This window comes from Empedobacter sp. GD03865, assembly GCF_029840775.1.
GTDB lineage: Bacteria > Bacteroidota > Bacteroidia > Flavobacteriales > Weeksellaceae > Empedobacter > Empedobacter falsenii_B.
Map to the genome: position 1 here is coordinate 57672 of NZ_JAOCDF010000007.1, position 45931 is coordinate 103602.

Annotated in this window: 43 protein-coding genes and 1 pseudogene (1 of these 44 running past the window's edge); 26 read left to right on the forward strand and 18 right to left on the reverse strand. The window is 30.9% G+C overall.

From position 1 onward, the window contains the following. The 6 genes and pseudogenes from N5D46_RS04415 to N5D46_RS04440 form a co-directional block, all read right to left on the reverse strand. Window positions 1-269, reverse strand: partial view of a Nif3-like dinuclear metal center hexameric protein gene (locus N5D46_RS04415; RefSeq protein ID WP_185144134.1) — the start only. 826 nt of this gene lie to the left of the window's left edge; the window shows 269 of its 1095 coding nt (coding positions 1-269); the start codon lies at window positions 267-269; its stop codon lies beyond the left edge, outside the window. Next, the gene (locus N5D46_RS04420; RefSeq protein WP_115000896.1) at window positions 269-757 is read right to left on the reverse strand and encodes a GNAT family N-acetyltransferase; all 489 of its coding nucleotides are present in this window, start codon (window positions 755-757) and stop codon (window positions 269-271) included. Before N5D46_RS04420 ends, N5D46_RS04415 begins: the two co-directional genes overlap by 1 nt. Beyond that, window positions 729-1760 (reverse strand): aminoglycoside phosphotransferase family protein, encoded by a 1032-nt coding sequence (locus N5D46_RS04425; protein ID WP_280049279.1) that lies wholly within the window; start codon window positions 1758-1760, stop codon window positions 729-731. The genes N5D46_RS04420 and N5D46_RS04425 overlap by 29 nt, the downstream gene beginning before the upstream one ends. A gap of 6 nt (window positions 1761-1766) precedes the next feature. Continuing rightward, the gene (locus N5D46_RS04430; protein ID WP_280049280.1) at window positions 1767-2687 is read right to left on the reverse strand and encodes a sugar phosphate nucleotidyltransferase; all 921 of its coding nucleotides are present in this window, start codon (window positions 2685-2687) and stop codon (window positions 1767-1769) included. After that, window positions 2677-4046: pseudogene (locus tag N5D46_RS04435) on the reverse strand (Gfo/Idh/MocA family oxidoreductase). The gene N5D46_RS04430 and the pseudogene N5D46_RS04435 overlap by 11 nt, the downstream one beginning before the upstream one ends. Window positions 4047-4129: 83 nt before the next feature. Continuing rightward, complete coding sequence (locus N5D46_RS04440) at window positions 4130-5014, reverse strand: ChaN family lipoprotein (RefSeq protein ID WP_125349266.1); 885 nt, start codon at window positions 5012-5014, stop codon at window positions 4130-4132. Window positions 5015-5088: 74 nt separating this feature from the next. Between N5D46_RS04440 and N5D46_RS04445 the strand changes: the two genes are divergently transcribed. The 6 genes from N5D46_RS04445 to N5D46_RS04470 all read left to right on the forward strand — a co-directional run bounded on the left by N5D46_RS04445 (window position 5089) and on the right by N5D46_RS04470 (window position 11894). After that, entirely contained in the window at window positions 5089-5985 is an 897-nt protein-coding gene (locus tag N5D46_RS04445) for an ATP-binding cassette domain-containing protein (protein WP_115000904.1), read from the forward strand. A gap of 1 nt (window position 5986) precedes the next feature. Then, complete coding sequence (locus N5D46_RS04450) at window positions 5987-6817, forward strand: ABC transporter permease (RefSeq protein WP_280036185.1); 831 nt, start codon at window positions 5987-5989, stop codon at window positions 6815-6817. Window positions 6818-6915: 98 nt separating this feature from the next. Next, a complete protein-coding gene (locus N5D46_RS04455) occupies window positions 6916-7941 on the forward strand; it encodes a DHH family phosphoesterase (RefSeq protein ID WP_280049281.1) in 1026 nt (341 codons plus the stop codon). Further along, window positions 7941-8468, forward strand: a complete 528-nt coding sequence (locus N5D46_RS04460; protein ID WP_115000909.1) for an FKBP-type peptidyl-prolyl cis-trans isomerase — start codon at window positions 7941-7943, stop codon at window positions 8466-8468. Before N5D46_RS04455 ends, N5D46_RS04460 begins: the two co-directional genes overlap by 1 nt. 25 nt (window positions 8469-8493) lie before the next feature. Continuing rightward, a complete protein-coding gene (locus N5D46_RS04465) occupies window positions 8494-9573 on the forward strand; it encodes a peptidylprolyl isomerase (RefSeq protein ID WP_038331198.1) in 1080 nt (359 codons plus the stop codon). Window positions 9574-9674: 101 nt separating this feature from the next. After that, window positions 9675-11894 (forward strand): glycoside hydrolase family 2 TIM barrel-domain containing protein, encoded by a 2220-nt coding sequence (locus tag N5D46_RS04470; protein ID WP_280036190.1) that lies wholly within the window; start codon window positions 9675-9677, stop codon window positions 11892-11894. Between the two features lie 65 nt (window positions 11895-11959). Here N5D46_RS04470 and N5D46_RS04475 read toward each other — a convergent pair whose 3' ends face one another. Next, window positions 11960-12931, reverse strand: a complete 972-nt coding sequence (locus N5D46_RS04475) for an N-acetylornithine carbamoyltransferase (protein ID WP_219034325.1) — start codon at window positions 12929-12931, stop codon at window positions 11960-11962. A gap of 118 nt (window positions 12932-13049) precedes the next feature. On the opposite strand from N5D46_RS04475, the gene N5D46_RS04480 reads away from it, so the two are divergent. Beyond that, the gene (locus tag N5D46_RS04480; protein ID WP_115001083.1) at window positions 13050-14309 is read left to right on the forward strand and encodes a M48 family metalloprotease; all 1260 of its coding nucleotides are present in this window, start codon (window positions 13050-13052) and stop codon (window positions 14307-14309) included. Window positions 14310-14323: 14 nt separating this feature from the next. Here the strand turns inward: N5D46_RS04480 and N5D46_RS04485 are convergent, their stop codons facing one another. Both N5D46_RS04485 and N5D46_RS04490 read right to left on the reverse strand, forming a co-directional pair. Beyond that, entirely contained in the window at window positions 14324-15823 is a 1500-nt protein-coding gene (locus tag N5D46_RS04485; protein ID WP_280049283.1) for a DUF6770 family protein, read from the reverse strand. A 36-nt stretch (window positions 15824-15859) separates the two neighbouring features. Further along, window positions 15860-16711: a DUF72 domain-containing protein gene (locus tag N5D46_RS04490; protein WP_280049284.1), complete on the reverse strand. Its 852-nt coding sequence runs from the start codon at window positions 16709-16711 to the stop codon at window positions 15860-15862. Window positions 16712-16921: 210 nt separating this feature from the next. Here N5D46_RS04490 and htpG point away from each other — a divergent pair, with 210 nt between their 5' ends. Further along, on the forward strand, window positions 16922-18799 hold the full coding sequence (gene htpG, locus N5D46_RS04495; protein WP_219034494.1) for a molecular chaperone HtpG: 1878 nt from the start codon (window positions 16922-16924) through the stop codon (window positions 18797-18799). Between the two features lie 640 nt (window positions 18800-19439). Here htpG and N5D46_RS04500 read toward each other — a convergent pair. The 3 genes from N5D46_RS04500 to N5D46_RS04510 are packed head-to-tail and all read right to left on the reverse strand — an operon-like array spanning window position 19440 to window position 22993. Next, window positions 19440-20210 carry a succinate dehydrogenase/fumarate reductase iron-sulfur subunit gene (locus N5D46_RS04500; protein WP_038337216.1) on the reverse strand — a complete coding sequence of 257 codons (771 nt, stop codon included), beginning with the start codon at window positions 20208-20210 and terminating at the stop codon, window positions 19440-19442. Between the two features lie 60 nt (window positions 20211-20270). After that, window positions 20271-22283, reverse strand: a complete 2013-nt coding sequence (locus N5D46_RS04505) for a fumarate reductase/succinate dehydrogenase flavoprotein subunit (RefSeq protein WP_125349258.1) — start codon at window positions 22281-22283, stop codon at window positions 20271-20273. A 17-nt stretch (window positions 22284-22300) separates the two neighbouring features. Next, window positions 22301-22993 (reverse strand): succinate dehydrogenase cytochrome b subunit, encoded by a 693-nt coding sequence (locus N5D46_RS04510; RefSeq protein WP_125349257.1) that lies wholly within the window; start codon window positions 22991-22993, stop codon window positions 22301-22303. A 326-nt stretch (window positions 22994-23319) separates the two neighbouring features. On the opposite strand from N5D46_RS04510, the gene N5D46_RS04515 reads away from it, so the two are divergent. The 9 genes from N5D46_RS04515 to N5D46_RS04555 all read left to right on the forward strand — a co-directional run bounded on the left by N5D46_RS04515 (window position 23320) and on the right by N5D46_RS04555 (window position 30086). Continuing rightward, window positions 23320-23820, forward strand: coding sequence for a sigma-70 family RNA polymerase sigma factor (locus N5D46_RS04515; RefSeq protein ID WP_038337221.1), 501 nt, complete (start codon window positions 23320-23322; stop codon window positions 23818-23820). After that, on the forward strand, window positions 23820-24461 hold the full coding sequence (locus tag N5D46_RS04520; RefSeq protein ID WP_180904712.1) for a hypothetical protein: 642 nt from the start codon (window positions 23820-23822) through the stop codon (window positions 24459-24461). Before N5D46_RS04515 ends, N5D46_RS04520 begins: the two co-directional genes overlap by 1 nt. A gap of 66 nt (window positions 24462-24527) precedes the next feature. Further along, window positions 24528-24794, forward strand: coding sequence for a hypothetical protein (locus tag N5D46_RS04525; protein ID WP_148098210.1), 267 nt, complete (start codon window positions 24528-24530; stop codon window positions 24792-24794). Between the two features lie 50 nt (window positions 24795-24844). Then, window positions 24845-27229, forward strand: coding sequence for a TonB-dependent receptor (locus N5D46_RS04530; RefSeq protein ID WP_038337227.1), 2385 nt, complete (start codon window positions 24845-24847; stop codon window positions 27227-27229). Between the two features lie 7 nt (window positions 27230-27236). After that, window positions 27237-27554, forward strand: a complete 318-nt coding sequence (locus tag N5D46_RS04535; RefSeq protein WP_038337229.1) for a hypothetical protein — start codon at window positions 27237-27239, stop codon at window positions 27552-27554. Window positions 27555-27607: 53 nt separating this feature from the next. After that, window positions 27608-28060: a DUF4625 domain-containing protein gene (locus N5D46_RS04540; protein ID WP_115001091.1), complete on the forward strand. Its 453-nt coding sequence runs from the start codon at window positions 27608-27610 to the stop codon at window positions 28058-28060. Window positions 28061-28159: 99 nt separating this feature from the next. Continuing rightward, window positions 28160-29014: a BadF/BadG/BcrA/BcrD ATPase family protein gene (locus N5D46_RS04545; protein WP_181816317.1), complete on the forward strand. Its 855-nt coding sequence runs from the start codon at window positions 28160-28162 to the stop codon at window positions 29012-29014. Between the two features lie 2 nt (window positions 29015-29016). Further along, window positions 29017-29721, forward strand: a complete 705-nt coding sequence (locus N5D46_RS04550) for a formyltransferase family protein (protein ID WP_115001095.1) — start codon at window positions 29017-29019, stop codon at window positions 29719-29721. 101 nt (window positions 29722-29822) lie between these two features. Further along, window positions 29823-30086, forward strand: a complete 264-nt coding sequence (locus N5D46_RS04555) for a hypothetical protein (protein ID WP_115001096.1) — start codon at window positions 29823-29825, stop codon at window positions 30084-30086. Here the strand turns inward: N5D46_RS04555 and N5D46_RS04560 are convergent. From N5D46_RS04560 to N5D46_RS04575, 4 genes are all read right to left on the reverse strand, one after another. Then, on the reverse strand, window positions 30080-31666 hold the full coding sequence (locus N5D46_RS04560; RefSeq protein ID WP_280049285.1) for a hypothetical protein: 1587 nt from the start codon (window positions 31664-31666) through the stop codon (window positions 30080-30082). The two genes, N5D46_RS04555 and N5D46_RS04560, sit on opposite strands and share 7 nt — an antisense overlap. Before the next feature lie 492 nt (window positions 31667-32158). Continuing rightward, the gene (locus N5D46_RS04565; protein WP_280049286.1) at window positions 32159-33721 is read right to left on the reverse strand and encodes a hypothetical protein; all 1563 of its coding nucleotides are present in this window, start codon (window positions 33719-33721) and stop codon (window positions 32159-32161) included. 4 nt (window positions 33722-33725) lie between these two features. Further along, window positions 33726-34772 (reverse strand): HlyD family secretion protein, encoded by a 1047-nt coding sequence (locus N5D46_RS04570; RefSeq protein WP_219034486.1) that lies wholly within the window; start codon window positions 34770-34772, stop codon window positions 33726-33728. 2 nt (window positions 34773-34774) lie between these two features. Continuing rightward, on the reverse strand, window positions 34775-36106 hold the full coding sequence (locus N5D46_RS04575; protein WP_280049287.1) for a TolC family protein: 1332 nt from the start codon (window positions 36104-36106) through the stop codon (window positions 34775-34777). Between the two features lie 161 nt (window positions 36107-36267). On the opposite strand from N5D46_RS04575, the gene N5D46_RS04580 reads away from it, so the two are divergent. The 3 genes from N5D46_RS04580 to N5D46_RS04590 all read left to right on the forward strand — a co-directional run bounded on the left by N5D46_RS04580 (window position 36268) and on the right by N5D46_RS04590 (window position 38259). Further along, window positions 36268-37080, forward strand: a complete 813-nt coding sequence (locus N5D46_RS04580; RefSeq protein ID WP_038336064.1) for an AraC family transcriptional regulator — start codon at window positions 36268-36270, stop codon at window positions 37078-37080. 15 nt (window positions 37081-37095) lie between these two features. After that, a complete protein-coding gene (locus N5D46_RS04585) occupies window positions 37096-37623 on the forward strand; it encodes an NAD(P)H-dependent oxidoreductase (RefSeq protein ID WP_115001105.1) in 528 nt (175 codons plus the stop codon). Between the two features lie 90 nt (window positions 37624-37713). After that, a complete protein-coding gene (locus N5D46_RS04590; protein WP_280049288.1) occupies window positions 37714-38259 on the forward strand; it encodes an NAD(P)H-dependent oxidoreductase in 546 nt (181 codons plus the stop codon). Window positions 38260-38320: 61 nt separating this feature from the next. Here the strand turns inward: N5D46_RS04590 and N5D46_RS04595 are convergent, their stop codons facing one another. Further along, the gene (locus tag N5D46_RS04595) at window positions 38321-38737 is read right to left on the reverse strand and encodes an OsmC family protein (protein ID WP_115001108.1); all 417 of its coding nucleotides are present in this window, start codon (window positions 38735-38737) and stop codon (window positions 38321-38323) included. A gap of 317 nt (window positions 38738-39054) precedes the next feature. Continuing rightward, window positions 39055-40146, reverse strand: a complete 1092-nt coding sequence (locus N5D46_RS04600) for a M42 family metallopeptidase (protein ID WP_115001110.1) — start codon at window positions 40144-40146, stop codon at window positions 39055-39057. A gap of 61 nt (window positions 40147-40207) precedes the next feature. Here N5D46_RS04600 and N5D46_RS04605 point away from each other — a divergent pair, with 61 nt between their 5' ends. The 6 genes from N5D46_RS04605 to N5D46_RS04630 all read left to right on the forward strand — a co-directional run bounded on the left by N5D46_RS04605 (window position 40208) and on the right by N5D46_RS04630 (window position 45929). Then, window positions 40208-40861 carry a DUF4294 domain-containing protein gene (locus N5D46_RS04605; protein ID WP_115000016.1) on the forward strand — a complete coding sequence of 218 codons (654 nt, stop codon included), beginning with the start codon at window positions 40208-40210 and terminating at the stop codon, window positions 40859-40861. A 72-nt stretch (window positions 40862-40933) separates the two neighbouring features. After that, a complete protein-coding gene (pfkA, locus tag N5D46_RS04610; protein ID WP_280049289.1) occupies window positions 40934-41917 on the forward strand; it encodes a 6-phosphofructokinase in 984 nt (327 codons plus the stop codon). A gap of 31 nt (window positions 41918-41948) precedes the next feature. After that, window positions 41949-42953, forward strand: coding sequence for a type I glyceraldehyde-3-phosphate dehydrogenase (gene gap, locus N5D46_RS04615; RefSeq protein WP_280049290.1), 1005 nt, complete (start codon window positions 41949-41951; stop codon window positions 42951-42953). Between the two features lie 220 nt (window positions 42954-43173). Next, the gene (locus tag N5D46_RS04620) at window positions 43174-43770 is read left to right on the forward strand and encodes a sigma-70 family RNA polymerase sigma factor (RefSeq protein WP_125349251.1); all 597 of its coding nucleotides are present in this window, start codon (window positions 43174-43176) and stop codon (window positions 43768-43770) included. 321 nt (window positions 43771-44091) lie between these two features. Continuing rightward, the gene (locus N5D46_RS04625; protein WP_280049291.1) at window positions 44092-45057 is read left to right on the forward strand and encodes a nitronate monooxygenase family protein; all 966 of its coding nucleotides are present in this window, start codon (window positions 44092-44094) and stop codon (window positions 45055-45057) included. Window positions 45058-45065: 8 nt separating this feature from the next. Then, on the forward strand, window positions 45066-45929 hold the full coding sequence (locus N5D46_RS04630) for an acyl-CoA thioesterase II (RefSeq protein WP_115001117.1): 864 nt from the start codon (window positions 45066-45068) through the stop codon (window positions 45927-45929). The last annotated feature ends 2 nt before the right edge of the window (window positions 45930-45931 follow it).

Here is a 45931-nt window from a genome sequence, read left to right on the forward strand (position 1 = left end):
TTGATTGCTGTCATCACAGCTTTTTCAACATAATTTTTTCCGTTCAATTTCTTTAAACCAGAAAAAATAATTGGATGAAAACTCACAATCAAATTACAATTTTTCTCAATCGCTTCTTCCACAACTTCTGGTGTTGTGTCCAACGTTACCAAGATCTCTGTTACCTCATTATTGTAATCACCAACTAGCAATCCAACATTGTCAAAATCCTCTGCATACGCCAAAGGCGCTATTTCTTCCATCGCCAAAGCGACATCTTTTACTCGTATCATTTCTCTTTTAAAAGCAATTTTTCTGTAGGCAAATCATTTTCGATGCCTTTCCAATACGATTCAAAATTAAACTTTTCTAACAACTTTCTTGAAGCAACATTATCAGGATCGATGACAGCCATTACTTGCAAATCAGGAAATTTTTCTTTTGATTCTGCTAATAAATGTTCGCAAATCATTGATCCAAAACCTTTTCTCCAAAATTCTTTTTTCAATAAATAACCTATTTCAAGTGAATTTTCGATATGTTTGTTATACACCAATTTACAATCACCTAAAAGTGTGTCGTTTTCGTCATAAACCTTAAAAAAACCAAGGTTTTCGTTAACGCTACCTTTTTCTAAGATTGATGTAAATTTGTGATTTGCTTGCTCTTCATTCAAACCTTTTCCAGAGATATATTTCATCACTTCGTCGTCCTGAACAAGTTTAAAAAAGTTATTAAAATCTGTAGGTTTATATTTTTCGAACCGAATTTTCTTCATGAAATTTTGTTAATGCTTTTAATAAATTGATTTGATTAATCGTACGATTTAGATTTTGTTTTGGATAAGAAATCGAATAATAAATATCGTTTTCTAAATAATCTGCCAAAAATCTAACCGCCTGAATATAAATCACAATATACGCAACAAAATCCATATTTTCGATCTCTATTGGTTGTAAATCATATTTTAAATGTTCTAAAAACCCATTTTTAACCGCTTTATAATAATCAGGTTCAAACAATTTTTCAGGATTAGGATCATCTTCTGCTTTCAGATTTGCATATGTACGAATCATATCTCCAAAATCGCACAAAATATTTCCTGGCATTATTGTATCCCAATCTATCACAGCAATTGCTTGCGAATGATTATCATTATTGAATAAGAAATTACTAATTTTTGCATCAGCATGAACGACACGTTTTGGGAAATCTATTTCTAAATATTTTTCAACTTGATACAGATTATCCAAAATATAAGCAACTTCTTCTTTCGTTTCTTCTAAACGCTCTGTTGAAGCATTTTTCAATGCATTTTTGAAATCATTTACACGTTTATGATAATCTAAAAACCCGACAATCGAAGGATGAATTTCATCAACATTAACATCTAACAAATACGAATGAAATTCACTAATTGTTTTCGCCGCTTCGTATGCTTGTTCCGCAGATTCCACTTTCTCAAAACAAATAGAATTTGGAATAAAAGAAGTCATCCTCCAAATTTCTCCATCTTCTTTTGCTAATAAATTTCCTTGCAAATCTTTTACAATTTCGATTACCGAATTTTGATAATTCTTTGCTTTTAGATGACGAGAAATGATGTCAATATTGTTAGAAATTACTTCTGGTTGAGGAAAAACGTGCGTGTTTATTTTTTGTAAAATATTTTTTTTTCCTTCGTACTCAACTTCATAAGTAGAATTAATCCAACCAGAACTGATTGGATTAACACTAACTTGATCTATATTTTCGAAATAATGTTTTAATATTTTCTCCATTATATTTTATGTCCAAAGTGAATTTGGATATTTTTGATCATTGATTAAATTGTGAATAGAATTTACAACTACTTCTCTATCTTCTGGATATGTCATTCCAAACCAATTGTCATCCGATTTTTCTACAATCACTTCCAATTGATCTTCTTTGATCATATCATTTACAACTTTCGGCAAGAAAAATTCTGCTTTCAATTGAGAAGCATTTTCGTGAAGAAATTCCTCAAATTTATCTTCTAATTTTCTGAAAATAGAAGGATGTAAAACAAAGAAATTCATCGATACAGCCGTATCTCCGTCCAATGGTAAAATGTTATCATCTTCTTCAAAAACAATTTCTCCATTTTCGTTAGAATAGATATTTGTACGCTCTACAACATTCTCCAAATGACCGTTAGTTACCGTGCAAACTCCGCGAGAAACAGAACCATTTTCGCTGATCGTATTCGCCAATTTGTACGCAACCATACCATAAGTATTTGCAGTGATTTTTTCGTTTTGAACTAATTCATTCGCCTTTTCATAAGCTTTACGACCATAAAAATCGTCAGCATTAATCACAATAAATGGATTGTTTAAATGATTTTTTGTAATCATTAACGCATGTCCAGTTCCCCAAGGTTTTTCACGTTTTTCTATTGTATCGTAAATTCCTCTCGGAACAGATGTATACGTCGTTTGAAGAACAAATTCTACTTTACCTCCATTTTTTTCAATTAAATTTTGAAAATATTTTTTAGTTTCTGCATTAAATTGTTCATTAATAATGAATACAAAATGTTTTATTCCACAAGAAAAAGCATCGAAAATTGAATATTCCATCAACGTTTCTTTACTTGGTCCAATTGGATCAATTTGTTTTTGTCCTTTGTAGCGGCTTCCCATTCCACCTGCTAAAATGACTAATGATAAGGTTTTAGATTCCATAATCTTCTGTACCAAAAACTGGTTTTCTTGTTTTATATTTTCCTCTTGTAAAATCTGGCATTTCTTGAGAAGCACCGTTTCCTTCGATAGATTTTTCACTTAATGGTGTTACTGCATACCAAGTTGCTAAATCGTATACATCGAATGGGAATTCTTTGTTTGCTTTGATACACTCGATAAAATCATTCATTAAGAAGAAATCCATTCCTCCGTGTCCTGCTCCTTCTGCCTGAGTTTCGTATTTTTTCCAATATGGGTGATCGTAAGTTTTTAAATGATCTTCTGAACTCGCCCATTTGTGAGAATGTTTCATTTCATCTTCAAAATAAATGAAACCTTGACTAAATCCTCCTGAACCGATATCTTGCCAAATACCATCAGTTCCTTGAATACGGAAACCTAAGTTATAAGGACGTTGTAAAGATGTATCGTGCGTTAATAAGATTGTTTCTCCATTCTCACATTTTAACATTGTTTGAACGATATCTCCTTGTTTGAATTTAACCTTTGCATTTGGGTGATCTGCTCCTCCATTTTTCACGATATAATCAGTTAAACCAGCTTGTCGAGAAGCCATAGAAGTTAAATGTGTAATTCTATTTCCACGGTTAACATCCATCATTGTACCGATTGGTCCTAAACCATGCGTTGGATATAATTCTGCATTACGTTTTACATAATGATTTGTACGCCAAGCAGCTTCAGAGAAACCTTTGTCTCCAAATTCAACTCCTCCACCATAAGGTTGTTTACCATCGTTAAATAATACATTTCTTAAATCGTGTTGGTAACCACCTTGTCCATGAACAATTTGACCAAACATTCCTTTACGAACCATATTCATTACAGCCATAACATCGCGACGGTAACAAACATTCTCCATCATGAATACAGGAACTTTCGTTTTTTCGTATGTATCTACGTAATCCCAACATTCTTGTAAATTCATCGCTCCACACACTTCTAAACCTACAATTTTACCCGCATTCATTGCTGCAATTGTTTGCTCAGCGTGAAATTCCCATGGCGTAGCTATAATTACAGCATGAATTTTCTTATTCTTATATAATTTTTTATATCCATCTAAACCTTTAAAATACTCTACAGGTTTTTTATTATGTTTTGCAAAAATTTTGTTTGAACGATCAATCATTCGTTGATCTGGTTCAGCGATCCCAACAACTTCTACATCATTTCTTTTTAATAACTCATCTAAATGTACCTGCCCTCTCATTCCACAGCCAACAATTCCTACTTTCACCTTTTCAATTTTGATGAAAAATCAAATAATGAATCTGGTGATACTAATGCTACCGTAGATGCTGCAGCAGTCGATTTAATAAAATTTCTTCTGTCCATAGTTGTATTTAATTGTTTGCTTTATTTTTTAAAAATGCAAAATATGAAAAATAATCAATAAAACTTTCTGCTTATCAGTAAAATTAGTAGGTTTTAGGCGAATCCTTAGGAAATACTATAATAAATTCTGTCGTAGTAACATTTTCGTTTTTAGATTTAATTACAGATAATTTTTCATTTAAATCTTCACTTTCTAGAATTTCAATTACGGCGATTTTGAGCTCAGGTCGAAAATATTTCAAATACCAATAAATTCCGCCATAATTTTTAGAATGATAATCACCATTGTAATGAATGAATAGATTATTTTTCTTCAAATTATTCAAAATTGATTCTGCCATTGTTGCATCCTTTGTAGCTTGTGCTGCAACAAACTGTTTTGCCTTCACTCCAGCATGATCTCCCATCATTTTAATCATCTCAGGATAACCAGGCGCATCATAATCTATCGTAATAGGAAGTTTCGCAATAAAGACTTTCTCATTATTTGGAACTGTATCCAAAGCTTCAAGTCCATTCTTAGCGACATACGAAGCATATTTGCGTGATACATTAGTTGCTACAAAATCTAAATTCTTTTCTTTCGCAAAATCAACAAGCGGTTTGTAATCTGTTTTGTAATTATTCCAAAGCTTTGTACTCTTTTGAAACTCATCATCCGTCGTTTTGCTTTTCAAATAATTCGTTAAATCATTTTGTTGATGACGCTCGAACATTTCTGCTCCAAGAATCAGTTGTTTTCCTTTTATCTTATACAATTCTTTTGTCGTTTGCAATTGCAACCAATGATTTACCGCATTATTATGATGTTCACCAAATAAAACAACATCATATTTTGCTAATTCTTTAATCATTTTATCAAAATCAACTTTCTTTTCTTGTTGATTATAAATTTGATAAGTTTTTCCGTTTTGCGCTTTAGCCTGAATTGTTAGTACAATTAATAAGGTATAAAGTATCGTTCTCATGTTATTTAAATTAATTCTAAATTGTAACAAATTAACAAAAAACTCTACATATAAAGAAAACAAATTCAACTACTATGAATAAAGTTCTTGAAATTAATCAACTTACTAAAAAATTTGGCAGTTTTACAGCGGTCAACAATGTCTCTTTTTCGGTAGAAAAAGGAAACGTTTATGGATTACTTGGTCCAAACGGAAGTGGAAAATCGACAACATTAGGAATGATTCTTAATGTAATCAATCCTACAGCGGGTTCGTGGAAATGGTTTGATCAAGAACCAGATAACGATTCATTAAAAAAAATTGGTGCAATTATCGAAAGCCCAAAATTCTATCCTTATTTATCAGCAGAAAAAAATCTTGAAATTGTTGCTGATATTAAAGAAGTTAATTATGCGAAAATTGACGAAAAACTTGAATTAGTTGGATTACTTTCTCGTAAAAAAGATAAATTTCAACAATATTCGTTGGGAATGAAGCAACGTTTGGCTATTGCGGCTGCGTTGTTAAATGATCCTGAAGTGTTGATTTTAGACGAACCTACAAATGGTTTAGATCCACAAGGAATTATTCAGATTCGTGAATTGATTATTAAAATTGCGCAACAAGGGACAACAATTATTTTGGCCAGTCATTTATTAGACGAAGTCGAAAAAGTATGTTCGCATGTGGTGGTTCTTAATCAAGGAAAAATGCTTTATGCGGGTTCTGTAGATCAAATGAATTCAAGTTTTGGAAGCATCGAAGTTGCTGCGCAAAATATGGAAAGTTTGGAATATACATTAAAAACGTTCTCATTCGTTTCGAAAGTTACTAAAGAAAATAACAAACTTTTTGCTGTTTTATCAGAAGAAAAAGATCCTGCAGAAATCAATAAAATGCTTTATGAACAAGGAATTATCGTGAATCATTTGGTAAAACGTAAAGAATCTTTAGAGCAACAATTTTTCCAATTAATCCAAAAACAGAACTAACATGAAAAGATTATTTAGCATAGAATGGAATAAATTATTCTACAACAAAGGAACACGAATTTTCATCATTTTATATTTTGTGATGATTCTGTTAATGGGAATTACGTTGCCGAATTTCAAACCAAATATGAATGGAATCGAAATTGATTTAATCAAATTAGGTGCATTAGAGTTTCCTGTAATTTGGCATAATATCACGTGGTTAATTGGTTTTGGAAAATTCTTTTTAGCTATTATTGTTATTAATAATATTACAAACGAATACTCTTTCGGAACTTTCAAGCAAAATACAATTGATGGTTTATCTAAAACTGAATTTTTAAACACAAAAGTTTTGATGAACGTTGTGATAACTTTGATTTCTACACTTTTAGTTGGCGTTTTAGTTTTTGCATTAGGTTCTATTTTTAGCGAAAAGTTTGATTTTGTAAACGGAATCGAATTCTTAGGAGGATATTTCGTCGAAATCTTCGCTTATATTGTATTCGCCATGTTTTTATCATTCCTATTAAAGAAAAGTGCTTTTGCGATTTTATCTTTAATTGTTTTGAATATTATAGAATCTGTTGCTAAAGTTGTTGAATTTTTAGTTCGATTTGGTAAAAATCCTCCAAAAAATCCTGAAGAAATTAAAATCTTAACTAATTATTTACCACTAAACTCAAACGGAAAAATAGTTGATTATCCTTCTGTAGATATACAAAAAGCAATTATGGAAGGTAAGTTATTTGTTGCCGATCATGTACAATGGGATCATTTTGCGGTAAATATTTTCTACATCATTTTATTTCTTGGTTTATCCTTATTAATTATCAAGAAAAGAGATTTATAAATTATAAATATTTCATAAAAACAAGAAAACCTCCAAATTTGGAGGTTTTCTTGTTCAAAGCAATTTACAATTTCACTTGTTTGTTTATCTTTGCAACTATGCAAATGACAAATTTCGAAGAGTTAAAAACTCTTTTAAAATCAACACCAAAGAAAATTGCAATTCTACCGCACAAAAATCCTGATGGAGATGCGATAGGTTCTACATTGGCGATGTTTCATTATTTGAATAAATTAGGACACACGTGTAACATTGTTTCACCAAACGATTTTCCTAAGTTCCTAAAATGGATGCCTTCAGCAAAAGAGATTGTAATTGCAGATTACCGACCAAAAGTTGCCGAAGCAATTATACATCAAGCTGATTTGATTTTTATCTTAGATTTTAATACTGTAAAACGAATTGACGACTTAGGAAACTGGGTTGAACGTTCGAAAGCACCAAAAATATTAATCGATCATCACCGTGAACCAGATACATTTGATTTTATGTATTCGGATATCGAAATGCCTGCGACTTGTCAAATGGTTTATAATTTTATCGAAGCGATGAATGATTTGGATAAAATTGATAAAGGCATTGCTGAATGTATTTATACTGGAATAATGACGGATACAGGCGGATTCCGTTTTCGTAATACATCGGCTGATACGCATAGAATTGTTGCAGAATTGATTGATAAAGGTGTAGAAGTTGACAAAGTGACTTCGTATGTAAACGATTCGCAAACGCAAGGACGTTTAAAATTGTTATCATTAACCCTAAATAATCTAACTTTTTTACCAGAACATCGCACAGCTTTCATGTTCTTAAAACGTGAAGATTTGTTGGCAAATGGTTTTCAGAAAGGAGATACAGAAGGTTTTGTAAATTATGGTTTGAGTGTAGAGAATTTTATCTTTTCTGTAATTTTTATTGAAGACACACATCATAATTTCATTAAAATTTCGTTACGTTCGAAAGGTGATTTTGATGTGAATGAATTCTCTCGCAAACATTTCAATGGCGGCGGTCATATGAATGCTTCTGGAGGTCGTTCGGATATGAATATGGAAGAAACAATTGCTTATTTCCAATCCCTTTTACCAGAATATCAAGAAAAATTAGCTAGTATCGTTATCTAATGAAAAAAGTTATTTTATTCACTTTCGCTGTTTTTGCGTTAATGAGTTGTGATCAAAAAGTCATACAATATCCCGTTTCATATTCCAATGACGATTTTATGAAACGTTCGCAAGAACGTGGAAAATTATTGCATCAAGAAGAATTACAATGGTTTGATGATTATATGAAAACATCTGACCTAAAATTTGTTAAAACGAGTTCGGGCTTTTGGATTTCAAATAGTGGTCAACGAACAGCTTCTACAGCAAATAATGGAGACTACATCGAATTTGAATATCAAGTAACTGATCTCGAAAACAATATTTTATATTCGTTTAACGATAATAAAGTTCAGAAAATAATTTTAGGAAAAGCTGATATTGTGAGAGGTTTACAAGCTGGTTTGCAATTAATTCCTGAAGGTGAAACTGCTAAATTATTATTACCTTCGTTTTTAGCTTATGGAGGTTATGGTGATACACAAAAAATTGCTCCAGACTCGCCTATTATTATGGATGTAAAAGTTTTAAAAATAAAAAAACACTAATAAACACAAAGACTGTAAAGTTAAAATGAGAAAAATATTATTAATCTTAACTGTCATCACTACTCTTGTTAGTTGTGGCGTTAAAATTCCAAAATCGATGAGTAAAGAAGAATTTAAAAGTTTAGAAGACGGATTGTATGCAAAAATGACAACAAATCATGGTGCAATGACAATCAAATTATACGAAGAAGAAGCTCCAATGACTGTTGCTAACTTTGTAGGATTAGCAGAAGGTACAAAAGAAAATAAAGCAAAAGCAAAAGGAATTCCTTTTTATGATGGAATCATTTTTCACCGTGTAATCAAAGATTTCATGATTCAAGGTGGTGATCCAGACGGAAGAGGTACAGGTGGACCTGGTTACGATTTCGAAGATGAATTTGATGCAACATTAAAACACGATAAAAAAGGTGTTTTATCTATGGCAAATTCAGGACCAGCAACAAACGGGTCTCAATTCTTCATTACAGAGGTTCCAACTCCATGGTTAGATGGTAAACACACTGTTTTTGGACAAGTTGTAGAAGGTTTAGAAGTTGTAGATTCTATTGCTAATGTAGAAAAAACAAGAGATGACAAACCAGTTGTTCCAGTTGTGATTGAGAAAGTAGAAATCGCTCGTAAAGGTGATAAATATGCCAAATATAACGGTGGAGAAGCTTTTGAAACTGCAAAAGCAAATCATGCAAAAAAACAAGCTGAAGCTGAAGCGAAAGCAAAAGCTGAAAAAGATGCTGAAATTGCTCGTCAAAAAGAATTAGAGGCTAAAGCGCAAACTACTCCTTCTGGATTAAAATATGTAATTTTAGAAGAAGGAAACGGAGCAAAACCTGTACAAGGAGATCCAATTCAAGTACATTATACTTTACGTTTAAATGATGGTGAAAAATTAGATTCATCTTACGATCGCAATCAACCACTAGACGCAACAGTTGGTGTTACAGGATTAATCCAAGGTTGGATGGAAGCATTAACAATGTTCAACAGAGGTTCTAAAGTTTTCTTAATTATCCCTGCCGAATTAGGTTACGGATCAAGAGGTGCTGGAGGTGTTGTACCACCAAATGCAACTTTATATTTTGATATGGAAGTTTTAGATAAATAATTTATCTATTCAAAATAAGTAGAAAAGCCACTCAAATTGAGTGGCTTTCTTTTTTGCCTACATTTTTGAAATCACTATTTTTACTGCTTATCAAAACTCACATGAAAAATTTAACATCTCTAATTTTACTCTTTATCGGTTTACAAATAGTAAATGCACGAGAAATAGTAAACTTCAACTCTAATTGGAGCTTTAAAAAAGGGCCATTTACCACTGCAGAAATTAATTACAATTCTATCTTCAAAGGCGATTGGCAATTGGTTCAAGTTCCACATACATGGAATGCAACTGATATGCAAACGAACCAAGTTACACCTGGTTTTTATAGTACAAACGAGCGTTTTTATGTAGGTGATTCGTATTACAGAAAATCTTTTACGCCAAAAGTAAACTGGAAAGGTAAACGAATCTTTATCAAATTTGAAGGTGTTGGAGCAAATGCAGAAGTTTACATGAATAATTCTCCTTTAAAATCAACTCAAAATAAGAACAAAGTAAGCTATCAAGGTGATGTAAACAACGGAAATTATAATTTTGTTGGACGCCATCAAGGTGGATATTCTGCTTTTGTTTTGGAATTGACAGGAATGTTAAAATTTGATCAAGAAAATGAAATTTTGGTTAAAGCTAATAACGAGGAAAATCCAGCAATTATTCCTGTTAATCATGTTTTATTTCCTGTTTATGGTGGAATTTATCGTCCTGTTTCGTTGATTGTTACTGACCCTATCAATATTGCTGTAAATGATTTTGCTTCGGCTGGAATTTTTATTTCTCAGAAAAATGTTAGTAAAAAATCGGCTGATATTCATCTTAAAGTCAAAGTTGATAATAAATCAGCTCAAACAAATAACATCGAAATTTTCACTTCGATCATCGATCATAACAATAAAACTGTAAAATCTATCAGCACTCCTTACACTCTATCACCACAAGGAAGACAAGAAATTATTCAAGATATTAAGGTTAATAATCCACATTTATGGAATGGATTAGAAGATCCATATTTATATAAAGTAGTGACACAAATCAAACAAAATAATCAAGTTTTAGATGAAGTAACACAACCTTTGGGTATTCGTAAATTTGAACTAAAAGCGAACGAAGGTTTCTTCTTAAACGACAAAAAATATCCGCTTTATGGCGTGACAAGACATCAAGATCGCTGGGGAAAAGGTTCGGCTTTATCAAATGAAGATCACGATGAAGATTTAGCAATTATAAAAGAAATTGGTGCAACTTCTATTCGATTAGCTCATTATCAACAATCTGATTATTTTTACTCGAAATGTGATAGTCTAGGATTGATTGTTTGGGCAGAAATTCCATTTGTGAATCAGGTTACAACCTTGGAAGAAAATAATGCAATGCAACAATTAAAAGAGTTGATTCGTCAAAATTACAATCATCCATCTATTTACACTTGGGGATTACACAATGAAGTTTATTCGCCAAATAATTACACCATCGAATTGACAACAAAACTAAATGACTTAGCTAAAACAGAAGATCCTGATCGTTATACAGTACAAGTAAGTGGTTATAATGTAGTCGATCATCCAGTTAATAATAATGCGGATATACAAGGAATTAATCATTATTTTGGATGGTACAATGGCGAAGTCGAAAATTTGACAGACAAAGAAGATGTTGAAACTTGGGCGAATGAAATTTCGAAAAAATTCAAAGATTACAAAATCATTTTCTCTGAATATGGCGCAGAAGCAAAACCTGAAGATCAAGTTGAAGTTGCTGGAAACTATGGAAATCAATGGAGTGATCCTGCATTTTTTCCAGAAGAATTTGCAACTAAATTTCATATTGTTCATTGGGCAACAATAGAAAAACATCCAATATTTTTGGGATCTTATGTTTGGAATACTTTCGATTTTGCAACGCCTATTACACGATTGAATGTTAATCCAAGAAATTTCAAAGGTTTGGTTTCATTTGATCGAAAAATTAAAAAAGATCCTTTTTATTGGTATAAAGCAAATTGGAGCAAAGAACCTGTTGTTTATTTAACGCAACGTAGAATGGTAAATAGAGGAAATGAATTTACAACTGTTACAATCTTCTCTAATCAAGGAACGCCAACGTTAACTGTCAATGGTAAAAAGATTGAAAATGTAAAAAATGGCTATAATAAAATTCATTTCGTTGCTGAAAATGTTCAATTGCAAAAAGGTGAAAACATAATCATTGCAGAAACTAATCTTAATGGAAAAACCATTTCAGATAAAATTATTTGGAACTATGATCCAAAATATAAAACTTCTCAAAAAGAAGCCACTACGAAAGATATTCATGTTGGACTTTAGTGGGAAATAATATCATAAAAAAGGCTTAAAAATTAATTTTTAAGCCTTTTTTATATTGTAGTTTACTACTTATTTTTCAAAATCTCGTGGAAAACGGTTTGAGCTGAGAAAATTCGGTTCGTTGCTTCATCAATTACGATAGAACGATCAGAATCTAAAACTTCATCAGATACTACTACATTGCGACGAACTGGTAAACAATGCATAAATTTTCCGTTATTTGTCAAATTCATTTTTTCCATTGTCACTTCCCAATCCTTATCACCTTCATTCGGTTCACCATAATTTTCATAAGAAGACCAGTTTTTTGCATAAACAAAATCAGCATCTTTCAACGCTTTATCTTGATCATAAGCAATCGTTGCTCCATCAGTAAATTTTGGATCTAACTCCAAACCTTTTGGTTGTACAACTGTAAAATCTACCCAATCTACTTTAGAAAACCATTGCGCAAAAGAATTCGGAACAGCTTGTGGCAAACGACGTGGATGCGGCGCCCAAGTCATCACAACTTTCACTTTCTTTTCAGGTTTTGTCCCAGGCGTATAACCCGTTTTTTCTGCAATTGTAATTAAATCAGCAAAAGATTGTAATGGATGTAATGTTGCACTTTCCAAAGACACAACAGGAACAGAAGATAATTCTTTTACTTTATTGAACATGATTTCGTTATAATCTTCATCACGATCTACTAATTTCGGAAAAGTACGAACGCCTAAAACATCACAATACGCACTCATTACCTGAATTGCTTCTTTGATATGTTCTTGCGAATCTCCGTTCATCACAGCACCATCAGCCATTTCCAATGTCCAAGAATCTGCTCCAGCATTCAAAACCCAAGCATTTGCTCCAAGATTATAAGCCGCTTTAATAGAACTTAGACGTGTACGTAAACTTGGATTAAAAAAAATTAAACCAACTGTTTTATTTTTACCAACTTCTTGTTGAGCAAAAGGATTTGCTTTAATTTCTAAGGCTGTTTTTAGTAATTCGTCGATGTTTTCTACATCATAAACCGAAGTAAATTGTTTCATAATTGAGAAGAATCTTTTGTTTTATTTGTTCTGCAAAATTAGTTGAAACAATCGAGGTTTAAAGAATTATTTGTATATTTTTGTGAGAATTATATACTAATCTTTTTCAAAAAATAGAATGAAATACTTTATACTTTTCTTCTCTTACTTATTATTAATACAATCTGTTTATCCACAAACAAAGGAATTAGATTCTAAGTATATTAAAAATATAAAATCAACTCTTAGTAATTTCAATTCAAAAGAAGAAAGAAAAGAATATGAAAATTATTTTGAATTTTTAGAACATCGAATTTCTCTTAATTATACTAAAAATAATTACGTATTAGATAATGATTATCAGAAATTTACTCAAAATATTTTTAATCAAATCATTTCTAAAAACGCTGAATTACAAATAAATAAAAATAAATTTTATATCATAAAATCTAATATTCCAAATGCTTCTTCACTTGGTTTTAATGTATATTTTATAGAATCTGGTTTGTTTAATTTGTTAGATAATCAATTTCAATTTGCAGCAGTAATCTGTCATGAGATTGCTCACAATCAATTAAATCACACAAGATTAGCAATAGAACAAGATGCTGAATTTGAGAAAGATTTTAAACGTGAAATTAAGTCAATCAAGCGACAAGATTTTTTAAAATTGATTAAATCTCAAAATGAAGTTATTCAAAAAAAATATGATTTAGCAGAACAATCACGCAAGAAAGAGATTTCTGCTGATAGTTTGGGATACATTTTATATAAAAATCTTAATTATCCTAAAAGCGAATATTTTCATCTTTTAAAGAAAATTGAAGAATTTGATCAAAGCGATAAATTTATACTTGATGATTCTATCTATGCTTATTTATTTGATTTGCCTGAACAAAAATTCAATCCTAAATCGATTAAAATAGAAAAAAACTCATTGTTCGAAGGATTAAATTTTACTGAATATATTGATAAAGATTCTATTCGTACACATCCAAATTTGAAAGATCGATTAGATTGGATTCAGAATAATTTTCAAGAAGATTTTACGAAACAAAATGTAACTCCTTCGGCAGAATTTGAAAATATTAAAGCAAAAGAAATCCAAAATTATTACGAAAATTATATTCACAATAAAGAATATACAACTGCACTTTTGGAGTTGATGTATGAGAAGCAAAATCATTCGAATAGAACATATTTAGACAAATATATTGGAATGATTTTCAGTAAACTATATGAAAGTCGAAAATCGTTGAAGTTTAATAAACATGTTGCTCAAGTTGATGCAAATGATAAAAATATTAATAAGCAAAAGTTACTCAGTTTCTTATGGAGTTTGACTAATGACGAATTAAAAAATATTGGTGAACATTATACAAAAAAAGCAACTAATTAGTTGCTTTTTTCCTTTTATAAATTTAATTTTTCTATTCGAACTGAGCTTTCTTTTTCATCTTTATTATATTCACTAATAAAAATATAACCATATTTAGCTTTACCAAAACGCATACTTGTTTCCTTTGTTTTGAAAGGCATTTTATCTTGAGTTAACACGCCATTTTTAAGTTTATTGATAATTAAATTCCAAACTTTTTTATCATTTTTATCTTGTTCACTATAAAAAAACAAAACTTCGTTTTCAGTTTTATTTTCTTGAGAAAAAAGATAACTATCAAACATTTTTTGTTTCGATTTTTCTAGTACAATATGATTTTTAAAAATCCCATTACTATCAAAATTAGCGATAATATAATCTGTAGATCTAATAACGGTAAAGCTATTATCTCCTTTTTGCTTTTCTAATAAAACCGTAAACGAATTATCATTATAATTAAAAAATTCATACAAAGCATAGCGATAACCATCATTATCTCTTAACGTTTTAAAACCAATATCAGAAAATATTTCGCTGTAGTTAATTCTTTTTTCTAACAATTGCTTTCCTACATTATCATAAATTGTTCGTATCAATCCAATAGTTGGTCCAAATCTAGAGAATGGAATCGCATATTCTGAAGATTCTTTTATTTCTCCAATTACAAGTAGTTTATCATTTTGTATTTCCATCTCAGGAAAAACATAAATTCCGTTTCGATTAGTTTTTGAACTATATACAATATTTGATGTATTTTTCCCATCAGCTAAATCATACGTTAACAATCTTTCCACTCCTATTTTATTAAATCCAGAAGATTCGTCATTCTTTTTTTGCAATAAAACTAATTGATCATTTTTAAAAGTTCCTAACTCAAATTTATATCCATCTTTTCTCATCTTTTTATCAATTACATAAGAAAAAGTATTCTCATAATTATCGTTATAAATATTTATACTTTCTAAAAGATTTTCGAAACCAATCTTAAAATCAACATAATAAACTTGATTTTCGTCTTTATATATTTTAAATACATTGGCAGAATACATTGAAGTGTTTAAAAATTTCATCTTATCAAAACTTTCAACTTCAGAAAACAAAGTATAACTACCATTTCTATAAAACATAACATCTTCACTTTTATTTGTTTTCAAATCAAGCTTCATCAAAATATTTCCATATTCTCCAAAACTTTTAGCATGGTATAATTTTGAATTGATATACAATTTTTGCTTCAAAAATTCTATTCCTGTAAAACTATAAATTGACTTTGCAATGTTACGAAGCTCAAAGTCTCCATTCGTAATTTTGTTCAAATTATTGTCTAACAATACATATTCGTATTGAACAAATTTATCTTCTTTTATTAATCCTTTGTTGAAAATGAATGCATATCCAATTACATTTCCATCGTTGTCATTAAGTCGAGAAGATTGCTCTAAAACCCCAGTTGACAATTCTTTCAAATTCTGAACTTGAGCAAAAGAAAAAGTGAGAGTAATAAATGTAAGTAGTACAAATAAAAATTTTTTCATATAGTTTTTAAAATAATTTCTAATAATCTTAAACGTCTAAAACAACGTCAATTCATCTTGTGGACCACGAATATCTAAATCTAAATCATTGTTTAATTTCTTAATAAAATATTTGGCTAACATTGGCGATTCTAACTCTAAATTTTGATGAATAAAGAAATACAATTTCTGCAAACCTTCTGCTTTCCAAAGTTTAATTGTTTCAATCCATTCATCCAAACGCTCGTAATCAGATGGAATATTTGCTCCAACAAAACGCACAAAAGCTTCATTCGAAGTCAATCGCATATGCACCATATCTCTCCTACCCGCTGTATCAACAATAATATTTGAAATGTTATGCTTTTCTAATAACGAAACCAATCGATTAAAATTTTCTTCGTTCGAAAACCAATCTTCATGACGAAGTTCTACAGCTAACGGATAACCTTTCGGAAAATTTTGAATGAAATTTTCTAATTTTTCAAAATCTTTTGGAGCAAAATTTTCGTGCATTTGTAAGAAAATCATTCCTAATTTTTCTTCAAATAACGCAACTGCATCCAAATATTGATTCAATTTATCTGTCACATTTTGCAATCGTCCATAATGACTAATACTTTGTGGAATTTTCGGGAAAAATTTAAAATCTTTTGGAGTTTTATTTGCCCAACTTTCGACATTTTCTTTACTTGGCGAACGATAATATGTCGCATTTAGCTCGATACTATTAAATTGCTTTGAATAATAACTCAATTCATCTTTTGTTTTAGGCGGATAAAAATTCTTCAAATCTTGCTTATTCCATTTTGCACAGCCTACATATACTTCGAAATTATCTGATTTATCAGCTTTATTCAACAAATCAATCGTTTCTTTTGGCGTTTTTGGCAATGTAAAATTAACCAATTCTGGGTTTTCTACTTATCCGAATTTCATCTTTCTAAATTTGAACGAAAATTAAGCAATTATAAGCAGTTCTCATGATCTATTTTACGACAAAATGTCAGAAAAATTTCATTTGGAATATCTTTTGAAATTTAGAATTCGTCAATAAATCTTATGATTTAGACTATTTACAAGAAAAACTAATTATTAAAAATAAAAAATACAATAACGATGAATAAAGGAAATATTAATGTTTCGGTAGAGAATATCTTTCCATTAATTAAGAAGTTTTTATACAGCGATCACGAAATCTTTTTGCGTGAGTTGATTTCGAATGCTTCTGACGCAACCCTGAAATTAAAGCATTTAACAAGTATTGGTGATGCAAAAGTAGAATACGGAAATCCAAAAATTGAAGTAAAAATCAATAAAGACGATAATACTTTACATATTATTGACCAAGGTTTGGGAATGACAGCTGATGAAGTTGAAAAATACATCAATCAAGTTGCTTTTTCTGGTGCAGAAGAATTTATTAATCAACACCAAGATGCAGACGGAATTATCGGACATTTTGGTTTAGGTTTTTATTCTGCATTTATGGTTGCGGATAAAGTAGAAATCATTACAAAATCATACAAAGACGAGCCAGCAGTTCATTGGACATGTGATGGTTCTCCTGAATTTACCTTAGAAAATTCTGATAAAACTGAACGTGGAACTGAAATTATTTTACATATTGCTGAAGATTCGAAAGAGTTTTTAGAAGAATGGAAAATCCGTGAATTATTGACTAAGTACAATAAATTCATGCCAATTCCGATCAAATTTGGAACGAAAAAAGAAACACTTCCTTTACCAGAAGGTGCTGCTGAAGATGCTAAACCAGAGGAAATCGAAGTTGATGATATTATCAATAATACAAATCCGGCTTGGACAAAAGCGCCATCAGAATTGTCTGACGAAGATTATCAAAATTTCTACAGAGAATTGTATCCAATGCAATTCGAAGAACCTTTATTCCATATTCACTTAAATGTTGATTATCCATTTAATTTGACTGGAATTTTATTCTTCCCAAAATTAGGAAACAACATCAATATTGATAAAGATCGTATTCAATTATACCAAAATCAAGTATTTGTAACAGACGAAGTGAAAGGAATTGTTCCTGATTTCTTGATGTTATTACGTGGTGTGATAGATTCTCCAGATATTCCATTGAATGTTTCGCGTTCGTACTTACAAGCTGATGGAGCTGTGAAGAAAATTTCGGCACATATTACGAAAAAAGTGGCGGATAAAATGTCTTCATTAATGAATCAAAATCGTGAAGATTACGAGCAAAAATGGAACGATATTAAAGTTGTAATTGAATATGGAATGATTTCGGAAGATAAATTCTTCGAAAAATCTGACAAATTTGCATTGTATCCAACAGTTGATGGTAAATATTTTACTTGGGATGAATTAAATACTGCGATTAAAGACAATCAAACCAACAAAGACGGAAAATTAGTAATTCTTTATGCGTCTGATGTTGATGGACAAGATCAATACATACAAATTGCGAAAGAAAAAGGTTACGAAGTAATTTTATTAGATTCTCCTATTTCTTCTCACTTGATTCAGAAGTTAGAATCTACAAAAGAAAATGTAACATTTGTTCGTGTTGATGCGGATCATATCAATAATTTGATTGAAAAAGATGAAGTTAAAATTTCCAAATTATCTGATGATGATAAAGAAAAATTGAAAACTGAAATCACAGAATCAATCAACAATAAATCATATACAATTCAATTAGAAGATTTATCTGGAACAGATGCACCTTTCATCATTACGCAATCAGAATTTATGCGTCGTATGAAAGATATGCAAGCTTCTGGCGGAGCTGGGATGTTTGGAATGGGTAATTTCCCTGAAATGTATAATGTTGTTGTGAATGCAAACTCGGATTTAGCAACAGAAATTTTAGCTAAAGATTCGAAAGAAGAAAAAGAAGCGTTGATTAATCAAGCATTAGATCTAGCAAAATTATCGCAAGGTTTGTTAAAAGGTAAAGAATTAACAAATTTTATCAATAGAAGTTTTAAGAACATTAAATAATCTCAGAACACTATATTTTAGTAATCTTAAACTTAAAATCCAGCACATAATGTGCTGGATTTTTTATTTCTAAATAGATTTATTGATGTGTTAAACTTTTAAAATTAATCTGAAATAATTTGCAAAACATGATTTTTGTCATTAATTTTACATCAAGGAATTAATAATTATTCGTTCAGGACTTCAAAATACTTTAGTTGTTTTGAAACAGAACATTAAAATTAATAGTTGTTTTTCCACAAAATAACGAAATTTTTAAGCCGACAGAGAATTTTCATAATAAGGTGAAAATTAATTCAAATCATTATCAAAAATTTCGGGAAGGATTTCAAGAAATTGAAATCCTTTTTTCCCTAGACGTTCTTTTTAAATCGATTTTGCTCATAGTTATTGCATAGGATTAATAGTCTCTCATATATGAGTACATTTCATTTATTATTTACAATAGATATTTGTTCTATTTATAAAAATTCTTTTTTATAATCATTTAAAAAGAACAAGTTACAATGGACTTATTCAGAAGAAAGAATTTGACATTGGGAAGGATTTCAAGAGATTGAAATCCTTTTTTTTTTTGCAATTATTATAACAAAAAAAGAGCGACAAACATGTCGCTCTTTTAATATATATCAGAATGTTATTATTCTTGTGATACAATTTTTGCAGATAAATACTCACGGTTCATACGTGCAATGTTATCTAAAGAAATTCCTTTTGGACATTCGATTTCACAAGCTCCTGTATTTGTACAGTTACCAAAACCTTCTAAATCCATTTGTGCAACCATTTTTTGAGCACGACGAGCAGCTTCTACTTGTCCTTGTGGTAACAATGCGAATTGAGAAACTTTAGCTCCTACGAATAACATTGCAGATCCATTTTTACAAGTTGCAACACAAGCTCCACAACCAATACATGTTGCAGCGTCGAACGCTTCATCTGCATGCATTTTGTTTACTGGAATATTGTTTGCATCTACTGTACGTCCTGATGTATTTACAGAGATGTAACCACCAGCTTGTTGGATACGGTCGAAAGATGAACGGTCTACAATTAAATCTTTGATTACTGGGAATGCAGCAGATCTCCATGGTTCGATGTAAATCGTTTCACCATCTTTGAACATACGCATATGTAATTGACAAGTTGTAACACCTCTATCTGGTCCGTGCGCTTCTCCATTGATGAATAAAGAACACATACCACAAATACCTTCACGACAGTCGTGGTCGAATGCAACTGGCTCTTTTCCTTCCTCTATTAATTGCTCGTTTAATAAATCAAGCATTTCTAAGAAAGAAGAATCAGTAGAAACATCTTTTAAGGAATATGTTTCCATTTTTCCTTGAGCATTAGCGTTTTTTTGACGCCAAATTTTCAGCGTGATGCTGATTGTTTTTGATGATGCCATAATTCTATATGATATTTTGACATTTTGCTTGAAAGTTTGTTATCAAGCAAAATGATTTTATTATTTATAACTACGAGTTTTAAGCTCGATATATTTGTAATTTAATTCCTCTTTGTGTAAAACCTCAGTGTTGATATCATCACCTTTATATTCCCAAGCGGCAACATAAGTATAGTTTTCATCATCACGCATTGCTTCACCTTCTTCTGTTTGGTACTCCTCACGGAAGTGACCACCACAAGACTCATTACGGTTAAGAGCATCAATTGCCATTAACTGTCCTAATTCTAAGAAGTCAGCTACACGTCCAGCTTTTTCTAACTCAGTATTCATTTCGTTAGCATCACCAGGAACTTTTACATCACGATAGAATTCTTCACGTAAAGCAGCAATTTCAGCAATCGCTTCTTTTAAACCTTGAGCATTACGAGCCATACCTACTTTGTTCCACATAATATTTCCTAAACGTTTGTGGAAACTATCTACAGTTTTAGTTCCTTTATTGCTTAAGAAATGTTGAATTTGGTCTTTAACAGCCTTTTCAGCTTCATCAAATTCTGGCGTATTTGTAGGAATTTTACCTGTACGAATATCTGCTGATAAATAATCTGCAATTGTATAAGGTAATACGAAATAACCATCTGCTAAACCTTGCATTAATGCAGAAGCTCCTAAACGGTTAGCTCCGTGATCAGAGAAGTTAGCTTCTCCTACTACGAAACATCCAGGAATTGTTGATTGTAAGTTGTAGTCAACCCAAACACCACCCATTGTGTAGTGAATTGCTGGATAGATACGCATTGGATTTTCGTATGGATTCTCATCTGTAATTTTCCAATACATTTGGAATAAGTTACCATATTTCTCCTCAATCCATTTTTTACCTAATTTCTCGATTTCAGCATCTGATGGATTTTGATCTCCGTTTGCGAAAGCAACCTCACGACCTTTTTTCTTGATCTCATCTGTAAAATCTAAGTAAACTCCTTCTCCAGTTTCATTTGCTTCAATACCATAACCAGCATCACAACGCTCTTTTGCAGCACGAGATGCAACGTCACGAGGAACTAAGTTACCAAATGCAGGATAACGTCTTTCTAAGTAGTAATCTCTGTCTTCTTCTTTGATATCAACTGCTTTTTTCTTACCAGCACGGATTGCTTCAGCATCTTCTTTCTTTTTAGGAACCCAGATACGACCAGAGTTACGTAAAGATTCAGACATTAAAGTCAATTTAGATTGATTTGTTCCGTGGATTGGAATACAAGTTGGGTGAATTTGTACATAACAAGGGTTAGCAAAATAAGCACCTTTTTTGTGAATTTTCCATGCTGAAGTTACGTTAGAACCCATTGCATTAGAAGATAAGAAATATACGTTTCCGTAACCACCAGTAGCAATAACTACTGCGTGAGCAGAATGTCTTTCGATTTCACCTGTAATTAAATTACGAGCGATAATACCACGAGCTTTACCATCTACAAGTACAATATCTAACATTTCGTGACGGTTGTACATTTGGATGTGCCCTAAGTGGATTTGCTGATTCATTGCTGAATAAGCTCCTAATAATAATTGTTGTCCTGTTTGACCTTTCGCATAGAAAGTACGAGATACTTGTACCCCACCAAAAGAACGGTTATCTAATAACCCACCGTAATCACGTGCAAAAGGAACCCCTTGCATTACACATTGGTCGATAATATTACCAGAAACCTCCGCTAAACGATAAACGTTAGACTCACGAGCGCGGTAATCACCACCTTTGATTGTATCGTAAAATAAACGGTAGATAGAGTCGTTATCTCCTTTATAATTTTTAGCAGCATTTATCCCCCCTTGTGCAGCAATAGAGTGCGCACGACGTGGTGAATCTTGATAACAGAAAGCTTTTACTTTATATCCTAACTCTGCTAAAGTAGCAGCTGCAGAACCACCAGCTAAACCAGTACCTACAACAATAACATCAATTTTATCACGGTTATTTGGAGCCACTAAGTTTAAGTGTGCTTTGTGTTCGCTCCATTGTTGTGCGATATCTCCTTGTGGAGATTTTGAATCTAATATACTCATTTCTTGATATTATTTAATTATTTAACAAAAAAATGGTAAACAGCGATGATAATGAAACCTGCTGGAATTAAAATTGAATACCATTTCCCGAAAGCAACAATTACTGGAGTGTATTTGTTGTGTCTTGCACCAATAGATTGGAATGCTGATGCAAATCCATGTTGTAAGTGTAATGATAAAAATACAAATGCAACAATGTAAATTACTAATCTTACAAAACTTAAAGCACCTTCTAATGTGAAAACGTGGTTTAAATGATCCATAAAGTAATTTCCTTGAGCAAACTCAGGATTTGGAGCAATGTAGTGATCAGTAATTGTAGGAACCCAAAAGTCATACAAGTGTAATAATAAGAAAATTAAAATTACAGATCCAGAAACTAACATGTTTCTTGACATCCAAGAAGCATTTGCAGCACCATTATACTTTTGATAAGCAACTGGTCCACGCGCTTTCTTGTTTTGCGCTTCTAATACAAACCCCATTACAAAGTGGTATACAACACCAATTAATAAAATAGGCTGCATTAAATATTGGATAAAAGGGTTATCACTCATGAAAGCCGAAACTTCATTGAACCCATTCGGATTAATAACAGATAATGCATTAATCACGAAATGTTGTAACAAGAACACGATCAAAAATAACGCTGAAAGCGCCATCGCGAACTTCTTACCAATCGACGATTTTAGTAATGATTCATTTGCCATAAAGCAATTCGTTTAATTTTTTAGATATTTCCACAAATTTAATCATCCCGTTGCTCTAATCACAATGAATTATATCATTTCGTTAACAGATTTCAATAGTTTAGAATCATTCTTAGTTAATTAAGACATTTTTAACAATTTTTCTAAATTTTTATTGCTTAATAAATAATTAATTTCTATACTTGCAGTAGAAAAGTAGAACAACTTTTCATAGGTTTAAGTTAGTTAGGTTAATCCTCTTATATTTCTATAAGAGGATTTTTTATTTTTTTAGTTGTAACATTATTCTTTTTTTTACTACAAATAAAGAGCAACAGAATAATAGTTTGAATAATAAAGCAAAAATATTTACTGAATTAGTCGAGAAAAATCAGGGAATTATCCACAAGGTTTGTCGTATTTACACAGACGACAAGGATTCTCATGACGATTTATTTCAGGAAATTGTATTGCAATTATGGCGCTCTTACGATTCCTTCAAAGGAGATTCAAAATTTAGTACATGGATGTATCGTGTTAGCTTGAACACAGCAATTACTTTAATTAGAAAAAAAACAAAATCCAGTGAAACTGATTTTAATGAAGCTCAATTTTTAAACTTAAAATCTGATGACAAAGACGAATTTTTAGAAGAGCGTATCACACTTTTATACGCAGCAATTAGATTATTAAACGACGTAGAACGTGCATTGGTACTGCTATTTTTGGAAGACTTACCTTATAAAGATATTGCTGAAACTTTAGGAATTTCAGAAGTTAATGCTCGGGTAAAAATGAACAGAGTAAAGATAAAATTAAAAGAAATAATGTCTAAAATGGAACAATAATGGAGTTAGATGACTTAAAATCAATTTGGGGTTCCATAAAGGAAGAAGAAAAGTTTGATCAAAATCAAATTTTTCAAATGTTGAAGAAAAAATCGTCAACGACAATAAAATGGTTATTTATATTCACTTTTTGCGAATTTATCCTTTTTCTTGTCTATAATTTATATGTTTTAATTTCAGGAAAAAATTTTTTTAATAATGAAGTCAAAACATTAGTCGAAGAAAAAACGATTAATAATTACGAAATCGCTTCCGTTTTTAGTATTGTGATTACGTTTGGATTTTTGGTGATGGCTTATCGTTATTTCAAGAAAATAGATCTTAATCAATCTGTTGTCGATTTGATGAAAAACATTATTTCATTTCGTCGATTGGTGAACTTGTTTATTCTTTTCACCGTTTTAAGTTTAATTGTTTCCTCTGCCCCATTCTATTACGAATTAGGCCAATCTATTTATTTAGCAAAACATGCCAATGATATACAACCAATTGCGAATAATGCTGCTGTTTATGGTTGGATTGCAATAATAACTGCTGTTGCTTTTATTGTGATTATAGGAACGGTTTATTATGGAATTATTTATTTTTTATTTTTAAGAAAACTTCAACAAAACATGAAAGAGTTGAAAGAAATGAAATAAAATCTTATTTTTGTAAACTGAATGAAAAAATTTATCCAATATATCATGCTTACAATTTCACTGTTTATGACAGTGTATCAGTCTGCGCATATATTGGATCATGCTTTAAATAAAGAGCACAAAGAGCTGAAAGACAAATTCTCTAACGTACACGATCATAGCTGTACAATTTGCCATTTCAATCAACATTTTATAGAAAATGATTCAGAAATTGAGTTATTTGAATGGTCACAATCATTTATCCAAAAAGATAAAACACTTTACACAACTCGTGTAAAACAAGCTGTATTACTTACTCAAAAAAGTCTTCGAGCACCGCCCTACGCAATTTAATTTCAGAAAAAACCACCTTATTTTTTTAACGTTATTAAATTATTGTATTTATGTCAATCAACATAAAATGTAGTATTGCGGCTACATTATTGTGCGGAACTGTGTTTGCACAAAACATTTTCGAAGGTCAAATTATAGATAAAAATCAAAAACCAATTCCTTTCGCAACTGTATACTTCAACAACGAAGAATATCACACAAATGCCGAAGGAAAATTTAGAATTGAGAATTTAAACAAAGGAAATTATCAAGTTCAAATTGATGAGCAAGGTTACGAACCTTTTTCTCAAAATATTACGTTTGATTCTCAACAAAAATTTGTTTTTACACTTACTTTTCACAAAGCATATAATTTAGATGAAGTTACTGTTTTAGGGCATCATCACGATTTTTCAACAGCTAATGTAGATCGTGTCGATCAATCTTATATTCAAGAAAACTATGCAGGATCATTAGCCAAATCACTTGAAAATATTGCAGGTGTTAATGCTTCTGGAATTGGATCATCAGCTTCAAAACCAATTATTCGTGGACTTGGTTTCAATCGATTAATTGTTGCTGAAAATGGTGTAAAACAAGAAGGACAACAATGGGGAGCCGATCATGGTTTGGAGATTGATGCGCTAAATGTTGAAGATGTCGAAGTGATAAAAGGGCCTGCGGCTTTGGAGTACGGAAATGAAGCTATTGCTGGAGTTATCAAGATTAACAATAACAATTTACCAGCGAAACATTCACTTTCTGGAGAAGCAAAAACTTTATATCAATCAATAAATGATAATTACGGAATTGGATTTAATTTGAAATCTCGTAACGATCATTTTTTCTATAAAATAAAAGGTTCTTATTCTGATTATGCAGACTACAGAACGACTACCGATCGCATTTATTACCTGAATCGCTATTTACCAATTTACAATAAACGTGTAAAAAATACGGCTGGACAAGATTTGAATGCTGAAATACAAACAGGTTATATTGGTGAGAAATTTCGTTCAATTTTAACGGTTTCTAACGTTAATCAGAAAATCGGTTTCTTTCCTGGTTCACACGGAATTCCTTCTGTAGATAGACTTCAAGATGATGGAAATTATAGAAATATCGAATTTCCTTATCAAAAAGTGAATCATTTTAAAGTAATTTCCGAAAATGAATTTCGTTTAAATTCAAAAGACGTTTTAAAATTTTTAGCAAGTTATCAAAACAATCGTCGACAAGAAGTTAGTTCATTTCACACACATTATGCAAATCAACCAGTTCCAACAAAAAATCCTGATTTAGAATTAGATTTTAATTTATCAACGTATGATTCTCAATTAAAATTTGAACATAATCATAGCAAAAATTTCAAAACAATAATTGGCGCACAAGCGCAATTACAAGCCAATAATATTGCCGGTTACAATTATTTATTACCAAAATATGACCGAAATATTTTTAGCGGATTTTTGATTGAAGAATTCAAAAAAGGAAATCGTTGGAAAGTAACTGCTGGTTTACGTTACGATTATTCGACGTTCAAATCGGAAGGTTATTTTGATGAATTTCTTTACAATTATTTGATTGAAAAAGGTAATTCTGAAGGCATTGCAGATTATTATGCAAATCGTAGCAAATCAATCGATCGTAGTTTCAGTAATTTAAACGGAATGATTGGTGCAACTTTTCAACCAAATGATTTATGGGATTTCAACTTGAATGTTGGAACAAATTTCCGTTTACCAACCGCTATAGAATTGGGTTCTAACGGAATTCATCACGGTAGTTTTAGACATGAACGAGGTGACGAAAATCTTGATATAGAAAAAGGAATTGCTGTAGATTTCAAATCTGTTTTTCACAAAAATGATTGGAATATTTCGCTAAGTCCGTATTTATATTATTTCAGCAATTATATTTTCTTAAAACCTTCGGGACAATTTTCGATTCTTCCTCATGGTGGACAAATTTATCAATATACACAAAGCAAAGCTTTGTTGACTGGTTTTGAATTTGAAGTTCGTAAGAAAATCAACGAAAATTTTGATGCAAATCTTGTGTACGAATATTTATACAATCGACAAATTACGGAAAATAAAAAATTCGGAAATTATCTTCCTTTCACTCCTGCAAATAATTTATTTGGACAAATTAATTATAAAATCAATCAAAATATTGCATTTTTAGAAGGTTTGAGCTTTTTTGCAAATGGAAAATATACATTTGAGCAAGATAAAATTGCACAAAATGAAGATATCACTCCAAGTTATTTCTTGGTTGGAATTGGAGGAAAAACGAAACTTAAATTCAATAATTTTAGTGCAAATTTAAGTGTTCAGGTTTCTAATTTATTCAATAAAAACTATTACAATCACACCAGTTTTTATCGTGCATTGCAATTACCAGAACAAGCTCGAAACATACAAATTATGTTAGGAATTCCGTTCGGAAAATAGTTGATACATGAAAAAGAAACATCCTATTTTTGGACTTTTCTTTAGTATTATTCTTTTTTCGATTCCAACTTTTAATCAATTACATTTTTCTTTAATCGATCATTCACAAGATTTTTCGAATCAAAAGAAAGAAATTATTCATCATCAATGTAATCATTTCACCTATTACTCTGTCTTTATTGACACGCATGATGAACCAAAAATAGAATCAAAACCGAACGAAGAATTTTACAGTAAAGAAAGTTTTGAACAAGTAGAAAAAATTAAACATTCTACAATTGAATATCATTTTACACGAGGTCCGCCTCAGGATTTTGTTTATTAATAAATCAACCAAAATCTTAAAAAAATAATATTCAATTCAAAAAAAATAAAACAATGAAAAATTCAATTTTAAACTATTCATTTATAACATTATCAGCATTATTCATTACATCTTGTTCATCAGATGATTCTTCATTAGATACAACAAAACCTGAAATTAATTTGATTGCACCTAAAGACCACGATGAATTTCATTTAGGCGAAACCATCTCAATTGATGCTATTTTGAAAGACAATGTAGAATTGGGAACGGTAAAAATTGAAATTCATTCCGCAGAAGATGGTCATCAACACAGAACAGCAAATGTTAATTGGACGTATGATGCAGAAGAAGCTATTCCAGCAGGAAAAACTGAGCACACATTAAGTCATAAAGTAAATATTCCTACAGAAGGAATTACGGAAGGACATTATCACTTAGGATTATTCTTAATTGATCGCGCTGGAAATCAAACGCAATCTTTTATCGAAATCGTTGTAGGTGAAGATTACGACCATGATCACTAAAAAAAAAATTTGAAAACGTCCGAAATTTCGGGCGTTTTTTTATGTGCATTGTTAAAAGAATACTATTTTAGCACTCTTCAATTATATCAAAACAAAAAAATGATTGCAATAGCAGATAGTGGTTCTACTAAAACGGATTGGGTAATTTTAGATAGCGACCTTAATGAAGTTTTTAGAACAAGTACAATTGGATTTAATCCGTATTTTGTAACAGCAGAAGATATTACGACTGAATTACAAAAAAATGAAGATTTTGCACCTGTTGCAAATGATTTCGCAAAAATCTTTTTTTATGGTGCTGGAACTTCCAGCGAAACAATGCATGCTGTTGTTAAAGAAGGTTTACAAAACTTCTTTACAAATGCTGAATTTGTAATAGACCATGATTTATTAGCCGCTTGTTATGCCACTTACATGGGAAAACCTGCAATGGTTTGTATCTTAGGAACAGGTTCTAATTCTTGTTATTTCGATGGAACAACAATGCGCGAAGAAACAAAATCTTTAGCTTATATTTTAGGAGACGAAGGTTCTGGAAATGACCTAGGAAAACGTGTATTACGCGCTTTTTATACAAAAAAAATGCCTCCACATTTAGCAAAAGCTTTTGATGATTATTATAAATTATCTGTAAATGAGTTAAATAAAAATGTGTACCAAAATAAATTTGCAAATACTTATTTAGCCTCTTTCAATAAATTTGTTGTCGAACATAAAAATGATCCATTTATTCAGAAAATTATTTATGATGCAATGTCTTCTTTTATCGAATATCAAATTATGCCTTACGAAGAAGCTCGTCATTCTGAATTAAATTTCATTGGTTCGATTGCTCATATTTACGAAGATGTTATTCGTTCAGTTGCGGCAGAATATCACTTAACAGTTGGTCATATTATTAGAAAACCAATTGATAATGTTGTTGATTATCACAAAAAATATTTGATTAAATAATCATGGCAACTCAACCAAAAATAGCAGTAATTTCTTACAATACTCCTCATCGCAAAACACAAGATGTTTTACACGGATTAAAAGCTAAAGGTTATCAAAATGTAAAAATATTTGCATTGCCTTTTGTACAAAGAGAAAATCCGTTCAAACCAATTTATCAACATCGTCCAAGTAAAGCGATTCAAGTAAATTTAGATGATTACTGTAATAGTTTTGGTTATAATTTTGATTTAACAACTGCTGAAACGTTGAATAATCAATTAAACGATTATAAAGCTGAATATGTAATTATTGCAGGTGCAGGATTATTACCAGATGAATTGGTTGAAAATCATAAAATTATCAATACACACCCAGGTTTTTTACCTTTGACAAGAGGTTTAGATTCATTAAAATGGGCAATCACAAAAGGAGTCGAAATTGGTGTTACAACTCATTTTGTAGACACAGAAGCCGATGCTGGTTTTTTGATTGAACAACAATATGTTCCTGTTTACGGGAATGATACGTTTCATTCTTTGGCTAATCGTCAATATGAAACAGAAATTGAAATGTTAGTTAATTCGATTGAATTAATACCAACACTTTCAGAATTCAAATCACTTTCATCAAATGAATTTGAAGCGACGCGCAGAATGCCAAAAGCTATCGAAGAAAATTTGATGCAAGCATTTGATACTTACAAAGAAAAATATAAAAGGGATTAAATATTTTTTAGAAAAAAATTAAAAAGCTAACCGAATTGGTTAGCTTTTTTGTTGAATCTATTTTTTAATTTGATTTTACTATCTTTAATAAAACAATTAAGATGAACAAAGAAAAACCTTTGAGCGAATTAACATTAGAAGAATTAAATGATAAAAGAAAAAAAGTTAATAAACTTAATCTTAGCATTCAAATTCCTTTATTACTCATTGCAATCGTTTTATTAATTCTGAAGATGACAAACAAATATGATATCAATGTAACATTCGTTATTTTATTATCATGTTCTGTAACTTTTATTCCTCTTATAACAGGTTTAGCGAAAATAAATGCAGAAATCAATACCAGAAAAAAAGCGAATCAATGAGTTTCTTTTCTCTTTTTCCTAAGATGTAAAACATTTTTGATTGGATTATAAATCATAATAAAAACCATCATTACAATTCCGAAATAAAATAAAGTTCTAAAAATTTGAATATCTGCAATCAACAAGGCTTGGTTATACAATTGAGATTTCAGATTACTTGCTGTCAAACTGATAGATTCATTTACTAAATGAGTTGTATTGTGTTTATTGAATAGATTATTCCATTGTTCTTGAAAAATCGTATTGGTAATATCTAAATTTTTCGTCATCAAAAATTGATGTTTAGTCGTCAAGAAAAGAATTGCATTTTGCATAATCGAAAAACTAATTGTCGACGACCAATAACGCATTGCAACTGCTGCTTGCATGGTATTCATAGAAAAATTAGCATGTACAGAACATACCATATATTGCAAAATTGGCGCAAACAACATTCCTTGTCCCATTCCTTCCATCAACAATGGCGGAATAACTGCATTCGGACGAGTATCTGGAACCAAAATGTAACTAAACCACAACATAGCAAACGTTAAACAAAAAAAACCTCCAAAAAACACATACTTATATTGCGTTTGAAATTGTGTAATGATGTAATAAGCAAACAATGCTCCGATATAAATTCCGGCACAATTATAATATTGTATTTGCAAAACAAACTCCCAATTCCATTTCCAAACAACATTCATAACTTGATAAATGTTACTCATACTCGATTTGAAAATATAAAATGTAAAAAACAACAACATACCTACAATAACTCTTTCGGAACGAAGAATCTCGAAATGAAAAATCGGTTTTTTAGACGTTAATTGTTGCAAAATAAATAAGCCTGAAAAAATAAACATTGCAGCAAACGCAATAACGATATAAAGCGATTCGAACCAATAATATCTTTTACCATAAATCAATAAAAAAGCTCCTGCTATTAATGACAACATCATCAAAAAATAACCAGCCAAATTCAACTGATACAAAGGTTTTTTGGGATACAATCTACCATGACTAAAAAGAAATACGTAAATCAATAATGATAAAACATGAAAAAAGATGACCGTATAAATCACCATATTGAAATTATAATTTTCGATGGCAAATTTTACAATAGAGGTCGTGTATTTATCAGCCGTCATCATAAATCCATATAAAAACGTATTTCCTAATAATCGTCCATATTCGCCTTTTATACGCGACATAATTAGCGGAACAATAATACAACCTTCGAGATAAGATGTTGTTCCTTGTATCACACGAAGCAAATAAATCAATTGCGTATTTGTTGTCAACGAAATCAGTAACATTAATACAATATTGATAATCGTCATAAACAATAAATAGGAACGAATATTAAAGAACTGAAAAAGCCGTTCGTTAATAAAAAGTCCACAAACAATTGTTGCGTAAGCCAAAGAAAAAATGAATTGTAAATCGTCTACATCAACATCAAGAAATGAAGCTGTAAATGTACTATTCATATTGAAAAGTGAGAGAATCATCACATGCGGAATCAACGCGGCAATGAGAATTGGAAGCACCAATTTTTCTGGTATCCATTTCTTGAAAATGGGATGTTGATTGTGCATTGAGTTATTTATTCAATTTTACAATCAAGTTCAAAACATTCATTCGAAAGTTTGTCTAATTAAAAATATTTTATTGATTTCGTGATTATCTTACCTAAAAAGTAAAAAAAGGAAGCTGCCTGAGAAAAGTCAAAAGGCTAAAATGTGATTCTGAATAATAAATCGTTAAAATACGATGATTCATTTTTATAAAACTATAACAAATTTAAAATCAATGAAATACAATTTACATTTTTTTAAACATTAATTATTTTTCGTTTGATTTATTTTGATGGCAAAAGTAAGTGCTGTCTCAGAAAAACAAGTTGATTATTTGAGAATATAATTTGTTCATTTACGCCATTTTTAAATTTAAAAAACTTTAAAATATCACCTTTTTACGGGATAATTTAGATAAAACATTCATTTTTAAAAATTTGTCATAAAAAAACGTACTTGATTCTATTAAATCAAATACGTCAATTAAATAAAAAGTAATATATAAAAATTATTTTAACGATGTAAAAGTCTATTTTTTATCGGTTGATAAAGAATTACAAAAACCGCTGCGATAATTCCCACAACAAACAATGTTCGGAAAATCTCAATATTACTAACCAACAAAGCTTGGTTGTACAATTTTGCTTTTAAAGCTGCAGCAGTAATACTTTCTGCTTCGTTTGGAAGATGATTCGCAATATTTTTATTGAACAAATTATTCCATTCTTGTTGGAAAATCGGACTCGTTTTGTCTAAATTTTTGGTCATCAAAAATTGATGTTTAGTCGTCAAATATAAAATTGCATTTTGCATTAACGAAAAACCAATTGTTGTCGTCCAAAAACGAATCGCCGTACCAGCTTGTGCCGCACTACCAGTAATAGAAGGATGTACAGAACCTGTAATATACAACACTAATGGCGTAAAAATAACACCTTGCGCAATTCCTTCTAACATTAGCGTTGGCGCTATTGCCTCGACTTTTGTATCTGGATAAAACAAGTAACTAAACCACAACATGCTCATGGCTAAAAGTACAAATCCAAGAAAAAATATTTTTCTAAAATCAACTTTATTTTTAACCATGAAAAATGAAAATACAATACCAATGATGGAACCTGCCACATTAAAATATTGAATCTGCAACACATATTCCCATTGCCATTTCCAAACTGTTGACATGACTTGGTAAATATTACTCATCCCAGCACGCAAAGTATAGAAAACAAAAAACATTAATATTCCTAAAATGACACGTTCTGATCTGAAAATCTCAAAATGAAACAAAGGTCGTTTGGCTGTTTTTTGATGCAATAAAAATAAGCCACTAAAAACGAGTGTTGATGCAAATGCTGTGATAATAATTGGCGATTCGAACCAATAATATTTTTTCCCATAAATCAAGAAAAACGCACCAGAAATTAGGGAAATAATCATCAAGAAAATTCCTCCTAAATTTAATTGATACAACGGTTTTTTAGGAAACATTCTGTTGTGATTAAAGAAAAATACATAAATAATTAATGCTACAACATGAAAACTCATAATCGTATACACCATCATATTGTGGTTATAATTCTCAATCGCAAACTTCACGATAGAAGTCGTAAATTTATCACCTGTTAACATTACGCCATACAAAAACGAATAAGCAATCAATTTTGAATGTTCACTTTTAATATTCGACATAATGATTGGTAACAAAATACAACCTTCGAAAAGCGATAAAGGTCCTTGAATGAAACGCAGAATCAAAATCAATTCTGTATTTGTCGTCAATGTCATTCCAAACAATACCAAAATGTTGAGCATGGTCATTGTTAGCAAATAACTTCTGATATTGAAAAAGTGAAAAAATCGAACGTGAATAAATAAGCCACAAACAATAGTGGCATACGCCATCGAAAAAAGGAACTGCAAATCATCGACCTCCAAATCCAAAAATGATGCTGTAAACGTACTATTCATGTTGAATATCGTCAAAATCATCAAGTGAGGAAATAGCGCAAGGATAAAAATTGGCACAACCAATTTTTGCGGAACCCATTTATTGAATATTGAATTTTGTTGTGACATTTATTTAATTTACTTTTTCTGCGGAAACATTTACATTCATTCCGGTACGTAATTTTTCGTTGTTTTTAGACTCTTTCAGAATTATTTTTACAGGAAAACGTTGTTCAATTTTCACGAAGTTCCCTGTTGCATTATCAGGTTTTATCAAAGCAAACTCAGACCCAGAAGCTGGCGAAAGTGATTCAATTTTTCCTTCAAACTCAATGTTTTTGTAAGCATCAGCTTTTATAATAACAGGTTGATCCAAATCGATTTCTCCAATTTGCGTTTCTTTAAAATTTGCAACAATCCATTTCTCTTTCGAAACCACTTGTACTAAGGCTTGTCCTTCTTTTATTAACTGACCTTCTTGAATATTTTTTGTTCCAACCCAACCATCATAAGGCGCCACAACATAGGTATATGAGAGAGTAAGTTTGGCATCATTCAATTGGGCTTTTCGTTGTAAAATTTGAGTTTTTGCAGGCGCAACTTTTGTTTGTTCTGCAGACGCACTAACATTTACTGCATTACGTTGTTGTTCCAAAGCACTCAAACTTGCTTTTGCTTGTTTATATTTTGCTTCAACTTCTTCAAATTGTTGCACAGTTGCAGCATCTTCTTGTACTAAATTTTTGAAACGATTATAATCTTTTTCCGTTCTCCAAACCTCTATTTTAGCAGCTTCTATATTTGCATTCACAATATTAACATCACTTGATTTTGTATCTACCGCTTTTTCATATGTTAAAACAGATTGCGAAGTCGATTCTAAATTTGCTTCTGCAATATCAATCTGGTTCTGAAATTCTCTATTGTCAATCACAACAAGCGTATCACCTTTGTGTACAAATTGATTTTCTTCGAAATTTACTTTTTTGATAAAACCAGAAACTTTACTCGAAACTGGCGTAATATATTGTCGCACTTGCGCGTCATTTGTATTGACATGTGAACTCGAAAAGAAATAAAACCAAGCTACTGCAGTGATTCCTATGATAATAAAAATCCAAGCAATCGCAGAAAGCGTTCTATTCATTCGTTTTTCTCCTTTTGTCTGTTGTTTTCCCATTTTTATAAGTTTCCTAAAATGTATTGTAATTGATAGTATTTTAATTGTTTGTTAATTTGCAATGAAATCAAATTCGATTGAGCTTCTAAATAAGCGTTATCCGCATCGATAAGTTCTGTAATCAAACTCAATTTGTTGATGTATTTTGTTCTAACAATTCGATAATTTTCTTTGGCTTGACCAATTGCATCTTCCGCAATTTTTATTTTATCGATCGATTCTTCTAATCGTTTATTCGCTGCAAAAACATCATGTCGAATTTGTTCTTCTTGCTCTTCTATTTCTAATTTTGCAATTGAAATGTTACGATCTGCGATTTGCATTTTTTGTTTATTCTTGAAAAAATTACTCAACGGAATCGAAACATTTACACCAACAGAACCAAATCTGTACAAATATTCTTCTGGTGGAAAAAACATAAAGTTTGGATAATTATATCCATATTCCGCTCCAGCAGTTATTTTTGGTAATGTATTAGCTTTGGTAATTTTCTTATCAATTTCTTTCAAATTCAAATCATCTTTCGCAATTTTCAAGCTTTCACTTTGATCTATTGCTTCCAAAATCATTTCATCAACCAAACCCAAATGCTCTTCATTTGTAAACAAATCATTGGTGTCAATATGCATTTCTTGATTTTCTGGTAAGGCTAAAATTGTTTTGATTTGATGTTCAATAATCGAAATTTCATTCGCCAATTCTGTAAAAGACATTTTATGATTTGACAATTGCAATTCTGTTCTCAAGACTTCGTTGTAGGTTACCAAACCATTTTTTTTCAAGGATTCTGTTTGTTTAATCACAACCGAATCTTCTCTCATTTTATCTGAAATTAACTTTTGTTGTTCTTGCAAATGCAACGCTTGTAAATAAGCTGTGATGATTTGCATTCTCAATTCTCGTTCATCTTTTCGAACTTGCAGTTTCGAAATATTAGTTTCTATTTCAGATTTTTTCTCATCATTTTTTAATTTACCACCTAAATAAATTGGAATTTCTGCCGAAAGTGTAAAATCGTATTTCACTCGAGGAACAGCATATTTTGTAGAAGGTTTTAGAAAACCGTCTTCATATTGGCGTAAATTACTCAAAACATGAAAACCAGTATGAAAGTCTACATCTGGCAATTTCTCATTTTTAAGATCTTTCTCTTTTAATTCAGCAATATTAGTTTTTAAAGCGCTAATTTGTAATTTTTTATTATTTTGAAGTCCAATTTCAATTGCTTTGCTTAATTTCAGTTGGTTATAGTCTATTTCATTTTGAGCATAACTCAACCCACTCAGCATTAACAACAATGTAAGCAACTGATATTTAACGAATTTAAATATCATTTTGTATTATTTATAAGTCTGTTATTGATTTTTAGTGATGCAAAGTTACATTCAAAACACCTTTACCCTCTTGATAAAAAAAGAAAATAATTTGCTCATTTACGCCAAAATAAAGTAATTTGCAAAAGCAAAAATATTTCACTTTATAAAAGTATAAAACAATGTTGTTTGATCAGTTTTTTTTTAACGAAGTTGACAAATCTAAAGTCCATTTTTACATACAACATGCACATTTAGATACGATAGGAACGCGCGTACATGAACACAAAAAAGCACAATTATTATATGCAGAAGGCGGAATTGTACATGTTTTTGTAAACGACAAACATTGGTATTTGCCTGCGCGTTGTTTTATGTGGATTCCTGCAAATACGCCACATTCTATCTTAACGAATAGTAAAACAGGCGATTTGTATAACTTTTATTTCAAGACCGAAAAAGAAGAAAACGATTTTTATTCGATTACAAATATTTATTACACGAATGAGTTGTTAAGGGAAATGATTTTGTACACCAAAAATTGGAGTGGATCAATTTCGGAAAAAGATCCTGCAAAATATGATTTTGTAAAAGCCATACGATCTATTCTACCCGAAATGGAATCGAACAAATTACCTGCTTTTATTCAGCATCCATTTCCAAAAGATCAGAAACTGATTGATATTGCTCGATTTCTGATGAAAAATATCGAGAAAAACTATACAATAGATGAAGTTGCGCAACAATTTGGTTTGAGCACGCGAACATTATCTCGAAAATTCAAAGATAATATGGGAATTAATTATGTTCGATTTTTACGCGCATTACGTATCACAAAATCATTGGAATTGATTGCTGAAAATAAATACAATATGTACGAAATCGCAATGTTAGTTGGTTATAATTCGTTGTCATCTTTCAGTAATATTTTTCAGAAAGTTTCAGGAATTCGACCAACAGAATATGCGCAATTATTACACACAAAAAAACAATAACTTAAGATAAAAACTATGATTATTAAAGCTTTTGCCGGAAGTAACAGCTCTACTTCTATCAATAAACAACTCGTAACTTATGCTTCTTCTTTATTAAACAAAGATCAAATTGAGATTTTAGATTTAGATGACTTTGATATCCCTACTTTTGATATTGATATAGAAAAAGAACAAGGTTTTTCTGATGAAGTAAAACGATTTTATCAAAAACTTGTTGATTCTGATATTTTGCTTATTTCATTAGCAGAACATAATGCTTGCATTACAGCAGTTTTTAAAAGCTATATGGATTGGTGCTCAAGAATTAATTATAAATTTCTTGAAGGAAAAAAGGTCTTCGTTATGAGTACATCTCCTGGTGGTTATGGAGCAAAAAACTCTTTAGAAATAGGTTCTAAATTAATTACAAAATTAGGAGGTGACATTTTAGTCGATTTCTCTTTGCCTAAATTCAACGAAAATTTTGCAGAAGGTAAAATCACTAATGAAGAATTAAACAGAGAATTGATTCTTAAAATTGATGAATTTAGAAAAAAAATATAAGTTTTTATCTTTTCCTAACATAGGTCAATAAAATTTATGGTTGCTTGCAATAACTTTGCTTCATCAAAAATGAAAATACTCAATAAGAATATGAAAATTTTAGCTTTTGCTGGTAGTAACAGCAAAAAATCAATCAATAAAGAATTATTAAATTATACTTTAAATCAAATCGAAAATGCAGAAATCGATTTAGTTGACATCAATGATTTCGAGATGCCTATCTATTCTATTGACCGTCAATTAGAAAATGGATTTCCACAAGAAGCGCAGGATTTTTACAATAAAATCAAAGATGCAGAAGGTGTTGTAATTTCTTTGGCAGAACATAATGGAAACTTTTCTGTTGCATTAAAAAATATTTTGGATTGGGTTTCTCGTATCGAAATGCCATATTTGAAAGATAAAAAATTGTTGTTATTAAGTACATCTCCAGGTGCTTATGGTGGAGGAAATGTAATGGAAGTTGCAACAAAATATTTTGGAATGTTTGCAAGCGGAGAAATTGTAGCAAGCACGACTTTCCCATCTTTCAACGATAATTTCCGAAATAGTGAAATTGTAAATGAAGAATTAAAAAATAAAGTATTAGCGCAAGTTAATATCTTTCAAGATGCTTTAACTGCTGTTGAAGCTTAATTGAAAATGTATGTATTGAAAAAAGGTCTTTCGAACGAAAGACCTTTTTTTTGTTATCAATTTAATTCACATTTATCTCGTAGGTGATATCAATTCCTCCATTTGCAAGCATATCATGTACACTACAATACTTCTTAACCGCTAATTCAGCAGCCTTATTTGCTTTATCTAAATCAACATTTCCTTTTAAGAAAAATTTGATGTGAATATTTGTAAAAATATTTGGAATTTCATCTCGACGCTGACCTTCAACCTCAACTTTAATATCTTCAATTTCTTGACGTTGTTTTTTCAAAATTTCATTCAAATCAAAAACACTACAACTTCCCAAAGCAATCAAAACCAACTCCATTGGGCGAACTCCTTTTCCTTCTCCTCCAATCGATTCAGGTCCATCAATATTTACTTTTACCGAAGAACTTGACGCAGTCGCTTCATAGTGAGAAGCCTGATTTACTCTATTTAATTCAACTTTCATCTTATTTCTTTTAAAGTATAAAAATAATCATTCTCTAAAGATTTATTCTAATATTTGATTGAATAATGATTTTCTGAATAAATTTTAGCTAAATTTAAATTCAATTATAGAAAATTTTGATGAAACTGCTCAAAAAATACTTGAAAACGGAGGAATAATAGCATGCCTAAATTTGCTATTCCTGGAATGTCTTGGCAAGGATATTTTTTTTAGATACAAATAACAATGTTTTGGGAATTTTTGAAGTAGATCGAAACACAAAATAGCAACAAAGGCTGTCGTGAGACAGCCTTTATATTTTTTTATCACTTTATAATTTAAACGGTATGATATTTAAAACTTTGTTCGTTTTTAATTGTTTTTACTGATTCGTAAATCAACTCGATGACATTTTTTACATCAGCTTGATGAACCATTTCAACAGTTGTGTGCATATAACGCAACGGCAACGAAATTAAAGCAGACGGAACACCTCCATTACTATATGCAAAAGCATCTGTATCCGTTCCTGTTACACGAGAACTTGCCGCACGCTGAAAAGGAATATTGTTTTTCTCAGCTGCATCAATAATTAATTCGCGCACATTATTTTGCACCGCTGGCGCATAATAAACAACTGGACCATCACCACATTTTTGCTCACCTTCTTTCGATTTTGTAATCATTGGAGTTGTAGTATCGTGTGTAACGTCCGTAATAATTGCAACATTTGGTTTAATTGTTTGTGTAATCATTTCCGCACCACGCAATCCTACTTCTTCCTGAACCGCATTTACAACGTATAAACCAAAATCTAATTGATCTTTATTTTCAGCCAATTTACGCGCAACCTCAGCAATCATAAATCCTCCCATTCTATTGTCTATCGCACGACAAACAAAATAACGGTCATTCAACGTAAAAAATTCATCAGGATAAGTAATCACACAACCAACATGAATTCCAAGTTCTAAAACTTCCTCTTTCGATGTACAACCTGTATCAATCCAAATTTTATCTGGAGTCGGCGCTTCGTCTTTTCCTGCTTGACGCAAATGAATAGCTGGCCAACCAAAAACACCTTTTACAATTCCTTTTTTGGTATGAATGTTAACCACTTTAGAAGGCGCAATCATATGATCTGATCCTCCGTTACGAATCACATAAATCAATCCGTCATCAGAAATATAATTCACAAACCAAGAAATCTCATCAGCATGGGCTTCAATCACAACTTTATACTTCGCTTCAGGATTTATTACACCATAAGCAGATCCATAATTATCTGTTTTTACCTCATCTACGTATGGTTCTATGTAATCCATCCAAACTTTTTGTCCTTCACTTTCAAAACCTGTAGGTGAAGCTGTATTTAAATATTTTGTCAAAAAATCCAAAGATTGTTGATCAAACAAATTATTTGTACTCATTTTAGTTTATTTATCTAACAAATGTACTAATTTTAGGAACAATTTTTGAACTAATTCTGATATGAAATTTTATATCTATCATATAACTGTACTACTTACTTTTATTGGATTATCTAATGTTAATGCTCAAATTTTTGGGTTAGATTTAGGGGGAAAAAATCCTTCTCAAGAAATTAAAAATGATTCAATTAATTTAGATGAATTTGCGTTTAATCCTTTAGACACAATACATCTTAATGAAATGAATAGTTATTCGGTTCATTTAAAAACTGATTTAGAAAAAAAATATTATTTATGGCTAAGAAAGCGCGTTCGCGATGTTTGGCCTTATGTGAGAACTGCTGTTAGAGAATATAATTATGTATCGGATACGATTCAAACTATGGATAAAAGACGAGACAAAAAACGTTTTATTAAATCTCGTCAAAAGGATTTGGCTGATCAATTTGAAAATCAATTAAAAAATATGTCTAGTTCTCGTGGACAAATTCTTACTAAATTAATCTACAAAGAAACCGATAAAACAACATATGATATTATAAAAGAATTACGCGGCGGATTGAATGCTTTTCTTTATCAAGCAGCAAGTGGCGCATTTAATATTGATCTGAAACAAACTTATGATCCGAAGCGAACACGAGAAGATTTGTATATTGCGGTTATTCTTCAACGAGATTTTGCAGACGGAACGTTAAAACCTGTCGACGAAGATTAATTTATCTTTCATACTACCAATTATAATAATATTCTGATTTTTTATTATATTTGATTTAATAAAGGGAAAAACGTGGGAAACAATATAAAAAGAATTGGTGTATTAACCTCTGGAGGTGATGCGCCTGGAATGAATGCGGCCTTACGTGCCGTTGTAAGAGCATGTAAGTACTACGATATCAAATCAGTAGGAATCCGTCAAGGTTACGAAGGTTTGATTAACAATGATATGATTGAACTTGGACCTCGTTCGGTAAAAAACATTATCAATCAAGGTGGTACAATTCTTAAAACAGCTCGTTCATTAGAATTCAAAACTGCAGAAGGTCGTCAAAAAGCATACAATCATCTAAAACAAAATAACATTGATGCTTTAGTTGTAATTGGTGGAGATGGTTCTTTTACAGGAGCAAATATCTTTCATCAAGAGTTTGGTGTTCCATTTATTGGAATTCCGGGAACAATTGACAATGATATTTTTGGAACAGATTTTACAATTGGATACGATACAGCTTTGAATACTGTCATTGATGCAATTGATAAATTAAGAGATACAGCAACTTCACATGATCGTGTATTTTTTGTAGAAGTTATGGGACGTGATGCAGGTTTTATTGCTTTAAATAGTGGAATTGCTTCAGGTGCACAAGATATTTTGATTCCAGAACAACGTGATAGCGTCGAAGAATTATGTTCTTCTTTAGAACGTTCAGAAAAATCTGGAAAAAAATCAAGTATAGTTGTAGTTGCAGAAGGTGAAAAGTTAGGTGGAGTTTTTGAATTAGCAAAACAAGTACAAAATCGTCATCCAGAATATGATATTCGTGTAACAGTTTTAGGACACATACAACGTGGTGGTTCTCCATCTTGTCACGATCGTGTTTTAGCAAGTCGTTTAGGAATTGCTGCTGTCGAAGGTTTACTAGAAGGTAAAACAAATCTTATGGCTGGTATTCGTTCTAATAAAGTTGTATTTACAGCCATTGATGAAGCCATCAAAAAACACAATGAGATTGACGAAGAGTTGATCAAAGTAGCTAATATTTTAGCGATTTAAACATTTAATATAAAGGGAAATTATATATACTATGTCAAAAATTAAAATTGGAATCAACGGATTCGGAAGAATTGGTAGCCTTGTTTTCGGGGTTGCTATTGAGAGAAACGATATTGAAATCGTAGGTATTAACGATTTAGTAGACGTTGATTATTTAGCTTATATGCTAAAGTATGATTCAGTTCACGGAAAATTTAACGGAGAAGTTAAAGTAGAAAACGGAAACTTAATTGTTAATGGACAAACAATTCGCGTTACAGCTGAAAGAGACCCAGCGAACTTGAAATGGGACGAAGTTGGAGCTGATATCGTAATCGAAGCAACAGGTTTATTCTTAACAAAAGAAACTGCAGGAAAACACATTGAAGCTGGAGCAAAAAAAGTTGTTTTAACAGGTCCTTCTAAAGATGATACCCCTATGTTTGTAATGGGTGTTAACCACGAATCTGTAACAGCAGAAGACACTATCGTTTCTAATGCTTCTTGTACAACAAACTGTTTAGCACCATTAGCAAAAGTAATTCACGAAAATTTCGGAATTGTGGAAGCTTTAATGACAACAGTTCACGCAACTACTGCAACTCAAAAAACAGTTGACGGACCATCAATGAAAGATTGGAGAGGTGGACGTAGTGCAATGGTAAACATCATTCCTTCATCTACTGGAGCTGCGAAAGCAGTTGGAAAAGTAATTCCAGAATTGAACGGAAAATTAACAGGAATGTCTTTCCGTGTACCAACTGTTGATGTCTCTGTAGTTGATTTAACAGTTAAATTAGCAAAAGAAACAAACTACGACGAAATCAAAAAAGTAATGCGCGAAGCTGCTAAAGGAGATTTGAAAGGAATTGTAGGATACACAGAAGATGCTGTTGTTTCTCAAGATTTCGTAGGTGATACAAGAACATCTATTTTCGATGCAGAAGCTGGTATCATGCTAAACCCTACTTTCGTTAAGTTAGTTGCTTGGTATGATAACGAAATTGGTTACTCTAACAAAGTAGTTGATTTAGTTCAACACATCGCAAAGATTTAATTCTTAATTAATAATTAACAAAAAGGCTGTTCTCAATAAGTGAATGGCCTTTTTTGGTTTAGACTTCTAAAATTTTAAGAAAATTTTATTTTTTTTTAAGACTTTTTATGTTAATTCTGTTATTTAGATGTAAACTTTGTTTATATTTGAATCACTTATTAAAAAAACAAGAAGCCTATAGATAAAAAAATCTACTTTACTAAACCAAATAATCTACCTTATGAATTACGAAGAAGACTCGTTACTTATCAAAGAATATATTGATGGTAATGAATACGCTTTAGAAATTTTAATAGAAAAGTATAAAAGTAGAATATATAGTTTCATTTTCTCAAAAGTTTTAGACAAAGATGTCACTGAAGATATTTTCCAAGACACTTTCATCAAAGTTATTCTTACACTAAAAAGTGGTGGATATAATGAAGAAGGTAAATTTTTGCCTTGGTTAATGCGCATTGCTCATAATTTAACAATTGACTATTTCCGTAACGTTAAAAAAATGCCAGCAATTAGAGAGACTGTTGGTAAATATGATGATGATTATAACATCTTCGATTTTATTGGAAACTCTGATGAATGTTCTGAATCCAAAATCATAAAAAATCAAATCGAAAATGATTTAAGATACCTGGTTACTTTATTACCAAGTGATCAAAGAGAAGTTTTAGAATTAAGAATTTTTAAAGAATTAAGTTTCAAAGAAATTGCGGAAGAAACAAATGTCAGTATTAATACTGCATTGGGAAGAATGCGCTATGCTATTATCAACTTGAGAAAAGTCATCGAAAATAATAACATTATTTTAACAATCGATTAAAAAATAAACTTATCTATTTAGCGTTTTTATGATAAATAAGTTTTATGATTGAATTTTACTCAGAAAAATTTAAACCAAAACAATCAACGATTGAAAAATTATTAATGTTTTCAAAATCAATTTCAGCATTGAAATTAAATAACGTGAAGGAAATAATAATCCTAAATTTAAATTAATCGAACACTGCTTTTATCAAATAAAAAATCCTGAAAATATTAAACATTTCAGGATTTTTTTATGCAAATAAATTAATCTTTTCTGAAAATCATAACTCAATTTATAACTATATTGCATCCTATACCACATCAAAAAAATTTTAGTATGACCCTACAAGAATTTAAAAATAGTTTAGATTTACCTTTAATCACTTCACCTATGTTTCTTGTTTCTCGAACTGAATTAGTTGTAGAAGCATGTAAAAATGGTGTATGTGGAACTTTCCCTTCTTTGAATGGAAGAACAGCCGAAGATTTCGAACAAATGTTAATTGATATCACTTCTCAATTAAAACAATTTGAAGATGAAACAGGTAAAAAAGCAGCTCCATTTGGAGTGAATTTAATCGTTAACAAAACAAACCCTCGTCTCGAAGGTGATTTAGCTTTATGTGCAAAATATAGAGTACCGCTTATTATTACGTCGCTTGGTGCTGTAAAACAAGTTGTAGATGCAGTTCATAGTTATGGAGGTTTGGTTTTTCATGATGTGATCAAAAAACGTCATGCGGAAAAAGCTGCTGAAGCTGGTGTAGATGGAATTATTGCTGTAGCTTCTGGTGCTGGTGGACATGCTGGTACGGCTAATCCTTTTGCTTTGATTGATGATATTCGCACTTTTTACGATGGTTGTTTAATTTTAGCAGGTGCGATGAACAACGGAAACGATATCTTAGCAGCTGAAAATATGGGTGCTGATTTTGCATACATCGGAACTCGTTTTATCGCGACAAAAGAAGCCTCTGCGAATCAAGATTATAAAACAATGTTAGTCGATTCTACTTTCGAAGATGTGATTTATACAGATGGAATTTCTGGTGTAAATGCAAATTTCTTGAAACCAAGTATTATACATTCTGGAATTGATTTAGACGAAAAAAAAGAAGAAGATTTTTCGAAATTAATTGGAGGCGATGGACATAAAGCATGGAAAGACATTTGGTCTGCTGGACACGGAGTTTCTGGAATTCATGATATTATTTCAACCGAAGAATTAGTCTATCGAATGAAAAATGAATATAAATGTGCATTAGAACAAAATGTGCAGAAATTAAATAATTTGAAATTTTAAATTTAATAATGAAAACAACACAAGAACTCATCGAATTAATTTCTCTCAAAAAGTTAGAAAATAATCTATTCGAAGGAAAAAGTTCTTTTATGGGAAGTCCTCATGTTTTTGGAGGACAAGTTGTAGCACAAGCATTAAATGCTGCATACCAAACAGTAGACACAGACAGATTTTGTCATTCATTACATTCATATTTCATTTTAGCTGGTCAATTAGACGAACCAATCTATTATGAAGTTGCTATTTTAAGAGATGGAGGAAGTTTCAGTACAAGAGTAGTAACAGCAAAACAAAATAACGAAGCTATTTTTGTAATGGCATGTTCTTTTCAATTAAAGCAAGAAGGTTACGAGCATCAAGAAGAAATTCCAGATGTAAAACAACCAGAAGAATTAATCAGCTGGAGACAAATTGCAGAAATGTTCGGAGATTTTTTACCAAAAGCTACTAAGCAATTTATAATGGCCGATAGACCAATAGATTTTAAACCTGTCGAAACATTAAACCTTGCAGAAAAAAAAGATTATGAAAGTTATAGCAATGTTTGGATGAATTTTAATGATGCGCCAGAAAACTTACCCTTGCAAGTTGTTCATCAGTTAATCGCTTACAGCTCTGATTATAATTTATTATCTACAGCGTTAAAACCTCATGCTTCTAAGGCTCATTTTGGTAACACTCAAATGGCAAGTTTAGATCACTCCATTTGGTTTCACAGAACTCCAAATTTACAAGATTGGATTTTAGTGAGCGTAGATTGCCCAAGTACAATGGATACAAGAGGGTTTACAAAAGGAGAACTATTTAACAGATCAGGTGAGCTAATTTGTAGTGTTGCTCAAGAAGGTTTAATTCGACCAAAAACAAAATAAAT

Bases quoted from the DNA above. Each gene is read 5' to 3' on its own strand.
- N5D46_RS04420 (WP_115000896.1), bottom strand. From the start codon at position 757: ATGAAGAAAATTCGGTTCGAAAAATATAAACCTACAGATTTTAATAAC.
- N5D46_RS04425 (WP_280049279.1), bottom strand. From the start codon at position 1,760: ATGGAGAAAATATTAAAACATTATTTCGAAAATATAGATCAAGTTAGT.
- N5D46_RS04430 (WP_280049280.1), bottom strand. From the start codon at position 2,687: ATGGAATCTAAAACCTTATCATTAGTCATTTTAGCAGGTGGAATGGGA.
- N5D46_RS04440 (WP_125349266.1), bottom strand. From the start codon at position 5,014: ATGAGAACGATACTTTATACCTTATTAATTGTACTAACAATTCAGGCT.
- N5D46_RS04445 (WP_115000904.1), top strand. From the start codon at position 5,089: ATGAATAAAGTTCTTGAAATTAATCAACTTACTAAAAAATTTGGCAGT.
- N5D46_RS04450 (WP_280036185.1), top strand. From the start codon at position 5,987: ATGAAAAGATTATTTAGCATAGAATGGAATAAATTATTCTACAACAAA.
- N5D46_RS04455 (WP_280049281.1), top strand. From the start codon at position 6,916: ATGCAAATGACAAATTTCGAAGAGTTAAAAACTCTTTTAAAATCAACA.
- N5D46_RS04460 (WP_115000909.1), top strand. From the start codon at position 7,941: ATGAAAAAAGTTATTTTATTCACTTTCGCTGTTTTTGCGTTAATGAGT.
- N5D46_RS04465 (WP_038331198.1), top strand. From the start codon at position 8,494: ATGAGAAAAATATTATTAATCTTAACTGTCATCACTACTCTTGTTAGT.
- N5D46_RS04470 (WP_280036190.1), top strand. From the start codon at position 9,675: ATGAAAAATTTAACATCTCTAATTTTACTCTTTATCGGTTTACAAATA.
- N5D46_RS04475 (WP_219034325.1), bottom strand. From the start codon at position 12,931: ATGAAACAATTTACTTCGGTTTATGATGTAGAAAACATCGACGAATTA.
- N5D46_RS04480 (WP_115001083.1), top strand. From the start codon at position 13,050: ATGAAATACTTTATACTTTTCTTCTCTTACTTATTATTAATACAATCT.
- N5D46_RS04485 (WP_280049283.1), bottom strand. From the start codon at position 15,823: ATGAAAAAATTTTTATTTGTACTACTTACATTTATTACTCTCACTTTT.
- htpG (WP_219034494.1), top strand. From the start codon at position 16,922: ATGAATAAAGGAAATATTAATGTTTCGGTAGAGAATATCTTTCCATTA.
- N5D46_RS04500 (WP_038337216.1), bottom strand. From the start codon at position 20,210: ATGGCATCATCAAAAACAATCAGCATCACGCTGAAAATTTGGCGTCAA.
- N5D46_RS04505 (WP_125349258.1), bottom strand. From the start codon at position 22,283: ATGAGTATATTAGATTCAAAATCTCCACAAGGAGATATCGCACAACAA.
- N5D46_RS04510 (WP_125349257.1), bottom strand. From the start codon at position 22,993: ATGGCAAATGAATCATTACTAAAATCGTCGATTGGTAAGAAGTTCGCG.
- N5D46_RS04520 (WP_180904712.1), top strand. From the start codon at position 23,820: ATGGAGTTAGATGACTTAAAATCAATTTGGGGTTCCATAAAGGAAGAA.
- N5D46_RS04525 (WP_148098210.1), top strand. From the start codon at position 24,528: ATGACAGTGTATCAGTCTGCGCATATATTGGATCATGCTTTAAATAAA.
- N5D46_RS04530 (WP_038337227.1), top strand. From the start codon at position 24,845: ATGTCAATCAACATAAAATGTAGTATTGCGGCTACATTATTGTGCGGA.
- N5D46_RS04535 (WP_038337229.1), top strand. From the start codon at position 27,237: ATGAAAAAGAAACATCCTATTTTTGGACTTTTCTTTAGTATTATTCTT.
- N5D46_RS04540 (WP_115001091.1), top strand. From the start codon at position 27,608: ATGAAAAATTCAATTTTAAACTATTCATTTATAACATTATCAGCATTA.
- N5D46_RS04545 (WP_181816317.1), top strand. From the start codon at position 28,160: ATGATTGCAATAGCAGATAGTGGTTCTACTAAAACGGATTGGGTAATT.
- N5D46_RS04550 (WP_115001095.1), top strand. From the start codon at position 29,017: ATGGCAACTCAACCAAAAATAGCAGTAATTTCTTACAATACTCCTCAT.
- N5D46_RS04555 (WP_115001096.1), top strand. From the start codon at position 29,823: ATGAACAAAGAAAAACCTTTGAGCGAATTAACATTAGAAGAATTAAAT.
- N5D46_RS04560 (WP_280049285.1), bottom strand. From the start codon at position 31,666: ATGCACAATCAACATCCCATTTTCAAGAAATGGATACCAGAAAAATTG.
- N5D46_RS04565 (WP_280049286.1), bottom strand. From the start codon at position 33,721: ATGTCACAACAAAATTCAATATTCAATAAATGGGTTCCGCAAAAATTG.
- N5D46_RS04570 (WP_219034486.1), bottom strand. From the start codon at position 34,772: ATGGGAAAACAACAGACAAAAGGAGAAAAACGAATGAATAGAACGCTT.
- N5D46_RS04575 (WP_280049287.1), bottom strand. From the start codon at position 36,106: ATGATATTTAAATTCGTTAAATATCAGTTGCTTACATTGTTGTTAATG.
- N5D46_RS04580 (WP_038336064.1), top strand. From the start codon at position 36,268: ATGTTGTTTGATCAGTTTTTTTTTAACGAAGTTGACAAATCTAAAGTC.
- N5D46_RS04585 (WP_115001105.1), top strand. From the start codon at position 37,096: ATGATTATTAAAGCTTTTGCCGGAAGTAACAGCTCTACTTCTATCAAT.
- N5D46_RS04590 (WP_280049288.1), top strand. From the start codon at position 37,714: ATGAAAATTTTAGCTTTTGCTGGTAGTAACAGCAAAAAATCAATCAAT.
- N5D46_RS04595 (WP_115001108.1), bottom strand. From the start codon at position 38,737: ATGAAAGTTGAATTAAATAGAGTAAATCAGGCTTCTCACTATGAAGCG.
- N5D46_RS04600 (WP_115001110.1), bottom strand. From the start codon at position 40,146: ATGAGTACAAATAATTTGTTTGATCAACAATCTTTGGATTTTTTGACA.
- N5D46_RS04605 (WP_115000016.1), top strand. From the start codon at position 40,208: ATGAAATTTTATATCTATCATATAACTGTACTACTTACTTTTATTGGA.
- gap (WP_280049290.1), top strand. From the start codon at position 41,949: ATGTCAAAAATTAAAATTGGAATCAACGGATTCGGAAGAATTGGTAGC.
- N5D46_RS04620 (WP_125349251.1), top strand. From the start codon at position 43,174: ATGAATTACGAAGAAGACTCGTTACTTATCAAAGAATATATTGATGGT.
- N5D46_RS04625 (WP_280049291.1), top strand. From the start codon at position 44,092: ATGACCCTACAAGAATTTAAAAATAGTTTAGATTTACCTTTAATCACT.
- N5D46_RS04630 (WP_115001117.1), top strand. From the start codon at position 45,066: ATGAAAACAACACAAGAACTCATCGAATTAATTTCTCTCAAAAAGTTA.